Raw genomic sequence first — 55906 nt, 5'->3', positions numbered from 1 at the left:
TCGCGTTCGTCGTGGACGAGCCGACCGCGGGCCCGCCGCGCATCAGTGCAGCGAAGCCCGGCCCGTGCTCGTCCACGAAGTCGAAGAACCGGCCCATCACCCGCAGCAGCCGTGCCCCGAGCGGCCCGCGCGGCGGCTCCACGAAACGGGCCGCCAGCTCGTCCGCCGCCCGTCGCAGCGCCGCCTCGTAGAGGCTCTGCTTGCCGGGGAAGTAGTGGTAGACCAGCGGCCGCGAGATGCCCGCGGCCGCGGCGATCTCGTCGATGGAGACCTCGTCGGGAGAGCGGTGGCCGAAGAGTTCGAGGGCCACCCCGATCAGCTGCTGCTTGCGCTCCTCGACGCCCATCCTGCGGCGTACCCCGGTCGTCATACGAACAGCCTAACCGCGTCCGTTACGCTCCTGCCCCATGAGCGCTTCCGACCAGGACACCCCGACTGCCGAGGCCCCGGAGGCCGACGAGCCCAGGAAGGCCGAAGAGAAGGCCGGAGAGGCAGAGGAGAACCCGGAGTCCCCCGAAGTCCGCGAGGAGTCCGGGAAGTCGGAGGAGCCGGAGGAGCCGGAGAAGTCGGACGGGTCGGGCGATCCGGGCGGGTCGGGCGAGCCGGACGACTCGAAGGGCTCGACGTCCTCGGAGGACCCGGACGCGCCTTCCGAGGGCGCCGAAGAGGCCGCGCACGGCGACGGGCTCACCCCGAAGCAGGCGCGGCGGCTGCGCGTCGCCGCCGCCTCCGTGCTCCTGGTCGCCCTGGCCGTGGTGCTCGTCATCCGGCTCGCGAGCCGCACGTCCGTCCTGGTCGTCGGCGTGTACGGCCTCGCCATGATCCTCTGCGGAATCGTGATCGAGCTCTCCCGCAACGGCCGCACCCGCCTCGGCACCTGGCTCCTGGCGGGTGGCCTCCTCACCGCCCTGGCCCTGGACTGGCTGGTCCTGCCGTAGGCGTCACAGGTCGAGGACGAGCCGTTTCCCCGCGCAGCGCGAGACGCAGATCAGCATCGAGTCGTCCCGCTCGTCGTCGGTGAGCAGCTCGTCCCGGTGGTCGATCTCGCCCTCCAGGACCCGCTGTTGGCAGGTGCCGCAGAAGCCCTGCCGGCAGGAGTACGTGATGCCGGGCAGCTCCTCGCGGACCGCCGACAGGAGCGACTGGTCGGCCGCCACCGTCAACGTGCGCCCGGAGCGCCGCAGTTCGACCTCGAAGGCGGTGCCGCCGGTCACCGCGGAGGCGGTGAAGCGCTCCAGGCGCGGTGCCCGGCCCTCCGGCATCGCCGCGCCGACCGCGTCCATCAGGCCGTCGGGCCCGCAGCAGTAGACGGCCGTCTCGGCGGGCAGGCGGGCGAGGAACTCCAGCTCGGGGAAGCCGGATTCGTCCTCGGCGACGACGGTGACGCGCTCGCCGCCGAGCCGTTCGATCTCCGCCAGGTACGGCATGGTGGCCCGGCTCCGCCCGCAGTACACGAGCCGCCAGTCCGACCCGGCCGCCTCGGCGGCCCGGAGCATCGGCAGGACGGGGGTGATGCCGATGCCGCCCGCGACGAAGACGTACGCGGGGGCGTCGACCAGCGGGAAGCGGTTGCGGGGCCCCCGGATCTCGATCTCCACGCCCTCGTGGAGCTGCTCGTGCACCTCGCGCGAGCCGCCGCGCCCGTCCTCGATGAGGCGGGTGGCGACGGTGTACGAGGACGGATCGGCCGGATCCCCGCAGAGCGAGTACTGGCGGACGAGCCCGGAGGGCAGGACGAGGTCGATGTGGGCGCCCGGCTGCCAGGCGGGCAGCCCGGTGCCCTCCAGGCGGAGTTCGACGACGCCTTCGGCGGGCGTGGTGCGCCCGGCGACCAGGACCTTGCGCGGGACGGTGCTGCCCCGGCCGTAGCCGGAGACGGGCACGTCGAGGGCGGGCATCGGCCAGAGCGGGGCGGTGCTCATCCGGCTGCGGACGGCGCGGCGGACGAGCAGCGCGGCCCCGGCGGCGAGGGCGACGGTGGTGAACCGGGGCATCAGCGGCCTCCGTTGGCGCCGGGGGAGGAGGCCAGGTAGGCCATGGCCTGCGCGGTGTCGCCCTCCTGGGAGGGGTGGTAGGCGCGGCTGAGGTAGCGGGGGATGGAGCGGAGCATGGCGGGGGTGGAGGGCAGCACGCCCTGTCGGCCCTTGCGGACGAAGTCCGCGAAGGAGGCCTTCGGGTCGAGCAGGGTGGGGTCGTTCTCCATGAAGAAGCGGATGCCCCGCTGCCAGAGGAAGACCAGGGCGGAGAAGGCGAGCGCCCAGGTGCGGGCGCGGCGCCGGTAGCCGCCGTCGAGGTGCATGAAGAGCTCGAAGGCGACCGCGCGGTGCTCGACCTCCTCCGCCCCGTGCCAGCGCAGCAGGTCCAGCATGGTCGGGTCGGCGCCGACCCGGTCGAGCGCGTCGGCGTTGAGGACCCAGTCGCCGAGGAAGGCGGTGTAGTGCTCGATGGCGGCGATCAGCGCGACCCGCTCCATCAGCCACCAGCGGCGCGGACGGCCGGGCGGCAGGGTGCGGTCGCCGAGGAGCTTCTCGAAGAACCAGTCGACCTGCGCGGTGTACGGGGTGGGGTCGAGGCCCAGCTTCCGCAGGTGGGGGAGGACGTCGTCGTGGGCCTGGGAGTGGATGGCCTCCTGGCCGATGAAGCCGATGACGTCCTCGCGCAGCCGGTCGTCGGTGATGTACGGCAGCGCCTGCTTGTAGACGTGGACGAACCAGCGTTCGCCGGCCGGCAGCAGCAGGTGCAGCACGTTGATCGTGTGCGTGGTGAAGGGATCGCCCGGTACCCAGTGGAGCGGTGTCTCCTCCCAGTCGAAGGAGACCTTGCGGGCCTTGAGCTCGACGTGCTCCGACGCCACCGGTGCAGGCTGCGTATTAGACATACTGTCAATGTACTGAGGGGTAAGGCGGAGCGACAGGTCCGTGCGCCGTCTTTTCGCTCCTGTTACCTCGGGTCACCTCGCCCCTGTCGCCCCGGGCCACCGCAGGGCGGCAGCCGCCCGGTCGTCGCAGGACGGCGCTGCCCCGGTCACCGCAGGGCCGCTCGCCGGGTGCCGTCCCCCAGGGTGCCGTTCAGGTCCGCCCGTGCGCCCGCCGTCGCCCGTACGGCCAGGAGCGGACCGGTCGAACGGCCCTTCACCCCGCCCGAGACCTCCAGGGACGTGAAGTCCGGGCTGCCCGCCGCCAGGACGAACCAGCCGCCGCCCGGCGCCCGCCACAGCACGCCCGCCAGCACCCGGGGATCCCGCACCCCGCAGGCCGGCGAACCCTCGGAGCGGGCCGCGAGCGCCGCCGGGACCCGGGGCGACGGGACCAGGAACTGGGCGAGGACCCGGCTGCCCGTGCCCCGCCAGGTCTCCGCGCGCGTGCACACCCAGGTGCCCTGCCCGGCGGCCCCCGGCAGCGGCTGCCGCGCGAACCGCCAGGCGTTCACCGACCGCACCCCGCGCCCCCGCACCTCGGCCAACTGGCAGGCCGTCCGCGCCCACGCCTCCCGCGCCTCCGCCCCCGTCGCGTCCACGGGTGCGGCGGGCGGCCCCCACAGCAGCCGGGCCGGGGCCGGCTCGCCGAGGTCGGCGAGGAGCCGCACCCCTTCGCCGTCCCGCACCTGGAGGGTGTTCCACCGGGTGCAGGCGCCGGCCCGCGCGGGAGCCGGCACGGGGTCGGTCACCCCGGCGGCGTCGCGCACCAGCGGCCGCGGCTCCTTCGCGGGCGCGAGGAGGTCCCGTACGGCCGTCTCCCGCACCCACGGGGCCGTCAGATAACGGACGTTGCCCGCCGCGCGGGAGACGACCAGCGCCGCCGCGCCGACCGCGTCGGCCGCGTCCGTCCGCGCGAAGTCCAGCGCGGCTCCGGCGGTCCCCTCGGCGGGCTCCGCGTACCGCACGGCCCGCAGCCCGTCGTGGAAGAGCACGACCCGCATGGCGTCGACCCGGCCCGCGAACAGCAGCTGCGGCGGCCCCATCGGAGGCCCGACCGGGGTCCCGGGTGTGGCCGAGGACCGCACGGACCCACCGGGCCGGGCCCACACGGCGAGCGCCCGCCGCAGCAGCGCGGTGTCGCCGGTCAGACCACCGCGCGCGGGCCACGCCGAGAAGTCCCGCCGCGTCGACCCCGGCCAGACCGCCGGGTCCACCCGTTTGACCGCACCGGGGTCGAGGGCGGCCTCGGCGGCGGGGTTACGGGCGTACGAGGGCGCCGCGGCACCGTTCCTGCCCCAGCCGTCCCCGGGCAGCCCGAGCAGCGTCCCGCACACCACGAGCGCCACGACGGCGACGAACGCGGCCCGGCCGTGCTGCCGCCGCCGCATCAGATCGGTCGGCCGCGCCTGCAGGGCGCACGGATCGAACTCGTCGGACTCGAGCAGGGCGACACCGCCGAGCCGCCGGGGGAGGCCGGGAGCGGCGCCGCCGGACGGGGCGCCACCGTCCGGCGGCACCGGGGTCCCGCCGACCCGGGCCTGCTCGCCACCCCGGGCCCGGTCGACCCCGCCCCCGCCACCGCCACCGCCGGAACGGCCGCCGGCCCTGCCCGGACGGGCCTGCCCGCCGACGCGGAACGAGTCGGGGGCGGAGCGCTCCGAGCCATCCGGCATGTCCGGGGCGTCCGACGCGCCCGCGGGGTCCGGCGCCTCCACGTCCAGCGCGTCCGCCTCCTCCAGGGCGGCCGCCGGGTCCTCGACGCCCGCGGTGGCCAGGACGCGCAGGACCTCGGGGTCGCCCTGGCGCTCCAGGCCGCGGAGCACGTAGGCCGCGCGGCCGGGGCCGGAGAGCCGGGACAGCCGCTGGTCCAGGGCGAGCTCGTCGGCGCCGCCCACCCGGGGGAAGAGGCGGAGCCCCCACACGTGCGGGAGCAGCGGCGGGAACTGGGCCCGGCGCGGCAGCGCGAGGCGCCGGAGCGGCAGTCCGGCGATCAGCGCCTGCCGCAGCACCTCGCCCCGTACGTACGCGTAGCCCGGATCCACCGCGTCCTCGTCCCGCCGCGGACCGGGCAGCGCCGGGCCGGGGACCCGGCGGCGGGGCAGCGACCGCTGGACGAGGGCGTGCGCGGTCAGCACCCGGCGGTTGCGGCCGAGCGCCGGCGGCAGGACGAGATAGGCGATGCGGACGAGCCGCGGATACCGCTCGACGAGCGCGGCCTCGGCCTGTTCGACGTCGACGGGGCCCACGGGCGAGGGAACGAGATCCTGGGTGCTCACGTTCAGCAGAACGAGCGATTCTTCCGATGGTCACCCCGGGTCCGTGCGGGGGAGGTTCAGGCCGCCGGGGCCGTCAGACGCGCGCGGATCAGCTCCGTCACCTCGTCGGGGACGCCGAGTCCCTCGCGTACGTACTTCTCCATCGTGCCGTGGCGGACCGCCACTTCGTCGAGGGCCGCGTCCAGGTACTCCGGCAGGACCCCGATCAGTTGGAGGGCGAGCTCGGGGTCGCCGCCCTGGGCGATGAAGCCCTCGATCATGGGGGCGAACGCCAGGCGCACCGCCGGGTTGACGGCCAGGTACTCGGCCCGCACGGTCTCCTCGTCCGCACCGAGCAGGGACAGGAGGATCGTCGCGGCCCAGCCCGTGCGGTCCTTGCCCGCCGAGCAGTGGAAGAGCAGCGGCCCGGCGTCCGGCGCGCCCAGCTCGTCGAGCAGGGCGCGGTAGGAGGCGCGGGCGGAGTCGCCGGTGACGAAGGTCCGGTAGGTCCGGGCGAAGGCGGCCCGGACCCGGCCGCCGCCCAGGTGCTCCTCGGCGAGCGCCGGATTGGCGAGCAGGGTCTTCAGGCGGGCGGCGGGCGGCAGTCCGCTGCCGGCCAGGTAGTCGGCGAGGACGTCCGCGACGAGCAGCCGGGCGCCGGAGGGCAGCCGGTCCGGCCGGTCGGCGCGCTCGGTCGCGGTCCGGAAGTCGACGACGGTACGGATGCCGAGCCCGGCGACGGCGGCTTCGGCCGGGTCGAGCCGGTCGAGCTGCGCGGAGCGGAGGACGAGGCCGGGGCGGACCGCACGCCCGCCACCGAGCGGCAGGCCGCCGAGGTCGCGGAGGTTGGCGACGGAGGTGGCGGGGATGGCGGGCATGGGGTCGACTCCTCCGGTTCATACGCCTTCCTGTCGAACGGTAACGGATCGACCCGCTCCGGGCAGTCCGTCCCGAAACGCCCGCGTCCTCCGGGGGGCGGCCCCTCACCCCTTCGCCAGCGCCGCCAGCACCTCCGCCTCCCGCTCCGGGGAGAGCCCGGCCCCCGCCCGGTCCGGGCGCTGGGGAGCGACCCCGCCGAGGGACTCCAGCCACGCCCAGGTGTCCGCGACCGTCTTCTCCACCGGCCGGCAGCGCAGCCCCGCCGCGACGGCGCGGGAGACGTCTGCGGTGTGCATCGCGTCGTACGTCTCGCCCGGCGGAAGCCACACCGGCAGCTCCGTCCAGGGCGCCGCCCCGGCCGCGAGCAGCGCCTCCGGCTCCGTCCAGCGCAGCTCGGCGCCGGACCCGGTCGTCCGTACGCAGGCGTCGAGGAGCCCGCCCATCGTCGTGTGCCCGGGTGGCGAGACCAGGTTGTACGGCCCCGAGAGACCGGCCGCCACCGCGTCCAGCGTCCACGCGGCGAGGTCGCGGACGTCGATGTACTGGACCGGCATCGTCCGCGGCCCGGGGGCGAGGACGGAGCCGCCGCGCGCGATCCGGCCCAGCCACCAGGGGAGCCGGCCCACGTTCTCGTACGGGCCGAGGATCAGGCCCGCCCGGACGAGCAGCGTCCGGTCGGGCCCGAAGGCGGCGGTGGCGGCGAGCTCGCCGCCCCGCTTGGACTCCGGGTAGGGCACGTCCCCGTCGTCCGGGGAGCCCTCCACCAGCGGGCCGTCCTCCGTGAGCCCGGCGGCGGGCGGCCAGGCGTACACGGAGCGGCTCGACACGTACGCGTACCGCCCCACCCGGTCCGCGAGCAGCCGGGCCGCGTCGCGGACCGCCGAGGGCGCGGCCGACCAGGTGTCCACGACGGCGTCCCAGGAACCGGTGGCGAGCGCGGCGAGGCCGCCGGGGGCCGTGCGGTCCCCGAGCAGCGGCGCGGCCCCCGCCGGGGCCGCGTGCCTGCCCCGGTGGAAGACCGTCACCTCCCAGCCCCGTGCGAGCGCGTCCTCGACGATCGCGCGGCCGACGAACTCCGTGCCTCCGAGCATCAGCAGTCTCATGGTCCGAGCCTGCCCGGCGGGCCCGGCCGGGGCCAGGGAGTTCCGCTCCCGGAGGATTCCGCCAGGGGAGGAACGGGCCGGGGCGGCCCCCCGAACACCCGGCTCGGGCCCCCGAACTCCCGCCTCAGGGGGTGTACTTGTAGCCGACCCGCCGCACCGTCTGGATCGTGTGGCGGTGCTCGGCGCCCAGCTTGCGGCGCAGCCGGGCCACGTGGACGTCGACCGTCCGGCCGTCGCCCACGTGCCCGTAGCCCCACACCGTCGTGACCAACTGGTCGCGGGTGTGCACCCGGTGGGGGTGCGCCACCAGGTGGGCGAGCAGCTCGAACTCGAGGTACGTCAGGTCGAGCGCCTGCCCGTCGACGAGGGCGATCCGCTGGACGCCGTCGATGGTCACCGGCCCCTGCTCCTCCGCCGGGGCGGGGGCCGGGGCGGCGGCGGGGGCCGCGGGCAGGTGCGGCTGCTGGTCGGCCGGGACGAGGACGAGGTACCCGACCATCGGCGGGCGTCCCGGCAGCGTCGGCAGGGCGTGCTGGGGCGCGGGCAGCAGGGTGGCGCCGGGCGGCAGGAAGTCCGCCACCTGGGAGAGGTCCACGACCTCGTTGGGGTCGACGGCGCGCAGTCGGTGCCGGCCGGGGCGGACGGCGGTGAGGGAGGCGGTCTGGGTGTGGGCCATGGCAGGTCAGCTCTTTCGCGCGGGGGGGAACGGACGGAGAGGTCTCGTACGTCGTGCGCGTGGGCCGAAGGCCGGGATCGGACCGTACCGATCGGGGCGTTAGAGGGCCGACGCGTTCCTCACGCGTCGACAGCACCGGTCGAAGTCGTGGTGCTGACGGGAAGGCCAGAACGGCTCGAGGTCGTGGCGACCCGTCGCGGTGTCGTTCTGCATGATGGCCATATCCCTATTGAACCAGAAGGGAATGCCGACGACGACCCCCTCACCGGCCATCCGCGGTGTCGTCCGTCCCACATCGCCGTCCCGCACGGCGTCCCACATGACGAAAAGGGCGCCCACCGTGTGAAACGGCGGGCGCCCCTCCGAGCGGGTGCGGATCAGACCTGGCCGGCCTTCTCCAGGGCCTCGCAGCAGGTGTCCACGATGAGGCGGGTCACCACGTACGGGTCCACGTTCGCGTTCGGACGGCGGTCCTCGATGTAGCCCTTCTGGTCCTGCTCGACCTGCCACGGGATGCGGACCGAGGCGCCGCGGTCCGAGACGCCGTAGGAGTACTCGTCCCACGGGGCGGTCTCGTGCAGGCCCGTCAGGCGCTCGTCGATGCCGGCGCCGTAGTTCTTGACGTGGTCGAGCGGCTTGGAGCCCTCGCCGAGCGCCTCGCAGGCGGTGATGATCGCGTCGTAGCCCTCGCGCATCGCCTTGGTGGAGAAGTTGGTGTGCGCGCCCGCGCCGTTCCAGTCGCCCTTCACCGGCTTCGGGTCGAGCGTCGCGGAGACGTTGAAGTCCTCGGCCGTGCGGTAGAGCAGCCAGCGGGCGACCCACAGCTGGTCCGAGACCTCGAGCGGGGACAGCGGGCCGACCTGGAACTCCCACTGGCCGGGCATGACCTCGGCGTTGATGCCGGAGATGCCGAGACCGGCCTTGAGGCAGTTCTCCAGGTGCGCCTCGACGATCGGGCGGCCGTGGATCTCGTCCACGCCGACGCCGCAGTAGTAACCGCCCTGCGGGGCCGGGAAGCCGTTCACCGGGAAGCCGAGCGGACGGGTGCCGTCGAAGAAGGTGTACTCCTGCTCGATGCCGAAGATCGACTCCTGCGCGGCGTAACGCGCGGCGACCTCGGCCAGCGCGGCGCGGGTGTTGGACTCGTGCGGCGTCATGTCCGTGTTGAGGACCTCGCACAGCACCAGGACGTCGTTGCCGCCGCGGATCGGGTCCGGGCAGGAGAAGACCGGCTTGAGCACGCGGTCCGAGGCGTGACCCTTGGCCTGGTTCGTGCTGGAGCCGTCGAAGCCCCAGATCGGCAGCTCCTCCAGGGCGAGGCCCTCACCCGCGATGATCTTCGTCTTGGAGCGAAGCTTCGCGGTCGGCTCGGTGCCGTCGATCCAGATGTACTCAGCCTTGAAGGTCACGGATCTCATCCTTTGGCGTGCTGCTGCGGGGGTCCGCCGCGGCTCGCGGCACTGCGAGAAGCTGCGGTCACCGCGCCGAGTGCGCGGTGTGTGTTCGACCGCAGCTTGGCAACACGGGATTTCCCGTCGGTTGCCCGAATGTGAACCCCGTGTTACTCAGCCTTCCCGGTCTTCGCGCAGCCGCCGTGCGACGACATGGGCGTCCAGGAGTCCGCCGAGGCCCGCGCCCCGCACCCGCCGGACCAGCTCGGCGTACGAGGTGTCGAGCGCCTCCGCGGTCCGGCCGAGGTGCCAGTCGCAGTCCGCGAGTCGGTTCAGGAGGTACCCCTTCCGGATCTGGTTCTCGGAGAGCCGGAAGGTCTTCAGGTACGCCGCCCGCCCCTTCCGGTCGGTGATCACCTCACCGATGTGCTGCTCCCGCCCGCCCCGCTCGAACGGCGGGAGGAACCGGTACAGGCCGAACCCGCCCATCCGGTGGACCCGTTCGAAGGAGTACGGGGTCTCCAGCAGGTCGCGCGCCATCAGCCCGTCGTGCGCCGCCGCCCAGGACCGCTCCTGCTCCCGCGCCGCCGCCCGCAGGTCGGCGAGGCCGCGGATGCCGCCGGCCGCGTCCCGGATCCGCGCCGTGAACTCGGGCACCGGGGCGCCGTAGTGGGCGTACTGGTGGACCAGCTCCCCGTACAGGTCCTCGACCAGCGTCGGGTGCAGCAGCCGGTAGTCGTCCGGGTGCGGCACCACGAACGCCGCCGCCAGCGCGTCCGCCACGTACAGGAGCAGCCCGCACTGGCCCGGGTGCAGCTCGAAGACCCGCAGCGCCTCCGCGAGCCCCGGCACCGTCCACCCCGCGTACGCCGCCTCCGCGCGCGGCGAGAGACCGCGCCGCAGCGCCTCACGGGACCAGTCGTCCCAGACCACGGACGGCCCCCCGAAGTGCAGCGCGAGGTACCCCTCCAGGGCGAGGTGCAGCGGCAGGAACCGCAGCCGCCGCTCGGCGCGCCCGTCCTTGCCGCGCCGCCGCTTGGCCATCCGGTGGAGCCGCCGCACGGGCACGCACCCCGGCACCGCCTCGCCGCCGAGCCGCGACCCGTACACCGCGGACTCCGCCCCCGCCCCCGTCCAGTCGGCGACGAAACCGTGCGGGACGTACGAGGTGTACGAGGTGCGGTCGCCGAGCTCGACGGAGGCCCCGCCCCACCCCTCGTACACCTCCCGGCGCAGCCGCAGCCCCGGCACCGGCTCGTCCCGCACGAGCGGCACGAGCCGCACCCCGCCCCACACCTGCGCGGGCCGCACGTCGAGCCCGGTCAGATCGATCCGGGTCACCCCTCCGCCCCCTTCAGGAACAGCTCCACCCTCCGGTCCAGATAGGCCCGCAGCTCCGCGAAGCCCGTCCGCCCCTCCGCGAACTGCGCGATCTCCACCAGGGCCGCCAGGTCCTCCGCGTCCCGGATCCCGGCCGTCGGCACGCTCGGGGCGAGCCTGCGCACGTCGAAGCCCTCGGCGTCGTATACGGGGTTGAGGTGCACCACGCTCGTCCGCCGCTCCGGATCGAGGCGCGTGCGCCACACCCGCAGCACCTCGCCCGCGAGCCCCGGCGGGGCGTTGTCCCAGCCGTCCGAGACGATCACCAGGCGCTCGGGACCGGTCTCCAGGGCGTCCAGCACCCGCATCCCGAGCGGGGTCGGCCCGTGGGGGTGGACGAGCAGGGGATCGTCCCGGCCCGACGTCCACAGCGGGGTGTACGCCCCCGGGGACGCCAGGGCCTCCAGGAGGAAGTGACAGCCGAGGGCCACGGCCAGCGGACGGCGCCGCTTCACCGCCGAACCGGAGGAGGAGAAGCTGTCGTCGAGGACGGCCGCCACCCGCCCCCAGCTCCCGGCGTACGGCCCCGCCGCGCGCCGGGCGGCGGCGCGCAGCGCGCCCGTCAGCTCGGCCCGGCGCGCCACCCGCTCGCCGAACGGCAGCGCGAGGACGTACAGGGCGAGGCGGGTGAGCGGCATGACCGACAGATCGGCCGCCCGGTCCGCGCGCAGCCGCTCCAGACGGGTCATCCGGGGCGCGATCCGCTCCAGGAACACGGCGCGGGGCACCCCGTGCTTCGCGGCGAAGCCCTCGGCGACCGTGAACGGCAGCTCGTACAGCGCGCTCTGCTCGTAGTGCGCCCGGCGGTGCGCGTCGAGGGTGGCGTTCTCGTACCGGGTGCGGCGGCCCGGGGCGAAGAGGAAGTCACCCGTCTCGGCGTCGGCCGGCCGGCCGTGGACGTGCCGGAGGGCGGTCTTCAGACCGGTCCGGTACTTCACCGCGTCCAGCGCCGGATCGGGGCGGGCCGCGAGCCACGCGCGCACGATCGCGCGCGTGCGGCGGTTGTTGACCCCGGCGGCGCGGAGCGCGCCGAACAGGCGGTAGACCCGCTGCGGCGGCAGCAGCGCGAGACGCGCCGCGATCAGCCGGCCCTCGCCCTCCTCCGCCTCCTTCGGGGTGCGGAGCAGGTGCTCGACGACGAGCGCGGCGTTGTGGTCGTTGATGTCGAGCGCGAGGGCGGCGGCGTACACGGGCCGGTAGTTCACGCGCACGTACTCGTGGAGGAACGCCAGCGAGAAGCGCTGCTCGGCGGCGGAGGACCGGAACTCGCGCTGCCCGGTGGCGGTCACGGCGGCGTTGACGAAGAGGAGCACGTCCTCGGCGGCGACGAGCTCGGACACGGTCCTCTCCTTCCCTCACGCGGATGCCGGCCGGGGAATGAGGGCGCGAACAGCGAAGACGTTGCTTCATAGGCAGGTTCCGGAAGTCGCACCGGAGTCCCGCGGCCGGCGCGGGAACGCTAGCACCGGGCGGGGGGAGGTCCGCCAGCGGATTACGGACGGGGGCGGGTGCGCGGTCGGAGAGGGGGAGGCGGGACGGCGGTCGGACGACCGGCCGCGGGGCCCTGCGGGGGTGTCTCACGGATCGGGCCGGATCCCGGACCGGAGAGGCCCACCCGGGTCTTGTGCCCGGGGCGGCTCACCTGGGCCGCGCGCCGGGGCAGTTCATCCGGACCGTGCGCCCCGGGCGGGTTCATCCGGGCCGCGCGCCGGGGCAGCCCGCCTGGGCCATGCGCCCGGGGGAACCCGCCCGGGCCATGCGCCCGGGGCAGCCCGCCCGGACCACGCGCCCGGGGCAACCCGCCCGGACCGTTGTCGGTGCCGCCCGGCAGACTGGGGGCATGGCGAAGCACCTGGGCGCGAAGCCCCGCATCGGACTGCTCGGCACCGGCCCGTGGGCCGCGCGCACGCACGCGCCCGCGCTCGCCGGGCATCCGGACGTCGAGTTCAGCGGGGTGTGGGGCAGACGCCCCGAGGCGGCCGCCGAGCTCGCCGCCGCGTCCGGCACCCGGGCGTACGAGGACGTGGACGCCCTCCTCGCCGCGAGCGACGCCGTCGCCCTGGCCCTGCCGCCCGACGTCCAGGCGCCCCTCGCGGTGCGGGCGGCGGAGGCGGGCTGCCACGTCCTGCTCGACAAGCCGGTCGCGACGACCGTGGCGCTCGCCCGCGAGGTCACCGGGGCCGTGGAGGCGGCCGGGGTCGCCTCGGTGGTCTTCTGCACCCTGCGGTTCGCGGAGCCGACGGCCCGCTGGATCGACGAGCAGGCGGCGGCGGGCGGCTGGTTCCTGGGCGAGGCCCACTGGCTGGGCTCGCTCTACGGCCCCGGCTCCGTCAGCGCCTACGCGGCCTCGCCGTGGCGGCGGGAGAAGGGCGGCCTCTGGGACGTCGGCCCGCACGTCCTCTCCGTCTATCTGCCGATCCTCGGAGACGTCACCGACGTCACCGCGGTCCCGGGCCCCGACGGCACCCACCACCTGGTGCTGCGGCACGACTCGGGAGCGAGCAGCACGGCCACGCTCACCCTGAGCGCGCCCCCGGAGGCGGCGGAGGCCGCCCTCACCCTGCACGGCAGCCGGGGCCGGGCCGGGATGCCCCGCTGGGACGGCGCGGTGGGGGCCTTCGCCGCGGCCGTGGACGCCCTCGTCACCGCGGCCCGCACCGGCGAGCCCCATCCCTGCGACGTCCGCTTCGGCCTGCGCCTCACGGAGATCCTGGCGGAGGCGGAGCACCGTGCCGCCCGTGGCTGACGACGACGGCGGCCGGCCGGTCGTCAGGCCCGTCACGCCCGCCGACTGGGCCCTCTGGCGCGAGGCCCGGATCGCCTCGCTCACCGCCTCGCCCGAGGCGTTCAAGGCCCGGCTCGCCGACTGGGAGCGGGGCGGCGAGGAGCAGTGGCGGGCCAGATTCGACGACCCGGCGACGTACGGCGTCCTGGCGGTGCGCGGCGCCCGGCCCGTCGGCCTCGCGGCCGGGCTCCCGGCGGCCGACGGCCTGCCGGAGCTGCGCTCGGTCTGGGTCGCGCCCGAGGCCCGCGGACAGGGACTGGCCGGGGGTCTGATCGGGGCCGTCGAGAGCTGGGCGCGCGGTACGGGGGCGAGGACTCTGCGGCTCTCCGTGCTCACGGCGAACGCCCGGGCCGTCGCGCTGTACGAGCGCCTCGGTTACGCGACGGACGGCCGCGCGGGCCAGGAGCTGATCATGACGAAACGTCTGTGACCCACGCGCGGACCGCCCCGGCCCCGTCCTCGGCCCCCGGTCCTGTCCTCGGCCCCGGCCTCGCGGGCCCCCGTCCTCGCGGTCAGCGGGAGAGCGCGTCCCGCACGGCCTCCTCGGTGCGGCCGACGACGGCCGTGCCGTCCTCCGCGGTGATGATGGGCCGCTGGATCAGCTTGGGGTGGGCGGACAGCGCCTCGATCCACCGCTCCCGGGCGGCCTCGTCCCGGGGCCACTCCTTCACGCCCAGCTCCTTGGCGATGTCCTCGCCGGTCCGCGTGATGTCCCAGGGTTCGAGCCCGAGCCGGTCGAGCACCGCCCGGATCTCCTCGGGCTTCGGCACGTCCTCCAGGTAGCGGCGCACGGTGTAGTCGGCGCCCTCCGCCTCGAGGATGTCGAGGGCGCCGCGGCACTTGGAACAGGCGGGATTGATCCAGATCTCCATGGCCCGTACGGTACCCCCCACGCATCCCTGGAACACCCCCCAAACCCCACCTGGCCAGCAGCGATTGTCAGTGGGGGTCTCTAAAATGGGGGGTGAAGGTGAGGGTCCCGAGGAGGGCCCGCGCCTACCGTTCGCCAGGAGGTAGCCCATGGCTCTCGCCGTGATCCGGACACCGTCCATCGAACCCTGGAAGCCGCTCGAGAAGAAGCCGCTCCCCGCGGGCCGCCCCCGCGAGTGGTACGTGTCCCACAACCGCCGACTGAAGGCCATGCGCCTCGCGATCGCGATGCTCGACGCCGGGGTCTACGTCCCGTCGAAGGCGACGAACGACGCGATAAGCGCGACCGCCGCCGACATCGGCATCCGTCCGCCCTCCGACACCACGTGCCGCATGGTCCGCGCCCTGATCCGCTACGGCCGCTGACACCGGTGGGGCGCTGCCCGGCCCGGGGCCGGGCAGCGCCGTCGTCGGATTCCGCCCGCTACCAGGCCACCGGCAGCCGCTCGGGGAGCCGCTTCATGAAGTTGGTGCGCCACACCAGCTGCTCGACCGGGACCGCGAGCCGCAGCTCCGGCAGCCGGTCGAGGAGCGTCTCCAGGGCGATCTCGGCGTGCCGCTTGCCGAGCGCCGTCGCCGGGCAGTAGTGCCGTCCGCCGCCGAAGGAGAGGTGCTCGGCGGCGTTCTCCCGGTCCGGCCGGAAGGCCAGCGGGTTCGGGAAGCGCTCCGGATCGTGATTCGCGGCCTCCACGAGCACGAGGACGAGCTCACCGGCCCGCACCTCGACCTCGCCGAGCCGCACGTCCTCCAGGGCGAGGCGCGGCAGCCCGTCGCCGATCGACAGGTTGACCCGCAGCAGCTCGTCCATCGCCCCGGCGACCCCGGGCCCGCCGCCGGCGGTCAGCGCCTCCCGTACGTCCGGCCGGGTCAGCACCGACACCAGCGCCATCGTCAGGAACCCGGCGGTGGAGATCACCCCCGCCCCGAACAGCGTCACGCCCACCGTCGCCAGCATCTCGTCCGGCAGGTGTGCGTAGTCGGGGTCCTCGCGCAGCGCCGCGAGCTCCGCCATCAGCCCGCCGGTCGCCGGATCGTCGAGCCGCTCCGTCATGTACGCGATGTCCCGGTCCCAGTTGAGCCGGGCCGCCTCGATCTCGCGCGGCGCGTTCATGAAGGCCACGTCCAGACTGCGCAGCAGCCGCGGCCCGTCCTCCTCCGGGATGCCCAGCATCCGGCAGTGCAGCCCCGACGAGTACGGGTCGGTGTAGGCGCCCCGCAGCTCCCCGGGCGCCCCTTCGGCGACCAGCGCGTCCACCAGGGCCCCGGCCCGCGCCCGCAGCCACTCCTCCAGGCCGGGCGTCTTCGGGTTGATCGCCTTCATGACGGCCTTGCGCAGCCCGGCGCCGGTGATGTTGCCCATGTTGTTCACCACGTGCGGCGGGATCGTCAGCGCGTACTGTCGGGGCGCCCCCGGCGCCGAGGTGTCCTTCAGGCTGAACCTCGGGTCCTCCAGGACCTGCCGGCACAGCTCGTACGAGGAGACCAGCCAGGCCTCGGCCCCGGCGATCGTGCGGACCTTCCGCACCGGCTCGGCGCGCAGCCCGGCGACCTCGGCGGGCAGCCGGGTCCCGTCCCAGTCGAAGGGGAAGGCCGGCAGGTTCTCGACGGCGACGCTCATCACGCGGCTCCTTCGACGGTGGTCTCGACGGGGGTGAGGATGCCGTGGCCCTGGTTGCGTGAGGCCCGGAGCCCGGACCCCCGCCCGTACAGCAGATCGGCCAGGGGCAGGGCCTGGTGGTAGCAGTTGAGCGAGGACGGCACGCCGAGGATCGCGGGCGTGTCCAGGAACAGCGGCACCTCGGCGCAGATGTACGCCCGGCACACCTCCCGCTGCCGTTCGTCCGTCCGCTGTCCCGGCGCCAGCTTCCCGGCCAGGAAGATCCCGGTCAGCGCGTCGCAGGTCTCCCGCACCACGGGATCCGCCGCCACCGCGTCGAGCACCGTGCGGTGCAGCTCGCGGTAGGCCGGGACGTCCCCGAAATCCGACATCCCGCGGGCCCGGACCCGCGTGCCGGCGGGATCGGCCTCGGCCACGGCCGCCCCGACCTTCGCCCGTACCCCCCGCAGGTTCTTGACGGCCTTCCGCCGCGCCTCGTCGGCCCCGTACCCCAGCGCCTCGTACATGTCGGCGACATGCAGATCGGTGTAGACGAGATCGACCTGTTCGAAGTGGTCCAAGCCCCAGCGCGTCAGCTCGCGCAGCCGCTGGGCGGTGAAATAACTGTTCCCCGGGGAGACGCCGATGACCACGTGCGCGCCCTCGTCGGCGATGACGCGGCAGTGATCGGTGTACGGCTGGAGTCGGAGCGTCTCTGCAGGGGCGAAAGCCGCCTGAGTCACGTAGGCAGTCCTCATCGCGCCAGCTAGTCCCAGCGGAGCCCTGTGCTCCGGGTGTGGCGGCAGCGACGACGACACGCTATCGATCAGTCGCGGAGAGTGAACCCCCTACCCGTAGGTACGGACGGGAGTTCGTCAGCTGTTCACATCTCCGTGATCTTGGCTGGAAACGGCGGGACGCCGCGCGGCATCCCCGTGAGGTGCTCCCGCCCCGTGAGGTGCTCCCGTGAGGTGCTCCCGCCCCGTGAGGTGCTCCCGCGAGGAGCGGCTCCGGCCAAGGCGGCGGCTCCGGCCAAGGCGAAGGCCGCCGGCCCGGAGTTCCGGGCCGGCGGCCTTCGTCACGTGCGATCCGCGGTTTAGAGGTCGAAGTACAGCTCGAACTCGTGCGGGTGCGGGCGCAGCTGGATCGGGGCGATCTCGTGGGTGCGCTTGTAGTCGATCCAGGTCTCGATCAGGTCGGAGGTGAAGACGCCGCCGGCCTGGAGGTACTCGTTGTCGGCCTCGAGGGCCTTGAGGACGGCCTCCAGGTTGGTCGGGACCTGCTGGACGTTGGCGTGCTCCTCGGGAGCGAGCTCGTACAGGTCCTTGTCGATCGGCTCCGCCGGCTCGATCTTGTTCTTGATGCCGTCGAGGCCCGCGAGGAGCAGCGCCGAGAAGGCGAGGTACGGGTTCGAGGACGGGTCCGGCGCGCGGAACTCGACGCGCTTGGCCTTCGGGTTCGAGCCCGTGATCGGGATGCGCATGGCGGCGGAGCGGTTGCGCTGCGAGTACACCATGTTGACCGGGGCCTCGAAGCCCGGCACCAGGCGGTGGTACGAGTTCACCGTCGGGTTGGTGAAGGCGAGCAGCGACGGGGCGTGCTTGAGGATGCCGCCGATGTAGTAGCGGGCGGTGTCCGAGAGGCCCGCGTAGCCCGTCTCGTCGTAGAACAGCGGCTCGCCGTTCGACCACAGCGACTGGTGGACGTGCATGCCCGAGCCGTTGTCGCCGAAGATCGGCTTCGGCATGAAGGTCGCGGTCTTGCCGTTGCGCCAGGCGACGTTCTTGATGATGTACTTGAACAGCATCAGGTCGTCGGCCGAGGCGAGCAGCGTGTTGAACTTGTAGTTGATCTCCGCCTGGCCGGCGGTGCCGACCTCGTGGTGCTGGCGCTCGACCTGGAGGCCGACGTTCTCCAGCTCCAGGGACATCTCCGAGCGCAGGTCGGCGAAGTGGTCGACCGGCGGGGCCGGGAAGTAGCCGCCCTTGTAGCGGACCTTGTAGCCGCGGTTGTTCTCCTCCGCACCGGTGTTCCAGGCGCCGGCCTCGGAGTCGATGTGGTAGAAGCCCTGGTTCGCCGAGGTCTCGAAGCGCACCGAGTCGAAGACGTAGAACTCGGCCTCGGGGCCGAAGTAGGCGGTGTCGGCGATGCCGGTGGAGGCGAGGTACGCCTCGGCCTTCTTCGCGATGTTCCGCGGGTCGCGGCTGTAGGCCTCGCCCGTGATCGGGTCGTGGATGAAGAAGTTGATGTTCAGCGTCTTGTCGCGGCGGAAGGGGTCCACGCGGGCCGTCGACAGGTCGGCGCGGAGCGCCATGTCGGACTCGTGGATGGCCTGGAAGCCGCGGATCGACGAGCCGTCGAAGGCGAGCTCGTCCGCCGGGTCGAAGGCGGTCGCCGGGATCGTGAAGTGCTGCATCACGCCGGGAAGGTCGCAGAACCGGACGTCGACCATCTTGACGTCGTTGTCCTTGATGAACTTCTGGACCTCGTCGGCGTTCTGGAAGCCGTTCTGGGACATCCAACTCCTCCTACTCCCGGCCCGGGGAGGGGCGGGGTTGCAGCTCGGTCGTGCGGCCAGTGCGGTGGCACACGCTGGACCCGACCATAGGCAGACGGGATTTCTCAAGCATGACCCATTTGTTTCGTCGAAGTTAACCGGGCCGGGTGTCGCTCCGCCTCCCCGGTCCCGTACGCCCACCCGCGCCGAAGTGATCGAAAACGGGCACAGTACCGTGGTCGGGTGGACAACAGGCAAGCACTCGGATCTTGGCTCTCCGGCCCCCGCGCGGCGGCCGAGGACGCAGGCGTCGACTTCGGCTACCGCGGTGAGCAGCTCGGGCTGCCCGAGGAGGGTCCCGGCTCGATCGCCCGTCCCGGGCGGCGCCTGGGCGCCCTCGCCGTCGACTGGGCCCTCTGCATCCTGATCGCATACGGCTTGATCACCGACGGCTACAACCAGGCGACGGGCAACTGGGCCCTGCTCATCCTGTTCGTCCTGGCCGTCCTGACGGTCGGCACCGTCGGCTCGACGCCCGGCAAGCGCCTCTTCGGCCTGCGCGTCGTCTCCGTGAACGGCGGCCGCCTCGGTCTGTTCCGGGTCGCGATCCGCTCCCTGCTCGTCTGTCTCGCCGTTCCGGCCCTCATCTGGGACCGCGACGGCCGCGGCCTCCACGACCGTCTCTCCGGCGCCGTCCAGGTCCGTATCTGACGCACGCCCACGAGAGCCGGCGTACGGCCCACGAGAGCCGGCGTACGCGTACGAGAAAGGCCCCGGACCGCGTGGTCCGGGGCCTTTCTCGTCAGGTCGGAGGTCAGCGCATCTTTCCGCCGCGCGGCATCCGCATGCCCTTCGGCATCGGACCCTTCGGCAGCGGCATGTTGCTCATCAGGTCGCCCATCGCCCGCAGCCGGTCGTTGGCCGCGGTCACCTGCGGGCCGGTGAGCACGCGGGGCATCTTGAGCATGGTCGTGCGGATCTTCTTCAGGGGCACCTGGCCCTCGCCGTCGCCGACGATGATGTCGTGCACCGGCACGTCGATCACGACGCGGTTCATCCGCTTCTTCTCGGCCGCGAGCAGGGTCTTGACCCGGTTCGGGTTGCCCTCGGCCACCAGCACGATGCCGGCCCGGCCGACCGCGCGGTGCACGACGTCCTGGCTGCGGTTCATCGCGACCGCGGGGGTCGTCGTCCAGCCGCGCCCGACGTTCTGCAGCACCGCCGCCGCCGCGCCCGGCTGGCCCTCCATCTGTCCGAAGGCCGCGCGCTCGGCGCGCCGTCCGAAGACGATGGCCGCGGCCAGGAGGCCCAGGACGAAGCCCAGGATGCCCAGGTAGACCGGATGACCGATGAGGAAGCCGATCGCGAGGAGGACACCGAGTACGCCGATGCCCACGCCCGCGACGACCAGACCGACCTTCGGGTCGGCCTTCCGGGTCATCTGGTACGTGAGGGCGATCTGCTTCAGTCGCCCGGGGTTCGCAGCGTCAGCGCTGCCCGTGTTTGCCTTCCTCGCCATGTCCAGAAGTTTACGTGGCCCGGGAAGCCCGGCCCGACGCGGCCTCCATCACGTGCTGGGCCTCCACCCGGTCCTTGGCGCGGCGGCGGTCCTCCAGGACGGAGTTCCAGGCGTTCCGTCGCGCGGTGCGCTGGCCGGCGCCCAGGAGCAGCGCCTCCACGGCCTTCAGGGCGTCGGTGACGGACGGGATCGCGGTGACGCGGACGTGCGTCGATGCGGCCGGCATGTCGGGGTCCTCCCTCGATTGCGGGTGAGACGAGGCGGGGGGTGTGAGCGGGTGGTGGCGGTGAGTGAAACCAGGCTCACAGATCGGTGTTACCAGGGCGTGACCCGGTGGTCAAACACTGATGAAACGTTGATGCGGCCAGGTGGAGGACCGGGCGGACGCCGAAGCGGCCCGGACGCCCCCGCTGAGCTGCGGGAGCGTCCGGGCCGCGCCGGATCCGGCCAGTACTGACCGGTAACTACTTGTGCGCCGATTCACACGACCTGGCGGCCGGCTCAGACCGCCTGCGTCGCGTTGTCGACCGCGCCGCGCTTCTCGATCGCCTGCTGGTACAGCCGGCCCGCGCGGTACGAGGAACGGACCAGCGGGCCCGACATCACGCCGGAGAAGCCGATCGCGTCGGCCTCCTCCTTCAGCTCCACGAACTCCTGCGGCTTGACCCAGCGCTCCACGGGGTGGTGCCGGACCGAGGGGCGCAGGTACTGCGTGATCGTGATGAGCTCGCAGCCCGCGTCGTGCAGCTGCCGGAGCGCCTCGCTGACCTCCTCGCGGGTCTCGCCCATGCCGAGGATCAGGTTCGACTTCGTGACCAGACCGTAGTCGCGGGCCCGGGTGATGACGTCCAGGGAGCGCTCGTAACGGAAGCCCGGACGGATCCGCTTGAAGATCCGCGGGACGGTCTCGACGTTGTGCGCGAAGACCTCCGGGCGGGAGTCGAAGACCTCCTTCAGGAGCTCCGGCACCGCGTTGAAGTCGGGGGCCAGCAGCTCGACCTTGGTGCGGCCCTCGGCGCGCTCCGCCGTCTGCTGGTGGATCTGGCGCACGGTCTCCGCGTACAGCCAGGCGCCGCCGTCCTCCAGGTCGTCGCGCGCGACGCCCGTGATGGTGGCGTAGTTCAGGTCCATCGTGACGACCGACTCGCCCACGCGGCGCGGCTCGTCACGGTCCAGCGCCTCGGGCTTGCCCGTGTCGATCTGGCAGAAGTCGCAGCGCCGGGTGCACTGGTCACCGCCGATGAGGAAGGTCGCCTCGCGGTCCTCCCAGCACTCGAAGATGTTGGGACAGCCCGCCTCCTGGCAGACCGTGTGCAGACCCTCGCTCTTCACGAGGCCCTGCATCTTCGTGTACTCCGGACCCATCTTCGCGCGGGTCTTGATCCACTCGGGCTTGCGCTCGATGGGGGTCTGGGCGTTCCGGACCTCCAGGCGCAGCATCTTGCGTCCGTCGGGGGCGACTGCGGACACATCGGCTCCTGTAGCTTCGATTCTTCGGCGCACACCAGGGTACGCCCGTTGCTTCCATGCCTTGCTCTACGTCCGGCCAACCCGTGGCCAGAGCTCGGCATTCCTCAGGCCGAGGCGGGCTCCGACACCCGCTCCTCCGCGCGCTCGATCTCCCGCGGCTTCAGCTCCGCGTTCTCCAGTACGTCCCGCAGGTGCTTCTCCACGACCGGCAGCACCTCCTCGATCGTGACGTCCCGGCCCAGCTCGCCGGCGAGCGAGGCCACGCCCGCGTCGCGGATGCCGCACGGGATGATCCGGTCGAACCAGGTGTTGTCCGGGTTCACGTTGAGGGCGAAACCGTGCATCGTGACGCCCTTGGCGACCCGGATGCCGATCGCGGCGAGCTTCCGGTCCTCGCGGCGCTGGCCGGCGTTGGACGGGGCGTACTCGGGACCGTTCAGGCGCGGGTCGAACTCCTCGTCCGTCAGCCGCGGGTCGAAGTCGAGGGACAGCCCGCCGATCGACGGCCGCTGCTCGACCGGGTCGCCCAGGACCCACACGCCGCTGCGGCCCTCGACCCGGGAGGTCTCCACGCCGAACTCGGCGGCCGTGCGGATCAGGGCCTCCTCCAGCCGGCGCACGTGCGCGACGACGTCCACCGGGCGGGGCAGCTTCATGATCGGGTAGCCGACCAGCTGCCCTGGACCGTGCCAGGTGATCTTGCCGCCCCGGTCCACGTCCACCACCGGCGTCCCGTCCAGGGGCCGCTCGCTCTCCTGCGTGCGCCGGCCGGCCGTGTAGACCGGCGGGTGCTCCAGCAGCAGACAGGTGTCGTCGATCTCGTCGGCGAACCGCGCGGCGTGTACCTCGCGCTGCTTGTCCCAGGCCACCTGGTAGTCGACGGATTCCTCGCCGAAGCCAAGGCGGACGAATCGCAGCTCACTCACGGCCATGCCTCCTCCTGGGTGCCGGAAGCCGGGGACCGGGGATCATCCCGGGCCGGTTCGGCACCATGCGTCATTCGCGCCCATGCCACTGTACGGCGGTGCCGGGGACGGCCCTCCGGCAGGTGGACGGGGACACCTACGTCAGCGGTGCCGTCAATCCTCACACGATCGGATGAATGTGGGGCGAAGGTGGCGGTACGGGCCGTGGAGACCGCTAAATTCACGCCGTTCCATGAGGGTCCGACGGGGCTGCCGCCCGGACCCGGAAGGCAGGAGACCGCACAGCTGATGACGGAACGACCACCGCAGCGCATCCCGAACCGCCAGCTCGCCGCGCTCATCGCCGAAGCCGGGTTCTCCAACGCGGGGCTCGCCAGACGGGTCGACCAGCTCGGTCTGGAACACGGGCTCGACCTGCGGTACGACAAGACCTCCGTGACCCGCTGGCTCCGCGGTCAGCAGCCGCGCGGCACCACCCCCGCCCTCATCGCCGAGGTCTTCACCCGCCGCCTCGGCCGCCGTCTCTCCGCCCAGGACCTCGGCCTCGACGCCTGCGCGCCCGTCTACGCGGGCCTGGAGTTCGCCGCCACCCCCGAGGAGGCCGTCGACATCGTCAGCGGCCTGTGGCGCAAGGACTCCGGCAGCCACGCCGAACTCCGCAAGATCGCCTTCACCCCGGCCGGGCTCGTCGTCCCCAGCCGTGACTGGCTGATCGGCCGCGCCGACGACCGGGTCGCCCGCGGCGAGCCCGCCCCCGCGCCCCGGGCCGCCGCGGGACCCGCCGGGGCACCCCCGCACGACCACCGGGTCCCGCCCCAGGGCCGCTTCTCCGTCCCCCGCCAGCGCGGCACGGACCGGGGCCCCGGCCAGCGGGTCTCCAGCGGCGACATCGCCGCCCTCCGCTCCGTCGGCGAGCTCTTCCGCTCCCTCGACCACGCCTACGGCGGCGGCCACGCCCGCCAGGCCCTCGTCCGCTACCTGGAGCACGAGGCCGAACCCATGCTGCGCGGCACCTACGGGGAGTCCACCGGCCGCCGGCTCTTCGCCGCCGCCGCCGACCTCACCCGGCTCGCCGGCTGGACCTCGTACGACATCGCCGCCCACGGCCTCGCCCAGCGCTACTTCGTCCAGGCGCTGCGCCTCGCCCAGGCGGCCGGGGACCGGGCCTACGGCTCGTACGTGCTCCTCACCATGAGCTGCCAGGCCGTCTACCTCGGCCACGGCCGCGAGGCCGTCCAGCTCGCCCGGGTCGCCCAGCAGGGCGTCGGCCCCGCCGCCCCGCCCGTCGTCCAGGCGATGCTGCACGCGGTCGAGGGGCGCGGGCACGCCGTCCTCGGCGAGGCGCGGGCCTGCAGCGCCTCCCTCGTCCGGGCGGAACGGGCCCTGGAAGCGGCCCGGCCCGGCGACGAGGTCCCCCACTGGGCCCGCCACTTCGACGAGGCGCAGCTCGCCGACGAGCTGTGCCACTGCCACCGCGACCTCCAGCAGTACCGCCCCGCCGCGCAGCACGCGGAGCGCGCGCTCCAGCTCAAGGCGCCCGGCTACGCCCGCAGCCGGCTCTTCTGCCGGGTGGTCCTGGCCACGTCCCGGCTGGCCCTCGGCGAACTGGAGCAGGCGTGCGCGCTGGGCGCGGAGGCGGCGCAGCAGGCGTCCGAGATGCGGTCGGCCCGCGCGCTCGAATACGTCCGCGACTTCGAGCGCCGGCTGGAGCCGTACCGCGACGCGGCGGCGGCCCGCACGTACCGCGACCGGGTGGCCGCCTTGAACTGACCCCGCCCCGGGCCACCGGGCCCACACCTGGCAGGCCGGCGCCCGGCAGGGTGACGCCCCGCCGCCTCCCGCGCGGGCGCGCACCAGACGGGGCGGTGCCCCCACCCACCCGCCGTGCGGGCCGCACCCTGCTGCGCAGCGCCCTTCCCGCACTCCCGTGTGGGGCCCGCGCCCTGCGGGACGACGCCCCCGCCCTGCGGGACGGATCCCCCCTGCTCGTGCGGGGCCCGCGCCCGGCTGGGCGGTGCCCTCCGCCCGTGTGGGCCGCGCCCGTCGGGCCGGTTCCCACCCGCCGTGTGGGCAATCGTCCCGCTGGGGCGGGACGGGTGGGCACACGGGTCGGCGCCCTTCAGCGGCGCCTCCGCGTTCCGTGCCTGGACCCGCACCCCGTGTGCGGCGCTCTGGTGGTGACCGTTCAGGCGCGGGAGCCTAGGCCCGGCAAGGGGCGCCGTTCCGTTGTGCCCACCCGTTCCGCCCCAGCGGAACGACTGCCCACAACGGCGGCGGGCACCGCACCGCGGGCGCAGCCCACGACGGGGGCGGGGGCGCCGCCCCGGCGGACGTGCGCCCAGAACGGGGGGCGCGAAGGCGGGCACCGCGCCGGCGGGCGCAGGCCACAACGGGGGCGCAGGGGTGGGCGCCGCCCCGCGGGCGCGCCCACGCAGGGGGCGCGGGGTGGCGGCCCAGCGGGTGCGCCCAGGACGGGGTGGGCGCCGCCCCGGTGGGCGCGCCCGTGGCAGGGGGTCAGGCCGCGTTGTTCGCCGGGGCCGGGCGGGGGACCTTCAGGTCCGTCAGGAGGGACTCCGCCGCCCGGTGGGCCGAGGAGAGCGCGCCCTGGGGCGTGCCGACCTCCCGGTGGTCCCCGCACACGTACAGCCCGGCCAGCAGCCGGACCGAGCGGCGGGCGTCGTGCGGCGGCGGCATCGAGGGGACCGCCGCCGGCGTGTGGTGGAGGGCCAGCAGCTCCCAGTCGTCCGTGGACGTGCCGTACAACGTGGCCAGGTGCTTGCGCACCCGCCGCTCCGTGTCGTCCGGCGGCGCCCCGAGCACCGTCGAGGTGATGAGGGCCCGCCCGGCCGGCGCCCGGGACGGGTCGACCGCGCTCATGACCGCCGTGTGGGCGACCGGCCCGCCGGGGTCGGACTCCAGGAGCAGGGCGGGGTCCGCGCACGGCGCCACGGGGGCCGTGTGGTGCAGGACCGTGACGGGGTGGAAGGCGGGGACGCGCAGGCCCGGCAGCAGCTCCGCCGCCGTGCGCGCGCCCGTGGCCAGGAGGACGGAGCGGCACCCGATGACGCCGTGTTCGGCGGTCGTGACCCGGGAGACCGAGACGTCGGTGACCCGGACCCCGGTGCGGACCGTGCCCGGCGGCAGCGCCGCCGCGAGGCGCGAGGGGAGCGCCGCCGAGCCGCCCTCGGGGACGGCGGGCCGGGCGCGGGCGAAGGCCCGCAGCGCCAGGTCCGCCTGACGGCTCGACATGCCGAGGTCCGGGTCGGCGAGGAGCGCGGCGAGCAGCGGCCGCAGCACGCCCTGAACGGTCCGGGCGGGAAGACGGGCGGTGAGGGCCTCCCGGGCGGTCCGGTCGGGCCGGGCGAGCAGGCGCGCGGCCGGCGTCGCGGCGAGCCGGACGAGGGAGGCGCCGAGCCGCGCCTGGTCGAGCGAGGCGGCCGGATTGCGGGGGGCGCTCGCGAGGGCGCGCGCCATGCTGAACGCTCCCCCCACGCCACGGTGGACCCCGCCGCTCCGGTGACCGGCCGGCCGGCGCGGGTGCGGGACGCCCCACCGCGCGTACCGCCCGTCGCTGTGCACGAGCACGCCGGGGGCGAACGGGCGCAGCGCGAGCCCGGCGAGCCCCGGCGTGGCCCGGAGCTCCTCGGGCGAGAGGGTGAGCAGCGGGCCCGTCCGGTCGAGCCGGAAGCCGTCGACGAGGTCGGTGGCCAACCGGCCGCCGACCTGCGGCTCCGCCTCCAGGACGGCGACGGCGAGCCCGGCGCCGGTCAGCCGGCGCGCGGCCGCGAGCCCTGCGATCCCGGCTCCTACGATGACGACGTCGACGGCCTCCACGACGTCCCTGCGCTGTGCGCTGCTTGCGGTACTGAGCACGTGCCCCTCCCCAGGTCGGCGCGCCGGTGGGAGGCGTTATGCCCCCAACGGGCCCCCGGAATGCCCGAGTTCGCGTTCGTATCGAACAGTGGGCCTCGACGGTGGGCGTCGAGCCTAGGCAGCGCCGGGCGGGAAGTCGGCCCGCGCGCGGCGGGGTGCACGCAGCACGGGGGCGCGCGGGCGCCCGGGTCAGCGGAGCGCCGCGCGGATCGAGTCGTCGATCGTCGGGAAGGCGAAGTCGAAACCGGTCTCCAACAGGCGCCCCGGGAGCACCCGCTGACTGCCCAGCACGTCCGCCGCGAAGTCGCCGAGGGCGATCTTCAGGGCCGGCGCCGGCACCGTGAGGAGCGTGGGGCGGCGCAGAACCCGGCCCATCGCCGCCGTCACCTCGCGGTTGGTGACGGGGTCGGGGGCCGTGAGGTTCACCGGGCCCGAGAGGGAGGGGGTGTCGACGAGATGGCGCAGGGCGGCCACCTCGTCGTGGAGGGAGATGTACGACCAGTACTGGCGGCCGTCGCCCATCCGCCCGCCGAGCCCCGCGCGGAAGACGGGGAAGAGCCGCCCCCAGGCGCCGCCCTCGCGGGCGACCACCAGGCCCGTACGGGCGTAGGCGACCCGGATGCCGGCCTCCTCGGCGGGGGCGGCCGCGGCCTCCCACTCCACGCACACCGAGGGCAGGAAGCCCGTGCCGGCGGGGGCGCTCTCGTCCACCGCCCGGGTGCCGGTGTCGCCGTACCAGCCGAGCGCGGTGCCGCAGACCAGCGTCTCCGGCGGGTCGGCGAGCGAGGCGAGCGCCTGGGAGATCGCCGTCGTGCCGAGGACCCGGCTGTCCCGGATCTCCTTCTTGTACGCCTCGTTCCAGCGGCGCTCGCCGACGCCGGCGCCCGCCAGGTGGACGACGGCGTCGACGCCGACGAGCCCGGCGGCGTCCACGTACAGCCGCTTCGGGTCCCATTCGACCTCGTCGGCGGTGCGGGCGGGGCGGCGGACGAGGCGGAGGACGTCGTGGCCGTCGGCGCGCAGGGAGCGGACCAGGGCCGAGCCGATGAGACCGGAGGCGCCGGTGACGGCGACGCGCTTGCGAGTGGCGGAACGCTGCATGCCCACCATCCTGCCCTCCTCCGGCCGGTGCGTGGCACAGTGATCGTCATGACCGTGCCAGAGACGCAGATACGTACCGCAGTGCAGGACGACGACGCCGCGCTCGCGGAGCTCGACCGGACCACCTGGTCGACGCTCCACGCCGTGATGCCGGCCCCGGAGCCGGGCGCGGCCTTCTTCGACGAGCGCCATGTGCCCGGGGACTACCTCGTGGCGGAGCGCGGGGGAGCGGTCGTCGGCTACGTGCGGGTGGTGCCGCCGGCCCCGCTCGCCGCCATGGCGCACGTCCGCCAGATCCAGGGCCTCGTCGTCGCCGAGTCGGCCCGGGGCGAGGGGATCGCGCGGACGCTGCTGCGGGCCGCCATGGACCGGGCCCGGGAGCAGGGGGCCGTACGGATGACCCTGCGGGTCCTCGGCCACAACGCGCCGGCCCGCGCGCTCTACGCCTCGCTGGGCTTCGTGGTCGAGGGCGTGCTGCCGGGGGAGATGTTCCTCGACGGGAAGTACGTGGACGACGTGCTCATGGGCCGGTCGCTCCTGGGCTGACGCGCCCCGGCGCGCGCCCCATGTCACGTGTCCCACGGCGCCCCACGTGACGTGTCCCGGGGCGCGCCCCGGCACGCGCCCCGCGGCGCGCACGTGACACCACGCCCCGCGGCGCCCCCCCGTCACGCACCCCGCCACACGCCCCGTCACGCGTCCCGCAACAGCCGCATCCCGCCCATGAGTTCGCGCAGGCAGCGGACCGCGAGCGCGGCCGGGGCGCCCTCTCCGCGCTCCGGGGCGTCCGTCTCCGCCCAGCTCTCCAGGGCGATCCGGATCGCGTCGGTGGCCGCCGCCGCCGCGAGCCGTACCTCCAGCGGGTCGGCGGCCGGGCCGGCGAGCCCGGCGACGACCTCGCGCAGCCGCTCCTCGGACTCCTGGTTGACCCGGTACCAGACGGCCCGGAGGGCGGGGTCCTCGGCGGCGGCCCGCAGCAGTCCGCGCGTCCAGCGCAGGCCCTCCGCGTCCGCCCCGGTCTCCGGGGTGAGGGCTGCGGCGATCGAGCGCTCCAGGGCCTCGGGCACGCCGGCGCCCGGTTCCGTCGCGGCGAGGCGTTCCCGCCAGCGGTCGGCGCCGCCCGCGAGGAGCGGGGCGACGGCGTCCTGCTTGGAGCGGAAGTAGCGGTAGAAGGTGCGCAGGGCGACGCCGGCCCGCTGGGCGATCTCCTCGGCCGTGGTGCCGTCGGGGCCGCGCTCGGTGAAGAGCTCGGCGGCGGCGCGGGCGATGTCGAGCTGGGTGGCGGCCTTGCGGCGCTCCGTCAGCGAGGGGAGCGAAGGGGTGGGGGCCTCGGGCTTGGTGCTCACCCACGAAGCGTACGCCTGTGACCGCCGAAGATGCATGACGTGCAGGTATGGCAAAACGTGCCACTTCGGCGTACGGTGGCAGCATTCCCCGGAAAGCTTGACATCGAGAGGTTGCCGCCATGAACCAGCTGACCCGTTACGAAGGACGCCGCGCCCTCATCACCGGCGGCGGCTCCGGCATCGGCCAGGCCACCGTCCTGCGCATGCTCGCCGAGGGCGGCCGGGTCGTCGCCGCCGACATCAGCGAGGACGGCCTCAAGGACACCGTCGCCAAGGCCGGCGACACCGCCGACCGCCTCACCACCCTCGTCGTCAACATCGCCGACGAGGCCTCCGTACGGGCCGGCGTCGCCGCCGCCGTCGAGGCGCTCGGCGGCCTGGACGTCCTGGTCAACGCGGCCGGCATCCTGCGCTCCTCGCACACCCACGAGACGAGCCTGGACTCCTTCGAGCAGGTGATCCGGGTCAACCTCACCGGCACCTTCCTCATGATCCGCGAGGCCCTCCCGGCGCTCCTGGAGGGCGACGACGCCGCCGTCGTCAACTTCTCCTCCACCTCCGCGATGTTCGCCCACCCCTACATGGCGGCCTACGCGGCCAGCAAGGGCGGCATCCAGTCCATGACCCACGCGCTCGCCTCCGAGTACGCCAAGCAGGGCGTCCGCTTCACCGCCGTCCAGCCCGGCTCCATCTCCTCCGGCATGACCGACGGCTCCGGCGCCTCCAAGCAGTCCACGGGCCCCGGCCTGCCCGAGGACACCGACTGGTCCCTCTTCGGCAAGCTCGCCCCCGCCCTCGGCCAGGGCTTCGCCGGCCCCGAGACCGTCGCCGGCGTCGTCGCGATGCTCGCCTCCGAGGACGGGAAGTTCATCACCGGCACCGAGGTCCGCATCGACGGCGGGACCCACTTCTGATGACCGCCGCCGAGGTCTTCGGCGGGCGCACCGCCGTCATCACCGGCGCCTCCTCCGGGATCGGCGCCGGTCTCGCCCGGCACGCCGCCGGGCTCGGCATGAAGCTGGTCCTCGCCGACATCGCCGCCGAACGGCTCGCCGAGTTCGCCGGCGAACTGTCGGCCACCGGCGCCGAGGTCACGGCCGTCGTCACCGACGTCGCCGACCCCGCCTCGGTCGAGGCCCTCGCCGACACCGCGCACACCCGCTTCGGAGCGGTCGACCTGCTCGTCAACAACGCCGGGATCATGGCCATGGGCTACTCCTGGGAGATCCCGGCCGAGCGCTGGGACGCCATGCTCCGGATCAACATCGGCGGGTACGTCAACGGCATCCGGGCCTTCGTGCCGCGCATGCTGGAGCGCGGCGAGAAGGCCTGGGTGGTGAACGTGTCGTCCATCGGCGGCCTGCTGCCGAGCCCGCTGATGGCGCCGTACAGCGTCACCAAGTTCGGCACGCTCGCCCTCACCGAGTCGCTGCACTACGAGATGCTGATGAAGGGCGCCCCGATCCAGGTGTCCGTCGTGACCCCCGGCTCGGTCAGGAGCGAGATCTTCAGGGCCGCCAGGCCCGGAGAGACCGCCCCGCCGGAGATCGCGGCCTTCGGCGACCGGCTGCAGGCGATGGCCGACGAGCACGGACTCACGCCCGAGGAGCACGCCGCGCGGGTCTTCGAGATGGTCGCCGAGGGCAAGTACTGGGCGATCCCGCAGCCCGAGCAGCTCTTCCCGGCGCTCCAGCCGCGCACGGACATGATCCTCGGCCAGGAGAACCCCCGGCTCCAGCCGGGCTGATCCGTGCGGGTCCCGGGGGCGCCGCCCCCGGGACCTACGCCGTCCCGAAGCGCTCCCACAGCCGGGGGAAACGGGCCGCGAGCACCTCGTCGTCCCCCAGGTCGAAGGGGGTGCCCGACGGCTCCCCGCCCGGCATCGGAATGCCCAGGTCGGGGGTCTCGCCACCGGTCAGCTGCTCGTACGCCTCGTCGGCGGCGAAGCCGATCTCCTCGCCGTCCCCGTCGATCTCCACGTCGAAGTCGCCGAGCAGCTCCGCCAGCGCGTCCGGATCGTGCACGGCCCCCTCGTACACCTCCCGGCCCTGGCCGATCAGCCAGCAGCGGAACGAGTCGAAGGTCTCCTCGCCGGCCCCGCCGAAGAGGACGGCCGCCGCGCCCCACAGGTCCCAGAGGTACGCGCGGTTGAAGCGGGCCTCGAAATGGCGCGCGTAGTCGAGCACCGAGTCGGGGTCGAGCCGGGTCAGCCGCTCCACGAGCAGGTCGGCCTGCTCCTCGGGGTCGCCCTCGGCTTCCTCGCGGGTGGCGTCGATGAGCTCCCAGAACTCGGTCTCGTCCATCACCGCTCCAGCATCGTGGCTCGCGGAGTCCGACGCACCCGGAAAGCCCGAAAGGAAACCTGACAGAAGATGTCGGGTTTCCTTGTCAGGCTGGCGCCCATGACGACTGAGACCACACCCCTGCGCGGACGGATCTGCCTGGTCGCCGGGGCCACCCGGGGCGCCGGACGGGCCATCGCCGTCCAGCTCGGCGCCGCCGGCGCCACCGTGTACGTGACCGGCCGCACCACCCGCGACAAGGTCAGCGAGGTCGGCCGCGCCACGGAGACCATCGAGGAGACCGCCGAACTGGTGACGGCCGCCGGCGGCGAGGGCGTCGCCGTCCCCACCGACCACCTGGACCCCGAGCAGGTCCGCGCCCTCGTCGACCGGATCGACCGCGAGCGGGGCCGGCTCGACGTCCTCGTCAACGACGTCTGGGGCGGCGAACATCTGCTCGTCTTCGGGAAGAAGACCTGGGAGAACGACCTGGCCGGCGGTCTCAGGATGCTCGAACTCGGCGTCCGGACCCACGTCATCACCTCGCACCTCGCGCTGCCGCTGCTGATCCGCAACCCCGGAGGGCTCGTCGTCGAGGTGACCGACGGCACCGCCGCGTACAACGCCACCCGCTTCCGCGAGAACCTCTACTACGACCTCACCAAGAACGCCCCCGTCCGGATGGCCTTCGGGCTCGCGAAGGAGCTGGCGGAGTTCGAGGGCACCGCCGTCGCCGTGACCCCCGGCTGGATGCGGTCGGAACAGATGCTCACCGCCTTCGGGGTCACCGAGGAGAACTGGCGCGACGCCACCGCGAAGACCCCCGACTTCGGCGTCTCCGAGTCGCCGGTCTACGTCGGCCGGGCCGTCGCCGCCCTCGCCGCCGACCCCGACCGCCACCGCTGGACCGGCCGGTCCCTCTCCAGCGGCGACCTCGCCCGGGAGTACGGCTTCACGGACGCGGACGGCTCCCGGCCCGACGCCTGGGGCTTCATCGTGGCCGGCGAGACGGGCACGCCGGACGTCGCCGACTACCGGTAGGCCCGTACGGGCACGGACCTACCCGTACAGCCCCGCCATCCCCCGGGCCGCCTCCGCGAACCGCTCCCGGAGCGCGGCCGGGGCCAGCACCTCCACCTCCGGGCCGAGGCCGAGCAGCTGGCCGAAGGCGACCTCCTCGCTCTCCACCCGGAGGACGACCCGCAGGAGGCCGCCCTCGGCCGTCCCCGCCGCCAGTGCCTCCTCGGCGGCCGCCCGGTCCGTGACGTACGGCAACCGGCGGGCGCCCGCCTCCGAGAGCCGCACGACCACCTCCGTACGGAGCAGGGAGCGGGCGAACTCCGCCGACCGCTCCTCCCAGAAGGCCGGCAGGTCGAAGTCCGGGTCCCGGTCGAACCGCTCCTCGCCCACGGCCACCGCCGTGAACCGGTCCACCCGGTACGTACGGAACGAGGAACCCGAGCGCGCGCACACGTACCAGACGCCCGCCTTCAGGACGAGGCCGTACGGCTGGAGCTCCCGCTCCACCTCGCCGCCGTCCCCGCGCCGGTACCGGGCCGACACCCACCGGTCGTCCCAGACCGCCTCCGCCACCGGCGCCAGCAGCTCCGGCGTCTCCGGCTCCTGGTACCAGCCCGGCGCGTCCAGGTGGAAGCGCCGCGCCGCCGACTCGTGCGCGTCCCGCAGCGAGGGCAGCAGCGCCGCCGACACCTTCAGCCGGGCCGCCGAGGCCGCGTCCTCCAGGCCCATGTCCCGCAGCGCGCCCGGCAGCCCGGACAGGAACAGCGCCTCCGCCTCGCCGCGCCCGAGCCCGGTCAGCCGGGTCCGGTACCCGCCGACCAGCCGGTACCCGCCGGTCCGCCCCCGCTCCGCGTACACCGGCACCCCCGCCTCCGACAGGGCGAGCGCGTCCCGGGTCACGGTCCGCTCCGACACCTCCAGCTCGGCGGCGAGCTGGGCGGCGGTCATGGACGGCCGGTTCTGGAGCAGCAGGACCATCTTGATGAGACGAGCGGCGCGCATGGACCCAGAGTGCCGTACGCGCGCCGAGGGGCCGCCTCCGCATGTGCGTGCGGAGACGGCCCCTCGGACGGATCGGGACCCTTACAGGCCGTAGCGCTCGCGCGCCTCCTTCACGGCCGTCGCCCGGACCTCGCCGCGGCGGGCCAGCTGGGCCAGGGCCGCGACGACGATCGACTGGGCGTCGACGCCGAAGTGGCGGCGGGCCGCCTCGCGGGTGTCCGAGAGGCCGAAGCCGTCGGCGCCCAGCGAGCTGTAGTCCTGCTCGACCCACTGCGCGATCTGGTCCGGGACCTGGCGCATGTAGTCGGAGACCGCGAGGACCGGGGAGTCGACGCCCTCCAGGGCCTTGCGGATGTACGGCACCTGCTCCTCGCCGCGCAGGAGGGCCGCGTCGGCCTCCAGCGCGTCACGGCGCAGCTCGGTCCAGGAGGTGGCGGACCACACGTCGGCGGCCACGCCCCACTCGGCGGCGAGCAGCTTCTGCGCCTCCAGGGCCCAGTGGATGGCCGTGCCGGAGGAGAGCAGCTGGATGCGCGCGGCGTTCGCGGGCAGCTCCAGACCGGCGGACTCCGCCGTGTTGAAGCGGTAGAGGCCCTTGACGATGCCCTCGTCGACGCCGGCCGGCTTGGCGGGCTGCGGCATCGGCTCGTTGTAGACCGTGAGGTAGTAGAAGACGTTCTGGTCCTCGCCCTCGGCGGCCTCGCCGTACATCCGGCGCAGACCCTCCTTGACGATGACCGCGACCTCGTAGGCGAACGCCGGGTCGTACGTCAGGGCCGCCGGGTTGGTGGCCGCGATGACGGGGGAGTGGCCGTCGGCGTGCTGGAGGCCCTCACCGGTCAGGGTGGTGCGGCCGGCGGTGGCGCCGACGAGGAAGCCGCGGCCGAGCTGGTCGCCGAGCTGCCACATCTGGTCGGCGGTCCGCTGCCAGCCGAACATCGAGTAGAAGATGTAGAACGGGATCATCGCCTCGCCGTGCGTCGCGTACGCGGTGGACGCGGCGATGAAGTCGGCCATCGAGCCGGCCTCGGTGATGCCCTCGTTCAGGATCTGGCCGTTGACGGCCTCCTTGTAGTACATCAGCTGGTCGCGGTCGACCGGCTCGTACGTCTGGCCCTTCGGCGAGTAGATGCCGAGCGACGGGAACAGCGACTCCATGCCGAAGGTCCGGGCCTCGTCCGGGACGATCGGTACCCAGCGCTTGCCGGTCTCCTTGTCGCGGATCAGGTCCTTGATCAGTCGCACGAACGCCATCGTCGTCGCCATCGACTGCGAGCCGGAGCCCTTGTCGAACGCGGCGAACGCCTTGTCGGCCGGGGCCGGCAGCGGGGCGAGCGGGTGCGTGCGGCGGGCCGGGGCCGGGCCGCCGAGGGCCGCGCGGCGCTCCTGGAGGTAGCGGACCTCGGGGGAGTCGGCGCCGGGGTGGCCGTAGGGGACCACGCCGTCGACGAACTGGGCGTCGGAGATGGGCAGTTCAAGAAGGTCACGCATGTTCTTGAACTCGTCCGTCGTCAGCTTCTTCATCTGGTGGTTCGCGTTCTTCGACGCGAAGCCCTCACCCAGGGTGAAGCCCTTGACGGTCTGCGCCAGGATCACCGTCGGCGCGCCCTTGAACTCCAGGGCGGCCTTGTACGCGGCGTACACCTTGCGCGGCTCGTGGCCGCCGCGGGAGAGGTGGAAGCATTCGAGGATCTTGTCGTCGGACAGCAGCTGCGCCATCGCGACGAGCGCCGGGTCCTTGCCGAAGAAGTCCTGGCGGATGTAGGCGGCGTCGCGGGTCTGGTACGTCTGGACCTGCGCGTCCGGCACCTCGCGGAGGCGGCGGACGAGGGCGCCGGTGGTGTCGAGCGCGAACAGCTCGTCCCAGGCGTTGCCCCACAGCGACTTCACGACGTTCCAGCCGGCGCCGCGGAACTGGGCCTCCAGCTCCTGCACGATCTTGAAGTTGGCGCGGACGGGGCCGTCGAGGCGCTGCAGGTTGCAGTTGATGACGAAGGTCAGGTTGTCCAGACCCTCGCGGGCCGCCAGGGCGAGGGCGGCGGTCGACTCGGGCTCGTCCATCTCGCCGTCACCGAGGAACGCCCACACGTGCGAGGCGGAGACGTCCTTGATGGAGCGGTTGGTCAGGTAGCGGTTGAAGCGCGCCTGGTAGATCGCGGAGAGCGGGCCCAGACCCATGGAGACGGTGGGGAACTCCCACAGCCAGGGGAGGCGGCGCGGGTGCGGGTAGGAGGGCAGGCCGTTGCCGCCGGACTCCTGCCGGAAGTTGTCGAGGTGGGCCTCGTTCAGGCGCCCGTCGAGGAAGGCGCGGGCATAGATGCCGGGGGAGGCGTGGCCCTGGATGTAGAGCTGGTCGCCGGAACCGTCGGCTTCCTTGCCCTTGAAGAAGTGGTTGAAGCCGGTCTCGTAGAGCCAGGCCGCGGAGGCGAAGGTGGCGATGTGGCCGCCGACGCCGTGCTTGGAGCCGCGGGTGACCATCGCGGCCGCGTTCCAGCGGTTCCACGCGGTGATCTTCCGCTCCATCTCCTCGTCGCCGCCGAACTCGGTGATCGAGGGCTCGGCGGAGGTGGGGATGGTGTTGACGTAGTCGGTCTCCAGGAGCTTGGGGAGGGCCAGGCCCGCGCCCTCGGCGTGCTGGAGGGTACGGCGCATCAGGTAGGCGGCCCGGTGGGGGCCGGCGGCCTTGGTGACGGCGTCCAGGGAGGCCGCCCACTCGGCGGTCTCCTCGGTGTCACGGTCCGGGAGCTGGTCGAGCTCGCTCGGAATCTTGCCTACGGGATCGGTCATGATCGCCGCCTTCCGGACAGATGGGGGTGGAGATAAGGGGGCCTTGTCTGGCAGGACAGGGCGAAGGGCCGGGTGGCGGCCCGCCGAAGACTGTAAACCGGCGATCGATGATCGATCAAAGGGTTGAAGCGGAAAACCTCTCCAGATCGAGAAAGTCGGCACAGGGTGCCGCGAAAACGGGCACCCGGTGCCTTGTTTTCGAAGGGTTTCCGCAGGTGGGGGAGGTGTCTGAGAACGATCCCGCACACATGAGCGGAGCCCCGCCGACGGCGGGGCTCCCAGGGCGCCTCACGGGTCGAGTGCGAGGCCTCGTACGGGGCGGGCGCGCGGGTCCCGCACGAGGGTTCGGCTCGGGCCCCGTACGGGTCGGGCGCGCGGTCCCGTACGGGGCGGGCGCGCGGTCCCGTACGGGGCGGGCGCGCGGTCCCGTACGGGGTCAGGCGCGCGGCGCGCAGCCCAGGACGTGCGCCTTCACCAGGGCGCCGATGTTCGGGTCGCCCCGCCGGAAGGCCTCCACCAGCTCCTGGTGCTCCTCCGCGTACGACTTCTGGACCGTGCCCAGCCAGCGGATCGACAGGGCCGTGAAGACCTCGATGCCGAGCGTCTCCCAGGTGTGCAGCAGCACGCCGTTCCCGGCCGCCTTCACCAGCTCCCGGTGGAAGGCCACCGTGTGCCGGACCTGCGCCGTCCCGTCCGAGGCCGCGTCCGCCTCGTACAGGGCCGCCACGTGCGGCTCCAGGGTCGAGCAGTCCGCCGCGAGCCGCCCGGCCGCCAGCTCGGCCGCGATCTGCTCCAGTCCGGCGCGTACGGGGTAGCTCTCCTCCAGGTCGGCCGCGGTGAGGTTGCGGACCCGGACGCCCTTGTTGGGCGCCGACTCGATCAGCCGCAGCGACTCCAGCTCGCGCAGCGCCTCGCGGACGGGCGTCTGGGAGACCTCCAGCTCGGTCGCGATCCGGCGCTCCACGATGCGCTCGCCCGGCTTCCAGCGGCCGCTGACGATCCCCTCCACGATGTGCTCGCGGATCTGCTCGCGCAGCGAGTGGACGACGGGGACGGTCATGAAGCGGCTCCTCGGGGAGTGTTGACCCTTAGACAATACGGCGGTGCCCCCGCCCGGAAACACTTCCGGACGGGGGCACCGCAGGTGAGGCTCGTTACGTTGCGCCTCGGGCGACGGATCAGAGACCGAGGTCGACCTCGAACTCGCCGGCCTCCAGGATCGCCTTGACGGCCGTCAGGTAACGGGCCGCGTCGGCGCCGTCCACCAGACGGTGGTCGTAGGACAGCGTCAGGTAGGTCATGTCGCGGACGCCGATGACGGTGCCCTCGGCGGTCTCGATGACGGCCGGACGCTTGACCGTGGCGCCGATGCCCAGGATGGCGACCTGGTTCGGCGGCACGATGATCGTGTCGAACAGCGCACCGCGCGAGCCGGTGTTGCTGATGGTGAAGGTCGCACCGGACAGCTCGTCCGGCGTGATCTTGCTGGCGCGGACCTTGCCGGCCAGCTCGGCCGTGGCCTTCGAGATGCCCGCGATGTTCAGGTCGCCCGCACCCTTGATGACCGGGGTCATCAGGCCCTTCTCGGAGTCCACGGCGATGCCGATGTTCTCCGAGTCGAAGTACGTGATCGTGCCCTCGTCCTCGTTGATCCGGGCGTTGATGACCGGGTGGGCCTTCAGCGCCTGGGCCGCCGCCTTCACGAAGAACGGCATCGGGGAGAGCTTGACGCCCTCGCGGGCGGCGAACGCGTCCTTGGCACGGGCGCGCAGCTTCATCAGCTTGGTGATGTCGACCTCGACGACCGAGGACAGCTGGGCCTGGCCGTGCAGCGCCTTCATCATGTTGTCGCCGATGACCTTGCGCATGCGGGTCATCTTGACGGTCTGACCGCGCAGCGGGGAGGCCTCCAGGGCGGGGGCCTTCGGCGCGGCGGCGGCAGCCGGGGCGGCCGGAGCGGCGGCGGCCTTCTTGGCCTCGGCGGCCGCGAGGACGTCCTGCTTGCGGATGCGGCCGCCGACGCCGGAGCCCTTGACGGACGCCAGGTCGACACCGTTCTCGGTGGCGAGCTTGCGGACCAGCGGGGTCACGTAGGCGCCGTCCTCCGCCGGCTGTGCGGCGCCGGGGGCCGCCGGCACCGGGGTGACCACGGCCGGGGCGATCGACGGGGCGGCGGCGGCCGGAGCCGGAGCGGCCACCGGGGCGGCCGGCGCGGGGGCCGGAGCCGGAGCGGCCGGAGCCGGGGCGGCGGCGGGCGCCGGAGCGGCGGCGGGGGCCGGAGCGGCGGCGGGGGCCGGAGCGGCGGCGGGGGCCGGAGCGGCCGGAGCCGGGGCGGCACCCGCGGCACCGATGACGGCCAGCTTGGCGCCGACCTCGGCGGTCTCGTCCTCGCCGACGACGATCTCCAGGAGAACGCCGGAGGCGGGGGCGGGGATCTCGGTGTCGACCTTGTCCGTGGAGACCTCGAGCAGCGGCTCGTCGGCCTCGACGGTCTCGCCGACCGACTTCAGCCAGCGGGTGACGGTGCCCTCGGTGACGGACTCGCCCAGCGCGGGCAGGACGACGTCGGTGCCCTGGGCGGAGCCGGCACCGGCGGCGGCCTCGGCCGTCGGGGCCGGAGCCGGCTCCTGGACCTCGGTGGACGGGGCGGCCTGCGGGGCCTCGGGGGCCGGGGCGGCGGCCGGAGCCGGGGCGGCCTCGGCGGCGGGGGCCGGGGCGGCCGCGGGGGCGCCGGAGCCGTCGTCGATGATGGCCAGCTCGGCGCCGACCTCGACCGTCTCGTCCTCGGCGACCTTGATGGAGGCCAGGATGCCCGAGGCGGGGGCGGGGATCTCGGTGTCGACCTTGTCGGTCGAGACCTCGAGCAGCGGCTCGTCGGCCTCGACGCGCTCGCCCTCGGCCTTGAGCCAGCGGGTGACGGTGCCCTCGGTGACGCTCTCGCCGAGCGCCGGCAGGGTTACGGAAACCGACATGGTTTCAGTTGCTCCTAACGAATTGCGGAAAGTGGTCGTCGCGCCCTGTGATGACGTGAGCGTCAGTCGTGGGAGTGCAGGGGCTTGCCGGCCAGGGCCAGGTGGGCCTCGCCGAGCGCCTCGTTCTGCGTCGGGTGGGCGTGGATGAGCTGCGCGACCTCGGCCGGCAGCGCCTCCCAGTTGTAGATCAGCTGCGCTTCGCCGACCTGCTCGCCCATGCGGTCACCGACCATGTGGACGCCGACCACGGCACCGTCCTTGACCTGGACGAGCTTGATCTCGCCCGCGGTCTTGAGGATCTTGCTCTTGCCGTTGCCCGCGAGGTTGTACTTCAGGGCGACGACCTTGTCCGCGCCGTAGATCTCCTTGGCCTTGGCCTCGGTGATGCCGACGGAGGCGACCTCGGGGTGGCAGTACGTCACCCGCGGCACGCCGTCGTAGTCGATCGGCACGGGCTTCAGACCCGCGAGCCGCTCCGCGACGAGGATGCCCTCGGCGAAGCCGACGTGCGCGAGCTGGAGCGTCGGGACGAGGTCGCCCACGGCCGAGATCGTCGGCACGTTGGTGCGCATGTACTCGTCGACCAGGACGTAGCCGCGGTCCATCGCGACGCCCTGCTCCTCGTAACCGAGACCGGCGGAGACCGGGCCGCGGCCGATGGCGACCAGGAGGACCTCGGCCTCGAAGGTCTTGCCGTCGGCCAGGGTGACCTTGACGCCGCTGTCGGTGTACTCGGCGGACTGGAAGAAGGTGCCGAGGTTGAACTTGATGCCGCGCTTGCGGAACGCGCGCTCAAGAAGCTTCGAGCTGTTCTCGTCCTCGACGGGGACGAGGTGCTTCAGGCCCTCGATCACCGTCACGTCGGTGCCGAAGGACTTCCACGCGGAGGCGAACTCGACGCCGATGACGCCGCCGCCGAGGATGATCGCGGACTCCGGGACCCGGTCCAGGGTCAGCGCGTGGTCCGAGGAGATGATCCGGTTGCCGTCGATCTCCAGGCCGGGCAGGGACTTCGGCACGGAGCCGGTGGCCAGGAGGACGTGACGACCCTCGACGCGACGGCCGTCCACGTCGACGGAGGTCGGGGAGGACAGGTGACCCGTGCCCTCGATGTACGTCACCTTGCGGGAGGCGACGAGACCCTGCAGACCCTTGTACAGGCCCGAGATCACGTCGTCCTTGTACTTGTGCACGGCCTTGATGTCGATGCCCTCGAAGGAGGCCTTGACACCGAACTGCTCCGCCTCGCGCGCCTGGTCGGCGACCTCGCCGGCGTGGAGCAGGGCCTTCGTCGGGATGCAGCCGTTGTGCAGGCAGGTGCCGCCGAGCTTGTTCTTCTCGATCAGTGCGACGTCCAGGCCCAGCTGCGCTCCGCGCAGCGCCGCGGCGTAACCGCCGCTACCGCCGCCGAGGATCACTAGGTCGAAAACGGTGCTGGCGTCGTTCGCCACGTCACGTCCTCCATGCATGTGCGCTCGTCGCCGGTCGTCGACGACCTGGCGGCGGCTGGTGTCCGGCCGCTTTATTTCGGCCCTGTGGTGGGGGCCCTGTCCTGCCGAGAACCCATCTTCGCACTTGTTGACGGACGACGGGACGCGGGGCCGTGCTCTGAGACGGCCGATCGTCCGTACGGAGGGGGCACGAGGGCGTACGAACCTACGGATTTCGTCGCGAGCGAACAGTCGCCGGCGCACGGGGAAGGCCCCGGAGCCGAAGCTTCCGGGGCCTTCCGTCACACCGGTGGAGCTCAGAGCTCGCCGGCCGCCGTGCGCTCGGCCAGCCTCACCAGGGTGCGGACCGAGGAGCCGGTGCCGCCCTTCGGGGTGTAGCCGTACGGGGCGCCCTCGTGGAAGGCCGGGCCCGCGATGTCCAGGTGGGCCCAGGTGATGCCCTCGCCCACGAACTCCTGCAGGAAGAGACCGGCGACCAGGCCGCCGCCCATCCGGACGCCCATGTTCGCCATGTCGGCGGTGGGGGAGTCCATGGTCTTGCGCAGGTCCGCGGGGAGCGGCATCGGCCAGGACTGCTCGCCGACCTCCTCGGCGATCTCGTGGATCGCGGTCCGGTAGTCGTCGTCGTTGGCCATGATGCCGAAGGTGCGGTCGCCGAGCGCCAGCACCATGGCGCCGGTCAGGGTCGCCACGTCGACGATGGCGTCCGGGTGCTCCTCGGAGGCCCTGGTGATCGCGTCGGCGAGGACGAGCCGGCCCTCGGCGTCGGTGTTCAGGACCTCGACGGTCTTGCCGCTGTACATGCGCAGCACGTCACCCGGGCGGGTGGCGGAGCCGGACGGCATGTTCTCCGCGAGGGCGAGCCAGCCCGTGACGTTGACCTCCAGGCCGAGGCGGGCCGCGGCGACGACGGCGGAGAACACGGCGGCGGCACCGCTCATGTCGCACTTCATCGTCTCGTTGTGGCCGGCCGGCTTCAGGGAGATGCCGCCCGAGTCGTAGGTGATGCCCTTGCCGACGAGGGCGAGGGTCTTCTCCGCCTTCGGGTGGGTGTAGGCGATCCGGACCAGGCGCGGCGGGTTCACGGAGCCGGCGCCGACACCGAGGATGCCGCCGTAGCCGCCCTTGGCGAGCGCCTTCTCGTCGAGGACCTGGACCTTGAGGCCGTGCTCCTTGCCGGCGGCCTGGGCGACGGCGGCGAAGGCGGCCGGGGTCAGGTCGTTCGGCGGCTGGTTGATCAGGTCGCGGGCGCGGTTGATCTCCTCGGCCACGGCCTGGGCGCGCTCGGCGGCGGCCTTGTGGGCCTTGTCGCGAGGCTTGGCGCCGAGCAGGGCCACCTCGGCGAGCGGCTTCTTCGCGTCCTTGCCGTTCTCCTGGTACGCGGTGTAGGCGTACGCGCCGAGCAGGGCGCCCTCCGCGATGGCGGCGGCGTCGTCGGCGGCGGCGATCGGCAGCGCGAACGCGGCCTTCTTCGAACCGTTCAGGGTGCGGGCGGCGGTGCCGGCGGCGCGGCGCAGGGTCTCCGCGGCGAAGGACTCGCCGTCCTCGGGGGCCTCGCCGAGGCCGACGGCCAGGACGACGGGGGCCTTGAGACCGGCGGGGGCGGGCAGCTTCGTCGCCTCACCTTCGGCACCCGAGGCGCCCAGGGTCTCCAGGACGGCGGCGAGCCGGCCGTCGAAGGCCTTGTCGACGGCCTCGGCGCCCGGGGCGACGACCAGCGTCTTCCCGGACTTCGCGACGCCGACGACGAGGGCGTCGGCGCGCAGCGTCGCCGCGCCGGCAGTGCTGAGAGTGAGAGCAGTCACGGTGGTGAAATCTCGCTTCCATTGAGTTCTGTGGCGGTCGAGGGATGGGCCGACCGTGCCCGCCGCATCGTATTTCGGCCCGGAGAGCGCCGAGAACGAGCCTACGCTCGCTCGCAAGGTTCGATCACGGCGGCGCTGATTCACTCATCCGTGGTGTCTCTTTCATGTTTACCCTTTCGGCCTCGGTCGCCCGGTCACACTCGCCTCATTCACGCAAGGACGACACACCGTCCTTCGCCTCATCTGCGACATCTCCACGGGGCCTGCCGGTTCGGGCGGGGCCCGTCGAGGGGGGACACCCGCATGGACTCCGACCGAATCCGTACGCCCAGAACCGCGCCCCGCACCGCCCGCACCGCGCCCCGCACGGGCAGGATCGCGGTCCTCGCCGCCGCCGCGCTGCTCGCCACCGTCGTCCCCTCCGCGCAGGCGGCCGCCGAGACGGCGCCCCGCGTGGACCTCACCGTCCTCGTCGTCGACGACGGCGGCAGCGCGGTCGGGGCGATCACCGCCGAGCTCCGGGGTTCCGGCGTCCCGTACCGCAGGATCGACCTGAACGACCCGAACCGGCCCGTCCTGGACGCGGCCTTCCTCAGCGACCCCTCCGACAGCGCGACCGGACGGCCCCGCGCCAAGTACCAGGGCGTCGTCCTGCCCCACGAGAGCGCCTTCGGCCCCGACTCCGCCGAACAGACCGCGCTCCAGGCGTACGAGCGGACCTTCGGCATCCCCCAGGTCGACGCCTACACCTGGGCGCACCCCGGCGTCGGCCTCGACTACACCGACCAGGGCGGCTGGTCCGGCGTCCTCGACGGCACCACCGCCGGCGTCACCGCCGCCGGACGGGCGGGCCCCTTCCGGTACCTCGCAGGATCGCTCGCCTTCGAGGACAACGACCCCGCGATCGCAGAGAGTTACGGCTACGCGGGCCGCCCCCGCACCGGCTACACCAGCTACCTCGACGTGCCCGTCGACGGCGACGGCGGCGGCCGGGCCAGCCTCGTCGGCGAGTACGCCGCCGACGGGCGCCGCGAACTCGTCGTCACCTTCGCCTACAACCAGTACCAGCGGCAGTTCCGCGCGCTCGCCCGCGGCATCGTCGACTGGCTCACCCAGGGCGTCCACCTCGGCCGGAGCCGCAACTACCTCTCCGTCCACGTCGACGACGTCTTCGCCCCCGACGCCCGCTGGGACCCCGCGCTGAACTGCACCCCCGGCGACTTCGACTGCGTCGGCGACGACGGGGAGGGCGCGAACCCGATCCGCATGACGGCCGCCGACGCCCAGTACGCCGCCGCCTGGCAGAAGTCCTCCGGCTTCACGCTCGACATGGTCTACAACGGCGGCCAGGGCGAGCAGTGGAAGGCCGAGCACGGCGGCACCGACCCGCTCACCGACCGGCTCGTCGCCGACCGCGCCCAGTACCGCTGGATCAACCACACCTACACCCACCCCTTCCTCGGCTGCGTCCAGGACAACACCGTCGTCCCCTGGCGGTGCGCCACCGACAGCGCCGGCAACACCCTCTGGACCAGCCGCTCCGAACTCTCCGGCCAGATCCGGAACAACCACGACTGGGCCGTCGGCAAGGGCATCTCCGTCGACCGCTCCGAACTCGTCACCGGCGAGCACTCCGGCCTCAGGACCCTGCCCCAGCAGCCCGCCGACAACCCCAACCTCGCCGGCGCCCTCGCCGACAACGGCGTGAAGTGGACCGCGAGCGACAACTCCCGCGAGCCCGAGCAGCGCGCCGTGGGCACCGGCGCCGCGAAGACCGTGCCCCGCCACCCCATGAACGTGTACTACAACGTGGGCACCGCCGCCGAGATGACCGACGAGTACAACTGGATCTACACCTCCCGGGCCGACGGCGGCAGCGGGATCTGCGAGTCCAACCCGGCCTCCACCTGCCTGCCCGCCCCGCTCCCCACGGCCACCGGCTACGCCGGCCACATCGTGCCGCAGGAGGCCCGCACCGCCCTCTCCCACGTCCTCGGCAACGATCCCCGGCCGCACTACGTGCACCAGTCCAACCTCGCCGAGGAACGCCTCCTCTACCCCGTCCTCGACCGCGTGCTCGCCGACTACCGGGCCCTGTTCGCGGCGAACGCGCCCCTGGTGAACCCGGCCCAGAAGGACGTCGGCACCGAACTGGACCGCCGCGCCGCCTGGGACCGGGCCGTCGCCGCCGGAAAGGTCACCGCCTACCGCGTCGGCACCACGGTCACCGTCAAGGCGCCCTCCGGCGTCGCCGTGCCCGTCACCGCCCCCGAGGGCACCCGCAAGCGGCTCCTCCTCGGCACCACCGCCTTCGGGACGCCCTACGCGGGCACCCGCTCCGCCTGGACCACGCCCGAACCGCTCCAGACCACCGTCACACTCACGCTCCCGACCGCCTGACCAGCACGTCCTGGGGGGACCCGCTCATGCCGAGCAGTGGCCGTCACGTCACCATGCTCACCGAAGGCACCTACCCGCACGTCCACGGCGGCGTCAGCACCTGGTGCGACCAGCTCGTCCGCGGCATGCCGGAGGTCGACTTCGAGATCCTCGCCCTCACCGGCAGCGGCCGCGAACCCGTCACGTGGGAGCTGCCGCCCAACGTCACCCGGCACACCGCGTACCCCCTCTGGGGACCCCCGCAGGGCCCGGCCGCGCGCCGGCCCCTGCGGGGGCGTGAACGCCGCCGCTTCCTCGACGCGTACGAACGCGTCCTGCTCGCCCTCCTCGACCCCGAGGCGGACTGCGACTTCGGCACCGGCCTGTACGAACTCGCCGAACTCGCCCGACAGGGCAGGCTGACCACCGCACTCCGCTCCGAGCAGGCCCTGCGCTCCCTCATGTGGATCTGGACCATGCCGCACCTGCCCACGCTCGCGGCCCGGCCCACCGTCCACGACGCGCTCACCGCCACCGACCTGCTCGAACACGCCCTGCGTCCGCTCGCCGCCCGGATAGCTGGCGGCGGCGTGGCGCACGCCGTCTCCAGCGGCCTCGCCACGCTGCCGGCGCTCGCCGCTCAGCACTTCGAAGGGGTGCCCTTCCTGCTCACCGAACACGGCATCTACCTCCGCGAGCGCTACCTCGGCTACCGCACCGAAGCCCAACGCTGGCCCGTCAAGGCCCTCATGCTCGGCTTCTACCGCGAGCTCAACACCCTCGGCTACCGCAAGGCCGACCTCATCACCCCCTGCAACCAGTACAACCGGCGCTGGGAGGAGCGCGGCGGAGCTCCCGTCGACCGCATCCGCACCGTCTACAACGGCGTCGACCCGGCCCTCTTCCCCGAGGCCGGACCCGAACCCGAGACCCCCACCCTCAGCTGGTGCGGCCGGGTCGACCCCATCAAGGACCTGGAGACCCTGATCAGGGCGTACGCGATCTCCCGCGCCGAACTTCCGGCGCTGCGGCTCCGCCTGTTCGGCCCCGTCCCGGCCGGGAACGAGGACTACCTGACCCGCCTGGAGAAACTCGCCGCCGAACTGGGGGTGACCGACGGCGTCTCCTTCGAGGGCCGGATCAGCGACGTCCCCTCGGCCTACGCGGCCGGCAGCGTGGTCATGCTCTCCTCCATCAGCGAGGGCTTCCCCTTCTCCCTCATCGAGGCCATGTCCTGCGGTCGCGCCACCGTCTCCACGGACGTCGGAGGCGTACGGGAAGCCGTCGGCGACACCGGGATCGTCGTCCCGCCCCGCGAACCGGCCGTCATGGCCGCCGCCGTCTCCGCGCTCCTCCGCGACGGCGCCCGCCGCGCCGAACTCGGCCGCCGGGCCCGCCGACGCGTGATCGACCAGTTCACCCTGCACCGCTCGGTGGACGGCTTCCGGCAGATCTACCGCGAACTCGCGGGCGCCCGCCCGCCGCGCCCGGCCCCGGCCGCCACCTCCCTCCGCCTGAGCATCCCCGCCCCGCGCCGCACCTCCCCGGCCCTCGTCCCAGGAGGCACCCCGGCATGAGCGGCTCCCTCTGGCTGAAACCCCCGAAGACGGGCGAGTCCCCGCTCCCGGCGATCCCGCGCCCCCGCCGAGCGCACCCGGCGGCCCGCCCGGCCGAGACCCCGGCACCCGCTGTCCCCACCGGGGCCCCGGCACCCGCCGGGCCCCCGTCCCCGCCCCCGGCGGGCCGCCCCGCCGGGCCCCCGCCCCCGACGGCTCCGCCGCCCACCGCCCCGCCCCCCGCCGGAGACGGCCTCGCCGCCGATCCGCTCGACGAACTCGCCGCGCGGCTCGACGGGTTCGTCGCCGCCGCCGTGCACCCGGACGAGATCGCCGCCATCCTCGAGTCCGACGGCATGACCGACGAGCACATCCGGCTCACCTACGGCCGCGCCGACTCCTTCTCCCTCGCCGAGGAGCTCTACGCGCGCGTGGAACGGCGCCACCCCGAGCCGTCGGCACCGTCCGAGGACGTCCGGCACGGCGAGCTGTGGGGCTGTCTGCTGCGCGGACTCGTCTTCGCGCTCCCCGCCCTCGCGTACGTCCTCGCCGCCCCGCTGCTCGCCGCGGAACACGGCCGGTTCGGACTCCCCGCCGGGACCGTCCCGCTGCTCGCCGGGGCCGTCACCGGCTGGGTCTGGAACCAGGCCCTCTCCCACCGCGCGTACACCTGGCTCGGCCTCGGCGACCGGGCCGCCGCCGCCCGCGCGCTGCTCACCGGCGCCCCGGCCGGCGCCCTCGCGGGGACGGCCGTCGCCCTCGGGACCGCCGGGCCCGGCGAGACCCCGGCCGCCGTCTTCGCCGCCGGCCAGTCGCTCTACCTCGCCGCCGCGACCGTACTCCTCGTCCTCGGCCGCGAACGGGCCCTGCTCCGCGCCCTGCTGCCGCTCACCGGCGCCGTCCCCGCCTTCCGCTGGGACCTGCCCGACGCGCTGCGCACCGCACTGCTCCTCGCCTCGCTCGCCGCGTCCGTCGCCCTCGCCGCCGTCGTCCTGCTCCCCGGCGCCCGCCGGGGAGCGGCGGGCCGCGGCGGACCCCCGCGCGCCGCCTCCCTCCCGTACGGCCTCTTCGGCCTCGGCAGCGGCCTGCTCGTCCTCCACGCGGGCGTGGCCGACACGCTGGTGAGCGGGGCGGGGGCGGTCATCGCGCTCACCCTCTCCATGGGCCCGGCCGAGTGGCTCCTGCACCGCTTCCGGGGCGAGAGCCTGACCCGGCTGCGGACCCTCACCACCGCCCGCGAGTTCCGCCGGGCGGTCACCGGCACCCTCGTGCTCTGCCTCGGCGCCTACCTCACCGTGCTCCTCGCCCTCACCCTCGCCGCGACCCTGGCCTGGCCCGGCGCGCCGTGGCCGACGCTCCCGCGCCTGGCCACCCTGCTCCTGATCGGGACCGTGCTCTGGCTCGGGCTGCTGCTCCAGGCCTTCGGCGCGGTGCTCAGCGCCGCCGCCGTCTGCCTGTTCGCGGCGGCCGCGCAGACGCTGCAGCCGGTGGCGGGCCCGGTGGCCGCCGGGGGAGCGGCGGCACTGCTCGCCGTCCTGACCTCCGCCCTCCTGGTACGACCGACCGCCCACCGCGCTTAGGGACGCCATGACGAACCCCTCCCTCCTGGTGCCGTACTACGAGCACCCGTCCGAACGCCCCGAGGCCTGGTCGGCGCTCGTCGGCGCGGCCCCGTCCCTGTACGGCGTCGTCCTCAACCCGGCGAGCGGCGCCGGCGAGGCGCCCGACCCGGCGTTCGCCGAGGCCGCCGGGCGGCTGCGGGCGGCCGGGGCGCGGGTCCTCGGCTACGTGGACACCGCCTACGGCCGCCGCCCGCACGCCGAGGTCGTCGCCGAACTGGTCCGCCACCGCGACTGGTACGGCGCCGACGGGGCCTTCCTGGACCAGGTGGCGACCGCGCCCGCCGCCCTCGCCCACTACCGCCGCATCGCGGTCGCCGCCCGCGCCGCCGGGGCCGCGACCCTGGTCTTCAACCACGGGGCCCACCCGGCCCCCGGTTACGAGGCGCAGGCCGACCTCCTCGTCACCTTCGAGGGCCCCTGGGACACGTACCGGACGCTCGACCTGCCGGTCGCCGCCCACTACTGCCACCTCGTCTACGCGGCCCCGGCGGACTTCCGCCCGGCCACCCCGGTGCACTGCGCCGTCCCGGGCACGGGCGCGCACCCCTGGGGCACCCTCCCGCACCTCCTGGAGTCCGCCCGATGAGACGACCCCTGCTGCCGCTCGCGGGCCTCCTCCTCCTCCTCGCCACGGCCTGCACGGCCGCCCCCGACCCGGACGCCAAGACGACCGGCGACCGCTGGCGGCCGGCCCCCGGGCTCGCCTGGCAGTGGCAGCTCAGCGGCCGGCTCGACCCGTCCGTCGACGTCCCGGTGTACGACATCGACGGCTTCGACCACCCGGCGTCGACCGTCGCCGACCTCCACCGCCGGGGCCGCAAGGTCGTCTGCTACCTGTCCACCGGAGCCTGGGAGGACTTCCGCCCCGACGCCGGCGACTTCCCGAAGGCCCTCCTCGGCAAGGGGAACGGCTGGGAGGGCGAGCGCTGGCTCGACATCCGCCGCACCGACCTCCTCGCGCCGCTCATGGCGAAGCGCCTCGACATGTGCCGGGACAAGGGCTTCGACGCCGTCGAACCCGACAACATGGACGGCTACGGGAACCGCACCGGCTTCCCCCTGACCGCCGCCGACCAGCTCCGCTACAACCGCCTCATCGCCGGCATGGCCCATGAGCGGGGCCTCGCGGTCGGCCTCAAGAACGACCTGGACCAGATCCCGAAGCTGCTGCCGGACTTCGACTTCGCGGTCAACGAGCAGTGCGCGGAGTACGACGAGTGCGGTCGCCTCGCCCCGTTCGTCGCGGCGGGCAAGGCCGTCTTCCACGTCGAGTACGAGCTGACGACGGACCAGTTCTGCCCCCAGGCCCGGAAGCTGGGCCTCAGCTCCCTGCGGAAGCGGTACGAACTGGACGCCTGGCGCCAAGCCTGCTGACGCGCCGAGCCTGTCGGCCCGCCGGCCCCGTCAGCCCGCCGACCCCAGCGTCAGCGCGATCAGGGTCGCCGTCGCCGCCGTCTCCTCCACCGCGCCGAACACGTCGCCCGTCACCCCGCCGAAGCGCCGCACGCAGCGGCGGAGCAGCAGCGCCGCCGCCCCGAGGCCCGCGCCGGCCGCCAGGACGTCGCGGACGGCGTCGTACGGGGAGAGCAGGAGGCCCGTCGCGGCGCCGAGGACCAGGACGAGGGCGGTCGTGAGGGTCGCGGAGCGGGTCGGGACCGTCGCGGCGACGATCGCGCCGAGGCCCTCGGGGCGGGCCGCCGGGACGCCTTGACGGGACGCGTGGGTGAGGGCGAGACGGGCCACGGTGGCGGCGAGGGCCGCCGCGACGGTGCCGCGCGCCCAGCCCTCCCCGTACAGCTCGTACAGCGCGGCGACCTGGGCGAGCAGGACGAGGACCAGCGCGATGACGCCGAACGGGCCGATGTCCGACTGCTTCATGATGCGCAGCGCGTCCTCGGCGGGCTTGGCGCTGCCGAGTCCGTCGGCGGTGTCCGCGAGGCCGTCGAGGTGGAGGCCCCGGGTGAGCACGGCGGGGACGGCGGTGGTGACGACGGCCGCGAGCAGCGGGCCCGAGCCGAGCAGCAGGAACACCGCGCCGGCCGCGGCGGAGCAGAGCCCGACGACCAGCCCCGCGAGCGGGGCGCTGAGCATGCCGGCGCGCGCCGCGTCCCGGTCCCAACGGGTGATGCGGGCGGGGAACACGGTGAGGGTGCCGAAGGCGAAACGCAGGCCGTCCATCCGGGCAGGGTAATCGCCGCCCCCGGACGGTAGATTGCGCATACCGTGCATATCGGAAGTGGGTGGCATGGGTCACTGGTTCTCCCGGAACATCGTCGAGCCCGGCAAGCTCCCGATGCTGCTCGCTCTGACCTCCTTCGTCCTGACATTCCTGGTCACCCGCACCGTCACCCGGCTCATCCGGGCAGGGAAGGGACCCTTCCGGAACGTCTCCTCGGGAGGCCTCCACATCCATCACGTCGTGCCGGGCGTCGTCCTCACGATCCTCGGCGGATTCGGCGCGGTGGCCAGCGACCGGCACGGCGTCGGCGCGGCCGTCTTCGCCGTCGTCTTCGGGATCGGCGCCGGGCTCGTCCTGGACGAGTTCGCGCTCATCCTCCACCTCGACGACGTGTACTGGTCGGACGAGGGCCGCAAGAGCGTCGAGGTCGTCGTCCTCACCGCGGCCCTGGTCCTGCTGACCCTGGGCGGCTTCTCGCCCCTCGGCGTCAACGACATGACGTCGGAGGAGCGCCAGGACCGGACGGTCTTCCTCCTCACCGTCGCCCTGAACTTCCTGATCGTCCTGGTCACCCTGGTGAAGGGGAAGCTCCGGATGGCCGTGTTCGGGATCCTGGTCCCGTTCGTGGCGATCGTCGGTGCCGTCCGGCTGGCCCGCCCCGGCTCCTGGTGGTCCCGGCACCTCTACGGCCGCCGCCACCGAGCCAGGGCCCGCTCCCGGATCCGCGCCTACCGCCACGACAAGCGCTGGACCAAGGTGCGGCGCCGCGTTCAGGACCTGATCGGCGGCTTCCAGGAGCGCGTGCCCGGCCGGGGCTCGACGCCGTCCTGACCCCGTCCGCGCCGGGCCCGGAACGCGATCAGGGCGAGGACGGCGGCGATCGCCGCGATGTGCTCCTTGCCCGCCAGGTTCGCCTTGACCACCACCTCGACCACCATCGCGAGCACCACCAGCGAGCCCGTCCACCGCGCCCCGTACCGCCAGCAGACGTAGACGGCGAGGCCCACCACGGCCGCCGAGGGGCCGGTGTCGACGACCTGCGCGTCGGAGGCGGGCAGCCCGAAGGGGCTGTCCGGGCCGAGGGCGATGCCCACGCGCGCGTAGAGCGTTCCGGCCAGCGTCGCCAGATAGGCGACGGCGAGCGTCCGCCACCGCCCGAGGCAGATCTCGGCGATCCCGAACACCAGCAGGACCTGGGCGAGGGCGCCCCAGACGGGCAGGTCGAGCGCGGGCACGAACAGCGACAGCGGCGTCCGCAGCAGCGCGAGCCACAAGGGGTCCTCGGCCCGTACGGAACCGATGTCCTGGACCGGCTGATAGCCCCAGTCCTGGTTCTGGACGAGCTGGAACAGGGCGGTCAGACAGACGGCGCCGAGCGTCATCGGCACCGCCCTCCACCGCTTCACGGCCAGTGCCGTCCGTACGGTGGTGAACAGCGGTCCCCACTCACGGCGGGCGAAGTCCTTCGGGGCCCCTCTCAACGACCGCTCTCCAGGTGTTTGCGGTGCATCCACTTCGGCAGACCGGGGGCCTCCAGGAAGCCCTCGGCCCGCCCGGCGGCGAGGCCGATGCGCAGCAGGTCCGCGCTCTTCTCGAAGAGCATGAATCGGGGCTCCCAGATCGGTCGGTACTTGGCGTTGGCGCGGTACAGCGACTCGATCTGCCACCAGCGGGAGAAGAAGCTGAGCAGTGAACGCCACATGCGCAGCACGGGTCCCGCCCCGAGCTTCGAGCCACGTTCGAAGACGGAGCGGAACATCGCGAAGTTGAGCGAGACCTGAGTGATCCCGATCTCCTTGGCCCGCTGCAGGAGTTCGATGACCATGAACTCCATCAGGCCGTTCTCGGAGTCCCGGTCACGGCGCATCAGGTCCAGCGAGAGCCCCTTCGGCCCCCAGGGGACGAAGGACAGCAGCGCCCGCAGCTCGCCCTTCTCGTCGGTGCACTCCAGCATCACGCAGCGACCGTCCCGGGGGTCGCCCAGCCGGCCGAGCGCCATCGAGAAACCGCGCTCGGTGGCCCCGTCCCGCCAGTCGTCCGCCTTGCGCAGCAGCTCGGCCATCTCCTCGGCGGGAATGTCCTCGTGGCGCCGGATCCGGACCTCGTACCCGGCCCGCTTGACCCGGTTGAAGGCCTGCCGGACCGTCCGCATCGCCCGGCCGTCCAGGGTGAACTCGTCGGTCTCCACGATCGCCTCGTCGCCCAGCTCCAGGGCGTCCAGGCCGTGCCGGGCGTAGATGACGCCGGCCTCCTCGCTCGCACCCATCACCGCCGGGATCCAGCCGTGCTCGCGCGCCTCGGCGAGCCAGGGCTCGATGGCGCCCGGCCAGGCCTCGGGGTCGCCGATCGGGTCGCCCGAGGCGAGCGAGACGCCGCCGACCACCCGGTAGGCGATGGCCGCCTTCTCGCTCGGCGACCACACGACGCTCTTCTCGCGGCGCAGCGCGAAGTAGCCGAGCGAATCGCGCTCGCCCTGCTTGTCGAGCAGGATCCGCAGCCGCTCCTCGTCCTCCTCGGTCAGCGGGTCGACGGCCCGCCGGGAGCGGAAGGCGGCGAAGAGCACCGCGAAGAGCAGCAGCGTGGACAGGACGTTGATGGTGACGTCGACCCAGCCGGGGGTGTGGATGCCGGTGAAACCGGAGTCGTCGGAGGCCAGCGTGGCCAGCCGCAGCAGGCCGTACTTCCAGCGGTCCATGAAGGTGGAGTGGCCGGTGGACTCGTTGGTGACGGTCACCAGGAAGGCGGCGAGCAGCGAGGTGACGAGCAGTCCGCCGACCGCCACCCCCGCCGCGAGCCTGGGGTTGGAGCGGTCGCCCTTCGCGTAGAACTCCTTGCGTCCGAGCAGCAGCGCGAGGACGAACGCGGCGGTGAGGACGAGCGAGATCCAGTTCTGGGCGTGCTGCCGGATCTCCGGGAAGATCATCACGAGCGCGAAGAGCAGCAGGAAGAGACCGCTGAGCACCAGGTTGAGGATCCACGCGGCCCGCTTGCGGCGCCGCATGGTGATCGCGAGGAAGAGCGTGAAGACGCCCGAGGCGAACCCCGCGGTGAGCATGTACGGGGTGAAGTAGTTGTCCTCGTTGTGGCGGCGCAGGTCGTTGCCGAACGAGACCCACACGGCGCTCAGGAAGTTGATGAACGTGACGGCGCGCAGGTACCAGACCGCGAACGCGGCGCTGCGCCGCGAACGGGTGGTCGTGCCCCGGGGTGCTGCATCGGCAGACAAGCGTACTTCTCCCATGAAAAGCGATCATATGGGGCATTACTCGCGGCGTGGAGACGCCCAAGGCGGTCGCGCGCGCGTCGCGCGCGACCGCCCCGGGGACGACCGTCCTCTTCCGTCCGCGCTCAGGCCTCCGCGGCGCCCTCGGCGTCCACGGCGCCCGGATCCGGACGTTCGGGCAGCTCCGCGGCGAACGCCGCCGCGGCCCGGACGAGGGGAAGTGCGAGCAATGCCCCGGTTCCCTCACCCACATGGACGCCGTGATCGAGCAGCGGGTTGAGCGCCATCCGGTCCAGGGCCTTCGCCTGCGCCGGCTCCCCGCTCACCTGGCCCGCCAGCCACCAGTCCGGCGCCCGGAACGCCGCCCGCTGCGCCACCAGCGCACAGGCCGCGCCCACCACACCGTCCAGGATCACCGGCATCCGCCGCACCGAGGCCTGCAGCAGGAACCCGGTCGTCGCCGCCAGATCCGCCCCGCCGACCGCCGAGAGGAGCGACAGCTGGTCGCCCAGGACCGGCCGGGCCCGCCGCAGCGCGTCCCGGATCGCCGCGCACTTGCGCATCCACGCCAGATCGTCGATCCCGGCACCGCCCCGGCCGGTCACCACCGAGGCGTCCGTCCCGCACAGCGCCGCGATCAGCGTGGCCGCCGGGGTCGTCCCGCCGACGCTCAGATCCCCGAGCACCACCAGATCGGTGCCCGAGTCCGCCTCCTCGTCGGCGATCGCGATGCCGAGCCGGACCGCCGCCTCGGTCTCCTCGACCGTCAGCGCGTCCGCCACGTCGATCCGGCCGCTGCCCCGCCGCACCCGGTGCCGCACGACCTCGGCGGGCAACAGCTCCGGATCGCAGTCCAGACCGGCGTCCACGACCCGCACCGGCACGTCCATCGAGCGGGCGAGCACGGCCACCGGGCTCACCCCGTCGAGCACCGCGCGCACCAGCTCGTGCGCCGTGCCCGCGGCCCGGCCCGACACGCCGAGCGAGGCCACCCCGTGGTCGCCCGCGAACAGCACGACCTTCGGCTGCTCGATCGCCCGCACCTTGACCGAGGCCTGCGCCGCGGACAGCCACTCGCCCAGCTCGTCCAGCCGCCCGAGCGCCCCCGGCGGCACGGTCAGCCGCTCCCTGCGCTCCTCGGCGTCACGCCGTATCCCGCCGTCGGGGCGCTCGATCAGATCGGAGAAGTCGTCCAGGTTCAAGGGTTCCGCCTAGTGACAAGTCAGCGAGGGCCATCAGCGATCGGAACCCTACCCGCGCAGTACGAGCGCCTGCCCCGCGACCACGAGGACGACCTCCTCGCACTCCTCCGCGAAGGACGCGTTCAGCCGCCCCAGCTCGTCCCGGAACCGGCGGCCCGCCGCCGTCGCCGGCACCACCCCCGAGCCGACCTCGTTCGTCACCGCCACGACCGTGCGGCGCGTCGCCCGCACCGCCGCCACCAGCTCCGCCGTCCGCTCCCGCAGCGCCGCCTGCCCGCCGTCCGCCCAGGTCGCGTCGTCCCACGCCCCCACCCGGTCCATGGCGTCCGTCAGCCACAGCGACAGACAGTCGATCAGCAGCGCCGGACCGTCCTCCACGAGCAGCGGTACGAGCTCGCAGGTCTCGGCCGTACGCCACGAACCCGGCCGCCGCTCCCGGTGCAGCCCGACCCGCTCGGCCCACTCCGGGTCGCCCTCCCGGGTCCCGCCCGTCGCCACGTACAGCACCTCGGGGAAGGTCTCCAGGCGCCGCTCGGCCTCCACCGACTTCCCCGACCGGGCCCCGCCCGTCACCAGGGTCCGCCGGGGCACCTCCGGCACCTCGTGGTAGTCGCCGACGTACAGCGTCGTCCCGTCCGGCACCGCCCGCACCCCCGCCGCCGCGAGCCGCCGGTCCAGCTCGGCTCCCGTCGGCACGTCGTGGTCCAGGTGCACCGCGATCACCTCGGTCGCCGGACCCACCGCCCCGACCGCCCGCAGCCGGGCCAGCCCGTCCGGCCGCCCCGTCACATCGGCGACCACCATGTCGTACGGGTCGAGACGGCCGCCCGCCAGCCCGGCGGGCGCGCCGCCCGGCGGCAGGTACAGCAGCCGCTCGCCGTCGGCCGAGGTCACCTCGTACCCGGTCCCCGGCGAGTCCATCGGCACGGCCCGCACCCGGTGCCCGCTGATCAGCGTCAACTCCTGCCCGTCCGGCACCCGCCCGGCCGTCGGAAGCCCCGCGGGCACCTCGACGGCGGGCCCGTCGTGCGGATGCGTGAGGAGCACCTGCCGCACCCCCACCAGCGAATGCCCCGACCGGGCGGCGGCGAGGGCGGCCCCGGGGGTCAGATCGAGCAGCAGGGCCCCGTCCACGAGCAGCGCGGTCGCGGACCGCGCACGCGGCCCCCGGGAGCGGGCGCACACGGCGCAGGGGCAGTCGGGACGGGGGAGGCCGAGCGGGGCGCCGGTGCCGAGCAGAGTCAGTTCCACCCTCAGATCCTCCCGCGCCACCGCGAGGCGTGCGCGCCCGGCTACGCTGCGGGCAGGAAACCGATCATCCGGAGGCTGACATGGCATGGACGTGGCGGTTCGAGAAGTCCGACGGCACGGAGGTCGAGCCGGTGGTGACCCCCGAGGAGTTCACCACCCAGGGCGACGCGGAGAGCTGGATCGGCGAGCACTGGCGTGACCTCCTGGGCGGCGGCGCGGACCAGGTCACGCTGTCGGAGGACGGCAGGAAGATCTACGGCCCGATGCCCCTCGACGCGGAGGGCTAGAACCGGCCCCGGGGTGCCGGCCACCCCGCCGGCACCCCCGTCGCGAGCACGCCCGCCGAGACGACGCCCACCCCTCGCGCCCACCGCTGTGGGCTGCGCCCGTGGGGCGGTGCCCCGCCGTTGTGGGCGCGCGCCCGCCGGGCCGGTGCCCCCGTTGTGGGCAGTCGTTCCGCTGGGGCGGAACGGGTGGGCACAACGGACCCGCGCCCTGCCGGCGCCCGAGGCTGCTGTGCCTGAACCCGC

General features: G+C 73.8%; 50 protein-coding genes (1 of these 50 cut by a window edge). 17 read left to right on the top strand and 33 right to left on the bottom strand.

The window, feature by feature from the left end:
* A protein-coding gene (locus ACIGW4_RS32280; protein WP_123451619.1) for a TetR/AcrR family transcriptional regulator crosses the window boundary here: on the bottom strand, positions 1–370 show its 5' portion. It extends 344 nt beyond the left edge of the window; the window shows 370 of its 714 coding nt (coding positions 1–370); its start codon is at positions 368–370; its stop codon lies off the left edge, out of view.
* A gap of 37 nt (positions 371–407) precedes the next feature.
* On the opposite strand from ACIGW4_RS32280, the gene ACIGW4_RS32275 reads away from it, so the two are divergent.
* On the top strand, positions 408–938 hold the full coding sequence (locus tag ACIGW4_RS32275; protein WP_399584656.1) for a hypothetical protein: 531 nt from the start codon (positions 408–410) through the stop codon (positions 936–938).
* Between the two features lie 3 nt (positions 939–941).
* Here ACIGW4_RS32275 and ACIGW4_RS32270 read toward each other — a convergent pair whose 3' ends face one another.
* The 9 genes from ACIGW4_RS32270 to ACIGW4_RS32230 form a co-directional block, all read right to left on the bottom strand.
* Complete coding sequence (locus ACIGW4_RS32270) at positions 942–1994, bottom strand: PDR/VanB family oxidoreductase (RefSeq protein ID WP_399584654.1); 1053 nt, start codon at positions 1992–1994, stop codon at positions 942–944.
* Positions 1994–2878, bottom strand: a complete 885-nt coding sequence (locus tag ACIGW4_RS32265) for a metal-dependent hydrolase (RefSeq protein WP_123451613.1) — start codon at positions 2876–2878, stop codon at positions 1994–1996. Before ACIGW4_RS32265 ends, ACIGW4_RS32270 begins: the two co-directional genes overlap by 1 nt.
* A 146-nt stretch (positions 2879–3024) precedes the next feature.
* Positions 3025–5193, bottom strand: a complete 2169-nt coding sequence (locus ACIGW4_RS32260) for a hypothetical protein (RefSeq protein WP_399584650.1) — start codon at positions 5191–5193, stop codon at positions 3025–3027.
* Positions 5194–5249: 56 nt separating this feature from the next.
* On the bottom strand, positions 5250–6050 hold the full coding sequence (locus ACIGW4_RS32255; RefSeq protein WP_123451609.1) for a tyrosine-protein phosphatase: 801 nt from the start codon (positions 6048–6050) through the stop codon (positions 5250–5252).
* Between the two features lie 105 nt (positions 6051–6155).
* Complete coding sequence (locus ACIGW4_RS32250) at positions 6156–7154, bottom strand: NAD-dependent epimerase/dehydratase family protein (RefSeq protein ID WP_399584647.1); 999 nt, start codon at positions 7152–7154, stop codon at positions 6156–6158.
* Between the two features lie 124 nt (positions 7155–7278).
* Positions 7279–7830 carry a winged helix-turn-helix domain-containing protein gene (locus ACIGW4_RS32245; RefSeq protein ID WP_123451605.1) on the bottom strand — a complete coding sequence of 184 codons (552 nt, stop codon included), beginning with the start codon at positions 7828–7830 and terminating at the stop codon, positions 7279–7281.
* A 377-nt stretch (positions 7831–8207) separates the two neighbouring features.
* The gene (gene glnII, locus ACIGW4_RS32240) at positions 8208–9239 is read right to left on the bottom strand and encodes a glutamine synthetase (RefSeq protein WP_123451601.1); all 1032 of its coding nucleotides are present in this window, start codon (positions 9237–9239) and stop codon (positions 8208–8210) included.
* A gap of 156 nt (positions 9240–9395) precedes the next feature.
* The gene (locus ACIGW4_RS32235) at positions 9396–10562 is read right to left on the bottom strand and encodes an ARPP-2 domain-containing protein (RefSeq protein WP_399584644.1); all 1167 of its coding nucleotides are present in this window, start codon (positions 10560–10562) and stop codon (positions 9396–9398) included.
* The gene (locus ACIGW4_RS32230; RefSeq protein ID WP_398710869.1) at positions 10559–11941 is read right to left on the bottom strand and encodes a hypothetical protein; all 1383 of its coding nucleotides are present in this window, start codon (positions 11939–11941) and stop codon (positions 10559–10561) included. Before ACIGW4_RS32230 ends, ACIGW4_RS32235 begins: the two co-directional genes overlap by 4 nt.
* Positions 11942–12441: 500 nt before the next feature.
* Here ACIGW4_RS32230 and ACIGW4_RS32225 point away from each other — a divergent pair, with 500 nt between their 5' ends.
* Both ACIGW4_RS32225 and ACIGW4_RS32220 read left to right on the top strand, forming a co-directional pair.
* Entirely contained in the window at positions 12442–13347 is a 906-nt protein-coding gene (locus ACIGW4_RS32225; protein WP_399584641.1) for a Gfo/Idh/MocA family protein, read from the top strand.
* Positions 13340–13816, top strand: a complete 477-nt coding sequence (locus ACIGW4_RS32220; RefSeq protein ID WP_398710870.1) for a GNAT family N-acetyltransferase — start codon at positions 13340–13342, stop codon at positions 13814–13816. The genes ACIGW4_RS32225 and ACIGW4_RS32220 overlap by 8 nt, the downstream gene beginning before the upstream one ends.
* Positions 13817–13898: 82 nt before the next feature.
* Here ACIGW4_RS32220 and ACIGW4_RS32215 read toward each other — a convergent pair whose 3' ends face one another.
* On the bottom strand, positions 13899–14258 hold the full coding sequence (locus ACIGW4_RS32215; protein ID WP_123451595.1) for an ArsC/Spx/MgsR family protein: 360 nt from the start codon (positions 14256–14258) through the stop codon (positions 13899–13901).
* Between the two features lie 148 nt (positions 14259–14406).
* Between ACIGW4_RS32215 and ACIGW4_RS32210 the strand changes: the two genes are divergently transcribed.
* Positions 14407–14682, top strand: coding sequence for a hypothetical protein (locus ACIGW4_RS32210; protein WP_123451593.1), 276 nt, complete (start codon positions 14407–14409; stop codon positions 14680–14682).
* A gap of 58 nt (positions 14683–14740) precedes the next feature.
* Here the strand turns inward: ACIGW4_RS32210 and ACIGW4_RS32205 are convergent, their stop codons facing one another.
* The 3 genes from ACIGW4_RS32205 to glnA all read right to left on the bottom strand — a co-directional run bounded on the left by ACIGW4_RS32205 (position 14741) and on the right by glnA (position 18431).
* Positions 14741–15934: a cytochrome P450 gene (locus tag ACIGW4_RS32205; protein WP_399584637.1), complete on the bottom strand. Its 1194-nt coding sequence runs from the start codon at positions 15932–15934 to the stop codon at positions 14741–14743.
* Positions 15934–16656: a tRNA-dependent cyclodipeptide synthase gene (locus tag ACIGW4_RS32200; protein WP_399584633.1), complete on the bottom strand. Its 723-nt coding sequence runs from the start codon at positions 16654–16656 to the stop codon at positions 15934–15936. The genes ACIGW4_RS32205 and ACIGW4_RS32200 overlap by 1 nt, the downstream gene beginning before the upstream one ends.
* Before the next feature lie 353 nt (positions 16657–17009).
* Complete coding sequence (gene glnA, locus ACIGW4_RS32195; protein WP_123451587.1) at positions 17010–18431, bottom strand: type I glutamate--ammonia ligase; 1422 nt, start codon at positions 18429–18431, stop codon at positions 17010–17012.
* A gap of 222 nt (positions 18432–18653) precedes the next feature.
* Here glnA and ACIGW4_RS32190 point away from each other — a divergent pair, with 222 nt between their 5' ends.
* Complete coding sequence (locus ACIGW4_RS32190) at positions 18654–19121, top strand: RDD family protein (RefSeq protein WP_123451585.1); 468 nt, start codon at positions 18654–18656, stop codon at positions 19119–19121.
* A 103-nt stretch (positions 19122–19224) separates the two neighbouring features.
* On the opposite strand, the gene ACIGW4_RS32185 is transcribed toward ACIGW4_RS32190, so the two are convergent.
* From ACIGW4_RS32185 to lipB, 4 genes are all read right to left on the bottom strand, one after another.
* Complete coding sequence (locus ACIGW4_RS32185) at positions 19225–19929, bottom strand: DUF4191 domain-containing protein (RefSeq protein WP_123451583.1); 705 nt, start codon at positions 19927–19929, stop codon at positions 19225–19227.
* A gap of 10 nt (positions 19930–19939) precedes the next feature.
* Positions 19940–20155 (bottom strand): hypothetical protein, encoded by a 216-nt coding sequence (locus ACIGW4_RS32180; protein ID WP_030691846.1) that lies wholly within the window; start codon positions 20153–20155, stop codon positions 19940–19942.
* A 275-nt stretch (positions 20156–20430) separates the two neighbouring features.
* Entirely contained in the window at positions 20431–21399 is a 969-nt protein-coding gene (gene lipA / locus ACIGW4_RS32175; RefSeq protein WP_123451582.1) for a lipoyl synthase, read from the bottom strand.
* Positions 21400–21503: 104 nt separating this feature from the next.
* A complete protein-coding gene (lipB, locus tag ACIGW4_RS32170; RefSeq protein ID WP_398710872.1) occupies positions 21504–22325 on the bottom strand; it encodes a lipoyl(octanoyl) transferase LipB in 822 nt (273 codons plus the stop codon).
* Between the two features lie 288 nt (positions 22326–22613).
* Between lipB and ACIGW4_RS32165 the strand changes: the two genes are divergently transcribed.
* Positions 22614–24095 (top strand): regulator, encoded by a 1482-nt coding sequence (locus ACIGW4_RS32165; protein WP_398710873.1) that lies wholly within the window; start codon positions 22614–22616, stop codon positions 24093–24095.
* A gap of 744 nt (positions 24096–24839) precedes the next feature.
* Here ACIGW4_RS32165 and ACIGW4_RS32160 read toward each other — a convergent pair.
* Complete coding sequence (locus tag ACIGW4_RS32160) at positions 24840–26198, bottom strand: FAD-dependent oxidoreductase (RefSeq protein ID WP_399584630.1); 1359 nt, start codon at positions 26196–26198, stop codon at positions 24840–24842.
* A 189-nt stretch (positions 26199–26387) separates the two neighbouring features.
* Complete coding sequence (locus ACIGW4_RS32155) at positions 26388–27308, bottom strand: TIGR01777 family oxidoreductase (RefSeq protein ID WP_359590152.1); 921 nt, start codon at positions 27306–27308, stop codon at positions 26388–26390.
* Between the two features lie 39 nt (positions 27309–27347).
* Here ACIGW4_RS32155 and ACIGW4_RS32150 point away from each other — a divergent pair, with 39 nt between their 5' ends.
* Complete coding sequence (locus ACIGW4_RS32150) at positions 27348–27845, top strand: GNAT family N-acetyltransferase (RefSeq protein ID WP_399584626.1); 498 nt, start codon at positions 27348–27350, stop codon at positions 27843–27845.
* Between the two features lie 146 nt (positions 27846–27991).
* Here ACIGW4_RS32150 and ACIGW4_RS32145 read toward each other — a convergent pair whose 3' ends face one another.
* Positions 27992–28681, bottom strand: a complete 690-nt coding sequence (locus ACIGW4_RS32145) for a TetR/AcrR family transcriptional regulator (RefSeq protein WP_399584622.1) — start codon at positions 28679–28681, stop codon at positions 27992–27994.
* Between the two features lie 83 nt (positions 28682–28764).
* Between ACIGW4_RS32145 and ACIGW4_RS32140 the strand changes: the two genes are divergently transcribed.
* Positions 28765–29559 carry an SDR family NAD(P)-dependent oxidoreductase gene (locus tag ACIGW4_RS32140; RefSeq protein ID WP_398710878.1) on the top strand — a complete coding sequence of 265 codons (795 nt, stop codon included), beginning with the start codon at positions 28765–28767 and terminating at the stop codon, positions 29557–29559.
* On the top strand, positions 29559–30392 hold the full coding sequence (locus tag ACIGW4_RS32135; protein WP_123451570.1) for an SDR family NAD(P)-dependent oxidoreductase: 834 nt from the start codon (positions 29559–29561) through the stop codon (positions 30390–30392). The genes ACIGW4_RS32140 and ACIGW4_RS32135 overlap by 1 nt, the downstream gene beginning before the upstream one ends.
* A gap of 34 nt (positions 30393–30426) precedes the next feature.
* Here ACIGW4_RS32135 and ACIGW4_RS32130 read toward each other — a convergent pair whose 3' ends face one another.
* The gene (locus ACIGW4_RS32130) at positions 30427–30948 is read right to left on the bottom strand and encodes a DUF4240 domain-containing protein (protein ID WP_123451568.1); all 522 of its coding nucleotides are present in this window, start codon (positions 30946–30948) and stop codon (positions 30427–30429) included.
* A gap of 99 nt (positions 30949–31047) precedes the next feature.
* Between ACIGW4_RS32130 and ACIGW4_RS32125 the strand changes: the two genes are divergently transcribed.
* Positions 31048–31968, top strand: a complete 921-nt coding sequence (locus ACIGW4_RS32125; protein ID WP_399584618.1) for an SDR family oxidoreductase — start codon at positions 31048–31050, stop codon at positions 31966–31968.
* A gap of 18 nt (positions 31969–31986) precedes the next feature.
* On the opposite strand, the gene ACIGW4_RS32120 is transcribed toward ACIGW4_RS32125, so the two are convergent.
* The 6 genes from ACIGW4_RS32120 to ACIGW4_RS32095 all read right to left on the bottom strand — a co-directional run bounded on the left by ACIGW4_RS32120 (position 31987) and on the right by ACIGW4_RS32095 (position 41964).
* Positions 31987–32949, bottom strand: coding sequence for a YafY family protein (locus ACIGW4_RS32120; protein WP_123451566.1), 963 nt, complete (start codon positions 32947–32949; stop codon positions 31987–31989).
* Positions 32950–33030: 81 nt separating this feature from the next.
* Positions 33031–35736, bottom strand: coding sequence for a pyruvate dehydrogenase (acetyl-transferring), homodimeric type (gene aceE / locus ACIGW4_RS32115; RefSeq protein ID WP_123451564.1), 2706 nt, complete (start codon positions 35734–35736; stop codon positions 33031–33033).
* A gap of 436 nt (positions 35737–36172) precedes the next feature.
* Positions 36173–36796 (bottom strand): GntR family transcriptional regulator, encoded by a 624-nt coding sequence (locus ACIGW4_RS32110; RefSeq protein WP_123451562.1) that lies wholly within the window; start codon positions 36794–36796, stop codon positions 36173–36175.
* A 118-nt stretch (positions 36797–36914) separates the two neighbouring features.
* Entirely contained in the window at positions 36915–38708 is a 1794-nt protein-coding gene (gene sucB / locus ACIGW4_RS32105) for a 2-oxoglutarate dehydrogenase, E2 component, dihydrolipoamide succinyltransferase (protein ID WP_399584613.1), read from the bottom strand.
* A gap of 62 nt (positions 38709–38770) precedes the next feature.
* On the bottom strand, positions 38771–40159 hold the full coding sequence (gene lpdA, locus ACIGW4_RS32100) for a dihydrolipoyl dehydrogenase (RefSeq protein ID WP_123451558.1): 1389 nt from the start codon (positions 40157–40159) through the stop codon (positions 38771–38773).
* A 296-nt stretch (positions 40160–40455) separates the two neighbouring features.
* On the bottom strand, positions 40456–41964 hold the full coding sequence (locus tag ACIGW4_RS32095; protein ID WP_359590166.1) for a leucyl aminopeptidase: 1509 nt from the start codon (positions 41962–41964) through the stop codon (positions 40456–40458).
* A gap of 303 nt (positions 41965–42267) precedes the next feature.
* Between ACIGW4_RS32095 and ACIGW4_RS32090 the strand changes: the two genes are divergently transcribed.
* The 5 genes from ACIGW4_RS32090 to ACIGW4_RS32070 are packed head-to-tail and all read left to right on the top strand — an operon-like array spanning position 42268 to position 48895.
* A complete protein-coding gene (locus tag ACIGW4_RS32090; protein WP_359590168.1) occupies positions 42268–44364 on the top strand; it encodes a hypothetical protein in 2097 nt (698 codons plus the stop codon).
* 26 nt (positions 44365–44390) lie between these two features.
* Complete coding sequence (pelF, locus tag ACIGW4_RS32085; protein WP_123451552.1) at positions 44391–45920, top strand: GT4 family glycosyltransferase PelF; 1530 nt, start codon at positions 44391–44393, stop codon at positions 45918–45920.
* On the top strand, positions 45917–47479 hold the full coding sequence (locus tag ACIGW4_RS32080) for a hypothetical protein (RefSeq protein ID WP_399584609.1): 1563 nt from the start codon (positions 45917–45919) through the stop codon (positions 47477–47479). The genes pelF and ACIGW4_RS32080 overlap by 4 nt, the downstream gene beginning before the upstream one ends.
* 7 nt (positions 47480–47486) lie before the next feature.
* The gene (locus ACIGW4_RS32075; protein WP_399584608.1) at positions 47487–48107 is read left to right on the top strand and encodes a spherulation-specific family 4 protein; all 621 of its coding nucleotides are present in this window, start codon (positions 47487–47489) and stop codon (positions 48105–48107) included.
* The gene (locus ACIGW4_RS32070) at positions 48104–48895 is read left to right on the top strand and encodes an endo alpha-1,4 polygalactosaminidase (RefSeq protein ID WP_399584605.1); all 792 of its coding nucleotides are present in this window, start codon (positions 48104–48106) and stop codon (positions 48893–48895) included. Before ACIGW4_RS32075 ends, ACIGW4_RS32070 begins: the two co-directional genes overlap by 4 nt.
* Positions 48896–48925: 30 nt before the next feature.
* On the opposite strand, the gene cobS is transcribed toward ACIGW4_RS32070, so the two are convergent.
* The gene (cobS, locus tag ACIGW4_RS32065; RefSeq protein ID WP_123451545.1) at positions 48926–49741 is read right to left on the bottom strand and encodes an adenosylcobinamide-GDP ribazoletransferase; all 816 of its coding nucleotides are present in this window, start codon (positions 49739–49741) and stop codon (positions 48926–48928) included.
* A 25-nt stretch (positions 49742–49766) separates the two neighbouring features.
* On the opposite strand from cobS, the gene ACIGW4_RS32060 reads away from it, so the two are divergent.
* A complete protein-coding gene (locus tag ACIGW4_RS32060) occupies positions 49767–50531 on the top strand; it encodes a hypothetical protein (RefSeq protein WP_398710887.1) in 765 nt (254 codons plus the stop codon).
* Here the strand turns inward: ACIGW4_RS32060 and ACIGW4_RS32055 are convergent.
* The 4 genes from ACIGW4_RS32055 to ACIGW4_RS32040 form a co-directional block, all read right to left on the bottom strand.
* Positions 50471–51181: a hypothetical protein gene (locus ACIGW4_RS32055; protein WP_185094514.1), complete on the bottom strand. Its 711-nt coding sequence runs from the start codon at positions 51179–51181 to the stop codon at positions 50471–50473. The genes ACIGW4_RS32060 and ACIGW4_RS32055 overlap by 61 nt on opposite strands.
* Positions 51178–52941 carry a phosphatidylglycerol lysyltransferase domain-containing protein gene (locus ACIGW4_RS32050; RefSeq protein WP_359590178.1) on the bottom strand — a complete coding sequence of 588 codons (1764 nt, stop codon included), beginning with the start codon at positions 52939–52941 and terminating at the stop codon, positions 51178–51180. The genes ACIGW4_RS32055 and ACIGW4_RS32050 overlap by 4 nt, the downstream gene beginning before the upstream one ends.
* A 107-nt stretch (positions 52942–53048) precedes the next feature.
* The gene (gene cobT, locus ACIGW4_RS32045) at positions 53049–54125 is read right to left on the bottom strand and encodes a nicotinate-nucleotide--dimethylbenzimidazole phosphoribosyltransferase (protein WP_123451538.1); all 1077 of its coding nucleotides are present in this window, start codon (positions 54123–54125) and stop codon (positions 53049–53051) included.
* A gap of 48 nt (positions 54126–54173) precedes the next feature.
* Entirely contained in the window at positions 54174–55376 is a 1203-nt protein-coding gene (locus tag ACIGW4_RS32040) for a bifunctional adenosylcobinamide kinase/adenosylcobinamide-phosphate guanylyltransferase (RefSeq protein ID WP_398710888.1), read from the bottom strand.
* 80 nt (positions 55377–55456) lie between these two features.
* On the opposite strand from ACIGW4_RS32040, the gene ACIGW4_RS32035 reads away from it, so the two are divergent.
* A complete protein-coding gene (locus tag ACIGW4_RS32035; protein ID WP_123451535.1) occupies positions 55457–55663 on the top strand; it encodes a hypothetical protein in 207 nt (68 codons plus the stop codon).
* Positions 55664–55906: the final 243 nt, after the last annotated feature.

The sequence above is a fragment of the Streptomyces sp. NPDC053513 genome (assembly GCF_044544765.1).
GTDB classification, from domain to species: domain Bacteria; phylum Actinomycetota; class Actinomycetes; order Streptomycetales; family Streptomycetaceae; genus Streptomyces; species Streptomyces litmocidini.
The sequence above is the reverse complement of the archived record's forward strand: the minus strand, read 5'-3'. Positions and strand labels throughout refer to the sequence as shown.

What these genes read in the sequence shown, in the direction of transcription:
- ACIGW4_RS32275 (WP_399584656.1), top strand. Translation starts at nt 408, where the DNA reads ATGAGCGCTTCCGACCAGGACACCCCGACTGCCGAGGCCCCGGAGGCC.
- ACIGW4_RS32270 (WP_399584654.1), bottom strand. Translation starts at nt 1,994, where the DNA reads ATGCCCCGGTTCACCACCGTCGCCCTCGCCGCCGGGGCCGCGCTGCTC.
- ACIGW4_RS32265 (WP_123451613.1), bottom strand. Translation starts at nt 2,878, where the DNA reads ATGTCTAATACGCAGCCTGCACCGGTGGCGTCGGAGCACGTCGAGCTC.
- ACIGW4_RS32255 (WP_123451609.1), bottom strand. Translation starts at nt 6,050, where the DNA reads ATGCCCGCCATCCCCGCCACCTCCGTCGCCAACCTCCGCGACCTCGGC.
- ACIGW4_RS32250 (WP_399584647.1), bottom strand. Translation starts at nt 7,154, where the DNA reads ATGAGACTGCTGATGCTCGGAGGCACGGAGTTCGTCGGCCGCGCGATC.
- ACIGW4_RS32245 (WP_123451605.1), bottom strand. Translation starts at nt 7,830, where the DNA reads ATGGCCCACACCCAGACCGCCTCCCTCACCGCCGTCCGCCCCGGCCGG.
- ACIGW4_RS32225 (WP_399584641.1), top strand. Translation starts at nt 12,442, where the DNA reads ATGGCGAAGCACCTGGGCGCGAAGCCCCGCATCGGACTGCTCGGCACC.
- ACIGW4_RS32215 (WP_123451595.1), bottom strand. Translation starts at nt 14,258, where the DNA reads ATGGAGATCTGGATCAATCCCGCCTGTTCCAAGTGCCGCGGCGCCCTC.
- ACIGW4_RS32210 (WP_123451593.1), top strand. Translation starts at nt 14,407, where the DNA reads ATGGCTCTCGCCGTGATCCGGACACCGTCCATCGAACCCTGGAAGCCG.
- ACIGW4_RS32205 (WP_399584637.1), bottom strand. Translation starts at nt 15,934, where the DNA reads ATGAGCGTCGCCGTCGAGAACCTGCCGGCCTTCCCCTTCGACTGGGAC.
- glnA (WP_123451587.1), bottom strand. Translation starts at nt 18,431, where the DNA reads ATGTCCCAGAACGGCTTCCAGAACGCCGACGAGGTCCAGAAGTTCATC.
- ACIGW4_RS32185 (WP_123451583.1), bottom strand. Translation starts at nt 19,929, where the DNA reads ATGGCGAGGAAGGCAAACACGGGCAGCGCTGACGCTGCGAACCCCGGG.
- ACIGW4_RS32180 (WP_030691846.1), bottom strand. Translation starts at nt 20,155, where the DNA reads ATGCCGGCCGCATCGACGCACGTCCGCGTCACCGCGATCCCGTCCGTC.
- ACIGW4_RS32165 (WP_398710873.1), top strand. Translation starts at nt 22,614, where the DNA reads ATGACGGAACGACCACCGCAGCGCATCCCGAACCGCCAGCTCGCCGCG.
- ACIGW4_RS32155 (WP_359590152.1), bottom strand. Translation starts at nt 27,308, where the DNA reads ATGGTGGGCATGCAGCGTTCCGCCACTCGCAAGCGCGTCGCCGTCACC.
- ACIGW4_RS32150 (WP_399584626.1), top strand. Translation starts at nt 27,348, where the DNA reads ATGACCGTGCCAGAGACGCAGATACGTACCGCAGTGCAGGACGACGAC.
- ACIGW4_RS32145 (WP_399584622.1), bottom strand. Translation starts at nt 28,681, where the DNA reads ATGCATCTTCGGCGGTCACAGGCGTACGCTTCGTGGGTGAGCACCAAG.
- ACIGW4_RS32140 (WP_398710878.1), top strand. Translation starts at nt 28,765, where the DNA reads ATGAACCAGCTGACCCGTTACGAAGGACGCCGCGCCCTCATCACCGGC.
- ACIGW4_RS32135 (WP_123451570.1), top strand. Translation starts at nt 29,559, where the DNA reads ATGACCGCCGCCGAGGTCTTCGGCGGGCGCACCGCCGTCATCACCGGC.
- ACIGW4_RS32130 (WP_123451568.1), bottom strand. Translation starts at nt 30,948, where the DNA reads ATGGACGAGACCGAGTTCTGGGAGCTCATCGACGCCACCCGCGAGGAA.
- ACIGW4_RS32125 (WP_399584618.1), top strand. Translation starts at nt 31,048, where the DNA reads ATGACGACTGAGACCACACCCCTGCGCGGACGGATCTGCCTGGTCGCC.
- ACIGW4_RS32120 (WP_123451566.1), bottom strand. Translation starts at nt 32,949, where the DNA reads ATGCGCGCCGCTCGTCTCATCAAGATGGTCCTGCTGCTCCAGAACCGG.
- aceE (WP_123451564.1), bottom strand. Translation starts at nt 35,736, where the DNA reads ATGACCGATCCCGTAGGCAAGATTCCGAGCGAGCTCGACCAGCTCCCG.
- ACIGW4_RS32110 (WP_123451562.1), bottom strand. Translation starts at nt 36,796, where the DNA reads ATGACCGTCCCCGTCGTCCACTCGCTGCGCGAGCAGATCCGCGAGCAC.
- sucB (WP_399584613.1), bottom strand. Translation starts at nt 38,708, where the DNA reads ATGTCGGTTTCCGTAACCCTGCCGGCGCTCGGCGAGAGCGTCACCGAG.
- ACIGW4_RS32090 (WP_359590168.1), top strand. Translation starts at nt 42,268, where the DNA reads ATGGACTCCGACCGAATCCGTACGCCCAGAACCGCGCCCCGCACCGCC.
- pelF (WP_123451552.1), top strand. Translation starts at nt 44,391, where the DNA reads ATGCCGAGCAGTGGCCGTCACGTCACCATGCTCACCGAAGGCACCTAC.
- ACIGW4_RS32080 (WP_399584609.1), top strand. Translation starts at nt 45,917, where the DNA reads ATGAGCGGCTCCCTCTGGCTGAAACCCCCGAAGACGGGCGAGTCCCCG.
- ACIGW4_RS32075 (WP_399584608.1), top strand. Translation starts at nt 47,487, where the DNA reads ATGACGAACCCCTCCCTCCTGGTGCCGTACTACGAGCACCCGTCCGAA.
- ACIGW4_RS32070 (WP_399584605.1), top strand. Translation starts at nt 48,104, where the DNA reads ATGAGACGACCCCTGCTGCCGCTCGCGGGCCTCCTCCTCCTCCTCGCC.
- cobS (WP_123451545.1), bottom strand. Translation starts at nt 49,741, where the DNA reads ATGCGCAATCTACCGTCCGGGGGCGGCGATTACCCTGCCCGGATGGAC.
- ACIGW4_RS32060 (WP_398710887.1), top strand. Translation starts at nt 49,767, where the DNA reads ATGGGTCACTGGTTCTCCCGGAACATCGTCGAGCCCGGCAAGCTCCCG.
- ACIGW4_RS32050 (WP_359590178.1), bottom strand. Translation starts at nt 52,941, where the DNA reads ATGGGAGAAGTACGCTTGTCTGCCGATGCAGCACCCCGGGGCACGACC.
- ACIGW4_RS32035 (WP_123451535.1), top strand. Translation starts at nt 55,457, where the DNA reads ATGGCATGGACGTGGCGGTTCGAGAAGTCCGACGGCACGGAGGTCGAG.